Source organism: Klebsiella terrigena (assembly GCF_012029655.1).
In the GTDB taxonomy this organism is placed as follows: Bacteria; Pseudomonadota; Gammaproteobacteria; order Enterobacterales; family Enterobacteriaceae; genus Klebsiella; species Klebsiella terrigena.
In genome coordinates, this window is record NZ_CP050508.1 from 4,458,448 (window position 1) to 4,515,693 (window position 57,246).

A 57,246-nucleotide genomic window follows, 5' to 3' on the forward strand; every position below is an offset into this window, starting at 1 on the left:
GGTCGTGGAAAATGCTCGGCACGCTGGATAACGTCTTTGTGGTCGCGCCTGGCCACCCGCTGGCGGAAACGGTACAACCGCTGACCAACAAGCAGCTCAGCCTGCATCGCGCGGTGGTGATCAGCGATAGCGCCCGCCACTGCCACCCGCTCAACAGCAACCTTCTCACCGAGCAGTCGCAAATTCGCGTCGATGACTTTGCCAGCAAGGTCGCGCTGCTGCGGGCCGGGATCGGCTGCGGTTTTCTCCCCCGTCACGTCGCCCGGCCATGGCTGGCGAGCGGCGAGCTGGTGGAGAAAACCGTCATCTCTTTTCGCGAAAAGGATATCGCCTACATGGCCTGGCGTACGGATAACGACGGCCTGGCCCAGCGCTGGTGGCGGGAAGCCATTCTCGAAGAGCCGTTTCTACACCAGCTTTATCCCTGACGGCTAAACCAAACGCAGGCCGAGATGGCAGGAAGCGTCAGCACGCCGTCGTGCAGCGCTCCGCTGCCCTCTTTGAGCTGCCACTCGCCCACGTCCAGCAGCGGTGAATCCTCCACCACCACCTCACAGGCTTCACCGCGGTTGATAGCCACCAGCACGCGCTGATTTTTATACACCCGAGCAAATACCACCACGTTTTCTTCGGCATAAATCACCTGACACCCGCCGTAGCGCAGCGCCTGGTTTGCCTTGCGCAGCTTCGCCATGCGTTTATACAGGCCCAGCAGCGTAGCGTCCTGCAAAGCCGGGTCCCACGGGAAGGGTTTGCGGCAGAACGGATCGTTATTGCCATCAACGCCCACTTCGTCGCCGTAGTAAATACACGGCACTCCCGGCCAGCAGAACAGCCAGACCACCGCCAGCGGCAGACGCGCAACGTCCTTACCCAGCAGCGACTTAAAGCGCGCCGTATCGTGGCTATCAAGCTGGTTAAACATCCGCAGCTGCTGCTGGTGCGACAGCCCGGCGCGGTAGTTATCCATCCACGCCACGCAGGTTTGCGCATCTATCTTCTGCGGATCGTAAGAGATATCGGTATTCGCCAGGAAGCCCCACAGCGGGAAGGTAAACCCGCGGTAGTTCATCGCCGAATCTTCGGCATCGGCCTGCAGCCACTGGCGCGCATCGCCGAAATGTTCGCCAAAGACAAAGGATTCCGGCTGCGTCTCCTTTGCCGCCTGGGTTATACCGGCGATATGGCGCAGGTTATTACGCGCCCCGCCGCCTTCCCCCAGCATATGCACCACGTCGAGGCGCCAGCCGTCCATGCTCCACGGCGCCTTCAGCCAGTGGCGCACGATGCTGTCTTCCCCGGCGTAGATTTCGTTGATCAGGCTGGTCGATCGATAATCCAGCTTCGGCAGGCTGGCGTAGCCCAGCCAGCTGTGCGCTTCCCCCTCGGGGGAAAAGGTGAACCAGTCGCGCCACGGTGAATCCGGGCTGTGGCAGGCTCCGCCGCTGCCGCGCTGGTGGCGGTCAAACCAGACGTGTGAATCTCCGGTATGGTTGAACACGCCGTCGAGGATCAGGCGCATCCCCTCCCGCTGCGTATTGTGCCGCAGGCGCAGCAGCGCGGCGTCCCCGCCAAACTGCGGATCGACGCGACGATAATCTTCGGTATCGTATTTATGCACGCTCGGCGCGACAAACACCGGATTCAGGTACAGCGCCGTGACGCCCAGTTGCTTGAGATACGGCAGCTTCTCGCTGATACCGTCCAGATCGCCGCCGTAGAAGGTTGAGCCGCCCGCCTCGCCGGTTAACGGTTCATCCCACTGCTTCTGAACGATATCCTGTCCCGCAGCGTGGTGATGGTAGGGCTGGTCCTGCTCGGCCTGGCGCGGTTCGCTGCGCGCAAAGCGGTCAGGAAAGATTTGATAAAAGACCTGATCGGCAACCCACTGCGGGCCGCTGTCCGGCAGATCGACCGCAAACTGCTCCAGCCGCGCCGGCGGGAAGCGGTTAAAGCCCTGCGGGGTAAACCAGCGCTGCCGGTCGGCCCACAGCAGCTTGAAGCTATAGCGCCGACGCGGCTGGCCGCTGGCCAGATTAATCTCGCCGCGCCACGCGACGACGCCCGGCCGCGGCTCCTGGCGCAGGCGGTGCATCGGCAGCGAAAGCTCTTCGTTGTCTTCTTCCGCACGCAGCGTAACGCGCTGCGGCAGCTCATCGCCGCTGACCCATAGGGTGATAAAGAGTCGTCCCTGCTGCTCCTTGATAAAGGGGGCAACAGGCAGGTGCCATGCCTTCAACATCGTTATTCCTCTCTGTACAGAATGGGCACACCTTGCCACAGCGCTCAGGGGTATGACTCATCATCGGCAGAATTATTGGGGGAGGAGAGCGGAGGAGGATATCGGAAAAGCGCCAATAGCCTGCCGGATAGCGCGCGCATATCCGGCAGGCGAGCGGCCCGCCTAGCGGGCCTGCGCCAGCTGACGGTCGCGGCGAGTTTTCAGCTTCCAGCCAACCAGCAGCAGCGCTATCCAGGCGAAGCCGACGTACAGGGAAATACGCGTATCCGGATGGTAGCCAATCAGCGCAATGATAAAGACGAGAAACGCCAGACCTACCGCCGTGGTCGCCACGCCGCCCGGTACTTTAAACTTCAGCGCTCTGGCCTCTTCCGGCGGCAGACGGCGACGGAAGGCAATCTGCGACAGCAGGATCATAATCCACACCCACACCGTCGCAAAGGTTGCCAGGGAGGCGATCACCAGGAAGACGTTTTCCGGCATAATGTAGTTGAGATAGACCGCAAACAGCAGCGCGATGGTCATCACCATCACCGTCACCCACGGCACGCCGCGGCGCGACGTTTTGGCGAACATCTTCGGCGCGCTGCCCTGCTCGGCCATGCCGTGCAGCATGCGCCCGACGCCGAATACGTCGCTGTTAATCGCCGAAAGCGAGGCGGTCAGCACCACAAAGTTGAGGATGCTGGCGGCAAACGCGATGCCCATATGCTGGAAGGTTAAGACGAACGGGCTGCCGTTAGTCCCGACCTGGTTCCACGGATAAATAGACATAATCACGAACAGCGTGCCGACGTAGAACACCAGAATACGCATCGGGACCGAGTTGATGGCGCGCGGAATGGATTTCTCCGGGTCTTCCGCCTCCCCGGCGGTAATACCGATGATTTCAATCCCGCCGTAGGCGAACATCACCATCTGCAGCGACATCACCATTCCCAGCCAGCCGTTGCTGAAGAAGCCGCCGTTGCTCCACAGATTGTGGATGCCGGTCGGCTGGCCGCCGTTGCCAATGCCCCAGATAATGATGCCGAAACCGGCGAGGATCATGATGATAATGGTGGCGACTTTAAAGAAGGAGAACCAGAACTCCAGCTCGCCAAACACCTTCACGCTCATCAGGTTGACGGCGCAGATAATCAGCACCACGCTGAGCACCCAGATCCAGTGCGGAACCGTCGGGAACCAGACGCCCATATAGATGCCGAAGGCCGTCACGTCGGCGATGGCGACAATCAGAATTTCAAAGCAGTAGGTCCAGCCGGTGATATAGCCCGCCAGCGGGCCGAGATAGTCCTGCGCGTAGCGTGAAAATGAGCTGGCGGCGGGGTTATGCACCGACATCTCGCCCAGCGCGCGCATAATAATGTACGCCGCCACGCCGCCGATAATATAGGCCAGCAGCACGCTCGGGCCGGCCATTTTAATCGCATCGGCCGAACCATAGAACAGGCCGGTACCAATTGCCGAACCCAGCGCCATAAAGCGGATATGCCGGGTACTTAGCCCGCGCTTAAGTTTGTTACTACTTTCCATCGTATTCCATGCCGTTTTTCTCCTTTAGCCTTCGTCGGGCGAAGATCAAAAGAGGATTACCTGAAAAACAAAAAACCACGGGACCTGAAGTCCCGTGGTTTAACACTGATTTTTAAACGTCGGCTAGTGCGCGCTGGATGTCACCTGACGCCCTGCGGCGCGATCCCAAACCACCGCCAGAACCACCATCACGGCAGTCGGCATGAGCCAGGCCAGACCCTGCTCTGCCAAAGGCAGGCGCGCGGTCCACGCCGGCAGCATATCGGCAAAGGCCGACGTTTTAATGCCGTCAATGATACCAAACATCAGGCTGATAAACATGGCCGGCGCAATAACGCGGGACGAATTATGCCACCAGTTGCGGGTAAAGCTTAATACCACCAGTGCGATACACGGCGGATAGATAGCCGTCAGCACCGGGATCGAAATCTGAATCAGGTGGCTCAGCCCGAGGTTGGAGACCGCCATCGAGAAGATGCCGAGAATAAACACCAGCGAGCGGTAGGAGAACGGCAGGTACTGGGCGAAAAATTCCGCACAGGCGCAGGTCAGGCCAACCGCGGTCACCAGGCAGGCAATGAAAATCAGCGCCGCCAGCATAAAGCTTCCCGCGCCACCGAAGGTGTGCTGGACGTACGAGTGCAGAATGGCCGCGCCGTTAGCCGACTGATCGACCAGGGTCGCGCTGTCGGAGCCGAGGCGGAACAGGGCCAGGTACAGCAACGTCAGGCCAACGCCTGCCATCAGGCCGGCCCACACGGTATAGCGGGTCAGCAGGCGCGCTTCGCTGACGCCACGAGAGCGGGCGGCGTTAACAATGACGATCCCGAAGACCATCGCGCCGAGGGTGTCCATCGTCAGATAGCCGTTGACGAAGCCGTTTGAGAACGGCGCGGTGCGGTAGGCCTCCAGCGCGTTGCTGATCGGGCCTGCCGGCCAAATAATCGCCGCGACGGCGAGAATAATCAGGGCAATGATTTTCAGCGGAGCGAGGAAATTGCCGACGGTATCCAGCAGCTTGCCGGGATATAACGAAACGAGGATCACCAGGGCGAAATAGATGACGCTATAAATCAGCAGCGGCATCGCGCCGTCGCCGGTCAGCGGGGCAATCCCCACTTCAAAGGAGACCGTCGCGGTACGCGGAGTCGCGAACAGCGGTCCTACCGCCAGGTAGCAGACGACGGCCAGCAGAATCCCCGCCACTTTGCCAATCGGGGTGCTCAGGCTTTCAACGCCGCCGCCGACTTTCGCCAGCGCCACGACCGTCAGCACCGGTAAACCCACGGCGGTGATCAGAAAGCCGATAGCGGCGGTCCAAACGTGTTCACCAGCCTGTAAACCAACCATTGGGGGGAAGATGATGTTGCCTGCACCGACGAACAGCGCGAAGGTCATAAAGCCCAACGCTATGATGTCGCGAGATTTTAACTGATGGGTCATAAATTCATACTGCCTGTGGATGTGGTGGTGTTAAACGGAAAAATACCGTGCCTTCCCTTAGGGATGATACAGCGGCTATTGCCGGAAACTCAGCGAGATATGCTCCCGAAGCGGCGTGGGAAAGAATTGTTTTTTGAAATACCACGCAAAAGCAGTCTGTCTACGACTGCATGGGGCGCAATTTAAACGCTTATAACGTTTTAAAGCAAGGCGGGATCGTAAAAGCAGATGATTATGCTAAGTCTACAATTTCAACCAGCGTTATTAACCATAATGAAGGAAAACATGTGGCTAATCATGCGAACAAAAAAGCAGCAGACGTTCGTTAATTACGCAGCTGAAAATTGACTGCAAACGAAAATGACCAGCCGGAGCTGGTCATTGACAAGTTATGTTGACAGCGCGGGGCCTAGTCGCTTTTTTTGGCAATTAAACGTTCCGGCAGCAGGAAGCTAAACCGCGTTCCTTTACCGGGCGTGCTCTCAATATCCAGCCGGCTGTCGTGATGGTTGACCGCATGCTTAACGATAGCCAGCCCCAGGCCGCTGCCCCCGGTTTGCCGCGAGCGCGCTTTATCCACGCGATAGAAGCGCTCGGTCAGCCGCGGAATATGCTCGGGCGCGATCCCCGGGCCGTTATCCTCAACGCTAAACAGCGCGCCGTGCGGCGCTTTCTGCCAGCTGACGGTAATTTCCGTTCCCTCCGGCGTATGGTTGACCGCGTTATACACCAGATTCGAGATCGCGCTGCGCAGCTGCTCATCGTTACCGAGCACCTGCAGCGACTCATCGACCACAAAGTGCAGGGTATGCTTTTTCTGGCTGAGCGTTTGCGCCTCACGCTCGACAACCCGCAGCATCATCGGCACGTCAATTTTGTCGTTCATCGCCAGAACCGGGGCCGCTTCAATACGCGACAGGGTCAGCAGCTGTTTAACCAATCCCTCCATACGCTGAGTTTGCTCGCGCATGGTATGCAGGGCCTTTTCCCGCGTCATCCCTTCCAGCACCTGCTCCTGCATCATCTCCAGATACCCCTGCAGCACCGTTAGCGGCGTGCGCAGCTCGTGGCTAACGTTGGCGAAAAAGTTGCGCCTGGCGCCTTCAAGCTGGTGCATCTGCGTCACGTCGCGCGCCACCATCAGCATCTGCTTATCGCTGTAGGGCATCACGCGGATTTCCAGATGACGGGCGTTATTAAGGATCAGATTAAGCGGTTTGCTGAAATCTTTGCTTTTGAGGTAGTTGGCAAATTCAGGATAGCGCAGGAGGTTAAGGATATTTTGTCCGCTGTCGTCCGGCCAGCGCAGATTGAGGATCTGCTGTGCCAGGCCGTTACACCAGAAGATCGCCCCCTCCTCAGTGGTCAGCACCACCGCGTCGGGCAGCGATTCCGCCCCGCTGCGAAAGCGTTTGATCAGGCTGCCCAGCTCGCGTCGGCGTTTTTTATTACGCATCTGCATCTGGTGGAGGCCGTACAGCAGAGGTTCCCAGCTGCCGCTCCCCGGCGGTGGCGTCATGCTGCGGTCCACCCACAGCCACCACGAAAGACGTAATAAATTCCAGAAATGCCAGATAAGAAGTCCGGTCACCGCCGCCAGTAAGAACCACGGCAAATGACCAAATAGCGCCCCGAGAATCAGGGCCGGGATACAAGATAAGAAAAGCTCAAGCGCCAGCCTTTTCCATGACAGCCGTTCCAGCACGGTTCACACTCCTGTCGACATTCAGAAACGGGCGGAGAAACGATATCCCGTGCCGCGAACCGTTTGTACCATCCGGTCATGGCCACTGTGTTCCAGCGCTTTACGCAGACGGCGAATATGCACGTCTACCGTTCGGTCTTCTACATACACGTTGGTTCCCCAGACGTGATTCAGCAGCTGCTCGCGGCTGTATACGCGTTCCGGATGGGTCATAAAGAAGTGTAATAACTTAAACTCGGTCGGTCCCATGTCCAGCGGGTTTTCGCCGGTCATCACGCGATGGGAGGAGGGATCGAGGCTCAGCCCCTGCATTTCAATCACCTCTTCCACCGCCATCGGGGAAATGCGCCGCATCACGGCTTTGATTCGCGCCACCAGCTCTTTCGGCGAGAAAGGCTTGGTGATGTAATCGTCGGCGCCGGTCTCGAGGCCGCGAACGCGATCTTCCTCTTCACCGCGAGCGGTCAGCATCACCACCGGAATATCGCGGGTCATCGCCTCACGCTTAAGCTGCTTAATAAACTGCAGGCCCGAACCACCCGGCAGCATCCAGTCAAGGAGAATCAGATCGGGCCAGGGTTCATTGAGCTGGTTCACCGCGCTGTCAAAATCTTCCGCCTCGACGGGCTGAAAGCCGTTTTGTTCCAGAACAAAGCAGACCATTTCGCGGATTGGAGCTTCATCTTCAACGACCAGAATTCTTCTCGCCATTATTTACCCTGTATTTTTTAGCCATCAGTATAGAGTGCGGCGCCATTATGCGTCAGTTTTGTGACAGATTTATGAAAAAAATGGTCGCCTGACGATCGAGGATTTTGAATTATGACACGCACTTAACTCCCCCTGCGTCGATGGTATAATGGCGGCAACGCTCTTAGGCAACGGAATATTTATGCGCATCATTCACACCTCTGACTGGCATCTCGGGCAAAACTTTTACAGCAAAAGCCGCGCCGCTGAGCATGCGGCCTTTCTCGACTGGCTGCTGGCCAGCGCGCAGGCTCACGAGGTCGATGCCATTATTGTCGCCGGCGATATCTTTGATACCGGCTCGCCGCCGAGCTACGCCCGCGAGCTCTATAACCACTTCGTGGTTCAGCTCCAGCAAACCGGCTGTCGGCTGGTGGTGCTGGCGGGCAACCATGATTCGGTTGCCACGCTGAATGAATCGCGCGACATCCTGGCCTTTTTAAAAACCACGGTCGTGGCGAACGCCGGCCATGCCCCCTTCGTTCTGCCGCTGCGCGACGGCTCGCCGGGGGCGATATTCTGCCCGGTCCCCTTCCTGCGCCCGCGCGAGCTGGTCACCAGCCAGGCCGGACACTCCAGCGGTGAAAAGCAGCAGCTGCTGCTCACCGCCATCAGCGACTACTATCAGCAGCAGTACCGGCAGGCCTGCGACCTGCGCGGCGACCGGCCGCTGCCGATTATCGCCAGCGGCCACCTGACCACCGTCGGCGCCAGCAAAAGCGACGCGGTGCGCGAAATCTACATCGGCACCCTCGATGCCTTCCCGGCCAGCCGTTTTCCTCCCGTCGACTATATCGCGCTGGGCCATATCCACCGGGCGCAGATCGTCGGCGGCTGCGAGCATATACGCTACAGCGGCTCGCCAATCTCCCTGAGCTTTGATGAGACCGGGAAAAGTAAAAGCGTCAATCTGGTGACCTTTACCGACGGACGACTGACGGACGTTAGCCCGCTGACGGTGCCGATAGTTCAGCCGCTGGCGGTGCTAAAGGGCGATTTCGCCAGCATCAGCGAACAGCTTGACCGATGGCAGGACAGCGCGGAACTGCCCGCCGCCTGGCTGGATATTGAAATCACCAGCGATGAATATCTGCACGATATTCAGCGCCAGATCCAGGCCCGCTGCGAAGCGCTGCCGGTGGAAGTGCTGCTGGTGCGCCGCAGCCGCGCCCAGCGCGAGCGCATTCTGGCCGGCGAGCGGCGGGAAACCCTCAGCGAGCTGCGGGTTGAGGAGGTTTTTGCCCGTCGCCTGGCGCTGGAGAATCTCGAAGAGCCGCAGCAGCAGCGCCTCGAGCAGCTGTTCAACGAAACGCTGCACAGCCTGAACGGTGAGGAGCACCTGTGAAAATTCTGAGCCTGCGTCTGAAAAACCTTAACTCGCTGAAAGGCGAGTGGAAAATTGATTTCACCGCCGAACCCTTCGCCAGCAACGGGCTGTTCGCGATCGTCGGGCCGACGGGGGCCGGAAAAACGACGCTGCTGGACGCTATCTGCCTCGCGCTGTACCACGAAACGCCGCGCCTGAGCAGCGTGTCGCAATCGCAAAACGATCTGATGACCCGCAATACCGCCGAATGCCTGGCTGAAGTTGAGTTTGAGGTCAAAGGCACCGCCTACCGCGCCTTCTGGAGCCAGAACCGCGCGCGCAACCAGCCCGACGGCAACCTGCAGGCGCCCCGCGTCGAGCTGGCCCGCTGCGACGATGGGCAAATTCTTGCCGACAAAGTCAAAGACAAGCTGGAGATGACCGCCTCGCTCACCGGCCTCGATTACGGCCGCTTTACCCGCTCGATGCTCCTCTCCCAGGGCCAGTTCGCCGCCTTTCTAAACGCCAAACCCAAAGAGCGCGCGGAGCTGCTGGAGGAGCTCACCGGCACCGAAATCTACGGGCAGATCTCCGCCCAGGTGTTTGAAAAGCACAAGCTCGCCCGCAGCGAGCTGGAAAAGCTGCAGGCCCAGGCCTCCGGCGTTCTGCTGCTAAGCGACGAGCAGCAGCAGGCGCTGCAGCAAAGTTTGCAAGTACTTACTGCTGAAGAACAGCAGTGCCTCGCCGAGCAGGCGCGTGAGCAAAATACGCTGCAATGGCTGCTGCGCCAGCAGGAGCTCATCCGCGACGAGAGCCAGACCCAGACGCAACTGCGAGAAGCGCAGCAGGCGCTGGAGCAGGCCCAGCCGCAGCTGGCGGCGCTGCAGCAGGCGCAGCCTGCCGACCAGCTGCGTCCGCTGTGGACCCGACAGCAGGAGCAGGCCGAGGCGCTGGCGCAGACCCGCCGCCAGGTGGAGGAAGTAAATACTCGCTTACACGATCGGCTGCGGCTGCGGGCGGGCATTCGTCTCGCGGCGCAGCAGCAAACGAGCCAGCTGCAGCAGACCCAGCAATCGCTCGCCGAATGGCTGAAGGCCAACGACCGCTATCGCCAGTGGGGCAATGCCCTGGCAGGCTGGCGGGCGGCGTTCCAGCAGCAGGCGCGCGACGCGCAGCAGCAGGCCGGGCTGGAGCAGCGGCTGGCGGAGACCCGCCGTCGGCTCGGCGAACTGCCGCCGGCGACGCTGGCGCTGGATGCCGACCAGGTACGCGACGACCTCGCCCGCCACGCCGCCGCCCGCCCGCAGCGTCAGCAGCTGGCAACCCTGCACAGCCGTCTGCTGCCCCTGCGCCAGCGCCTCAGCCAGCTGCAGGCGACGGAGCAGGCCGGCCGCGAGGAGCAGGAGAAGCTGGAAACGACGCTCACCCAGCGGCGCCAGGCTTATAAAGAGAAAAATCAGCAGTTCAGCGATGTGAAAGCCATTTGCGAGCTGGAAGCGCGGATTGCCGGCCTGAAAGAAGATCGCGCGCGCCTGCAGCCCGGCGCACCTTGCCCGCTCTGCGGCTCCTGCGAACACCCGGCCGTCGCCGAATATCGGGCGCTGACGCCCGGCGTGAATCAGGCCCGCCGCGAGGCCCTCGATCGCGAGGTTAAACAGCTGGCAGAAGAAGGCGCCCAGCTGCGCGGCGAGCTGGATGCGCTGTTGAAACAACAGCTTAAACAAAAAGAGGAGCGAGACTCGCTGCTCCAGCAGGAGCAAGCGCTTACCTCGCAGTGGCAGAGCGTCAGCGGCGAACTGCAGATTGATCTGCGGCCGGAGGATGATATTCCCGGCTGGCTCGACGCTCAGCAGGAGCGGGAGCAGCAGCTGTATCAACATCAGCAGCGGCTGGCCTGGCAGGCGCAGCAGCAGGAGTGCGAGCTGCAGCTCCGGCAGCTGCTGCAGGATCTGGCCCAGCGTCACAGCGCCCTCAACGCCGAGCTCGCGGTCTTTGCCCTCAGCGCGCCTGAGGCGGAAACAGCGGCGGCCTGGCTGGCCGAGCGCGAAGAGGAAACCCGCGGCTGGCAGACCAGGCACGACGAATCTGCCGCCCTGCAGGAGCGCCTGCAGCAGCTGATCCCCCTGCTGGAGACGCTGCCGGAGACGGAAGAGGCGGTCCCGCCCGCGCCGCTTGAGGGCTGGCGCCAGGTGCACGACGACTGCCTGGCGCTGCAGAGTCAGTGGCGCACCCTTAGCCAGCAGGAGAGCCAGCAGCAGCGGCTGCTGGCAGAAACCGAGGGCCAGTTCGCCGCCGCCCTGGCCGCCAGCCCCTTTGCCGACCGGCAGGCGTTTCTCGACGCCCTGCTCGACGAAGAGACCCGCCAGCGCCTGGAGCAGCTCAGGCAGACGCTGGAAAATACGCTCCAGCAAAACGGCGCTCTCGCCCTGCGGGCCCGCGAAGCGCTGGCGCAGCATCAGCAGCAGCCACCGGCGGAGGCCGACATCGCCCAGCCGATGGAAGAGGTCGAGGCCCGCTTACGGCAGCTGGCCCCGCTGCTGCGGGAAAACAGCGCCCGTCAGGGGGAGATCCGCCAGCAGCTGAAGCAGAACGCCGAGAACCAGCAGCGCCAGCAGGCGCTGCAGCAGGAGATCGCGCTCGCCGCGCAGCAGATGGAGGACTGGGCGTGGCTCAATTCGCTGATTGGCTCGAAAGAAGGCGATAAATTCCGTAAATTTGCCCAGGGGCTGACGCTGGATAACCTTGTCTGGCTGGCTAACCATCAGCTCAACCGCCTGCACGGCCGCTATCAGCTGCAGCGCAAGGCCAGCGAAGCGCTGGAGCTGGAGGTGGTCGATACCTGGCAGGCGGACGCGGTGCGCGATACGCGCACCCTTTCCGGCGGCGAAAGCTTCCTCGTCAGCCTTGCGCTGGCGCTGGCGCTATCCGATCTGGTGAGTCATAAAACGCGTATTGATTCGCTGTTCCTTGACGAAGGATTCGGTACGCTCGATAGCGAAACGCTGGATACCGCGCTGGACGCGCTGGATGCCCTGAACGCCAGCGGCAAGGCGATCGGCGTGATTAGCCACGTCGAAGCGATGAAGGAGCGTATCCCGGTGCAGATCAAGGTGAAAAAAATCAACGGGCTGGGATACAGCCGTCTCGATAAGGCCTACGCGGTGGAGTAAAACGCCACCCGGCTTCCCGGCAGCGCGGTGCCGCCGGGAAGCCGGAGTCGGGAGCCTCTCCTCAGCCGCCTACAGCGGCCACAGCCAGGCCGCGCCGCGCACGCCGCTGGAGTCACCGTGCAGCGCTTTACGGATCGGCGTTTCACACTCGCCGCCAAACACCCACCCTTTCACCAGCGCGGGCACCGTCTGGTACAGGCGTTCGACGTTGCTCATTCCGCCGCCGAGCACGATAACGTCCGGGTCGAGGATATTAATCACGTGGGCCAGCGACTTTGCCAGCCGCATCTCGTAGCGGCTCAGCGCCAGCTCCGCCAGCGGGTCCTGCTCGCCAACCCGCTGCACGATCTCGCTGCCCTTTAACGGCTGACCGCCCAGACGCCGATAGTCGGTGGCAAAGCCGGTGCCGGAGATAAAGGTTTCAATACACCCCTGCTTTGCGCAGTAGCACGGGACCTCCGCGCGATAGCGCAGCTCGTCCTCATCCATCCACGGCAGCGGGTTATGCCCCCACTCGCCGGCGGCGCCGTTGCCGCCAATATGCGAACGACCGTTAAACGCCACGCCGGCGCCGCAGCCGGTGCCGATAATGACCGCAAATACGGTCTGAGCGCCCGCCGCGGCGCCATCCACCGCTTCCGATACCGCCAGGCAGTTGGCATCGTTCGCCAGCCGCACTTCGCGATTCAGCCGCTGGCTCAGGTCTTTATCGAACGGCTGGCCGTTGAGCCAGGTGGAGTTAGCATTTTTCACTACGCCGGTGTACGGCGAAATCGAGCCGGGGATCCCCATCCCAACGCTGCCGCGCTCTCCGGTCGCCTGCTCTGCCATATCGACCAGGGCGGCAATATTCTCTATCGTTTGCGGATAATCGTCCCGCGGAGTCGGCAAACGGTGGCGAAACAGCTGCTCTCCCTTATCACTCAGGGCAATGACTTCCGTTTTCGTGCCGCCTAAATCAATACCAATACGCACTGTATGCTCCTCTCCCCGATTAACAATGCAAGCATAGCGACAATTCGCTATCATGCCCGCTGGATTTAACGACAAAGCCGTGGAAATTATCATGCTGTGGTTCAAAAATTTAATGGTTTACCGTCTCAGCCGCGACATTTCACTGCGCGCCGAGGAGATGGAAAAACAGCTGGCCGAGCTGACGTTTACGCCTTGTGGTAGCCAGGATATGGCGAAAACCGGTTGGGTATCGCCGATGGGTTCGCACAGCGATGCGCTGACGCACACGACAAACGGCCAGATCGTTATCTGCGCGCGCAAAGAAGAGAAGATCCTGCCGTCTCCGGTGATCAAACAGGCGCTGGAAGCGAAGATCTTCAAGCTGGAAGCCGAGCAGGGCCGCAAGCTGAAGAAAACCGAAAAAGATTCGCTGAAAGACGAAGTGCTGCACTCGCTGCTGCCGCGCGCTTTCAGCCGCTTTAGCCAGACCATGATGTGGATCGATACCGTCAACGGTCTGATCATGGTGGACTGCGCCAGCGCCAAAAAAGCGGAAGATACGCTGGCTCTGCTGCGCAAAACCTTAGGCTCGCTGCCGGTTGTCCCGCTGGCGCTGGAAAACCCGATCGAGCTGACGCTCACCGAATGGGTGCGCTCAGGCACCGTGGCGCAAGGCTTCCAGCTGCTGGATGAAGCCGAGCTGAAGGCTATGCTGGAAGACGGCGGCGTGATCCGCGCGAAGAAGCAGGATCTGGTCAGCGACGAAATCGCCGTGCACATTGAGGCCGGGAAGGTCGTCACCAAGCTGGCCCTCGACTGGCAGCAGCGTATTCAGTTCCTGATGTGTGACGATGGCTCCATCAAGCGCCTGAAGTTCTGTGACGAACTGCGCGATCAGAATGAAGATATCGATCGGGAAGATTTTGCCCTGCGCTTTGACGCCGATTTTATTCTGATGACCGGCGAACTGGCCGCGCTGATTCAGAATCTGGTGGAAGCCCTGGGCGGAGAAGCCCAGCGCTAATCAGCTGAATGACATCCGCAGAATCACTCGATGACGCGGATCGTCATCCTGCCGCACGGCGGCAGGATGACAAAATCAGTATTACAGATAGCGGCACAGATAGGACGTTGGCTCAGCAACCTGCAGGTGGAACTCGCTGCTGCCAGGAACGTTGAATACTTCACCGGCGGTATAGACTTTCCACTCGGTTTCCCCAGGCAGCAGAACGTTCAGCGCACCGCTGACTACGGTCATCTCTTCCGGCTGTGCGGTTCCAAAGGTATATTCCCCTTCCGCCATCACGCCCACGCTCGCGCGGCCCGTACTGCTGCTGGTGAAACCAATCGATTTCACTTTTCCATCGAAGTATTCATTACTTTGAAGCATAAACAAGCCCTTATGATCTTTTGTTGAAACCTCAATATAGGGGGCGCTCCTCGTTTCTGTCACGTAAAATTAACGCCTGATGCCAGTCCTGTGACGCAGGATAGCCGCAGCGCCCGCGTTTGCCCGTAGGCCGGGCGCCCCGGAATACGCGCCGGCGCCGATCGGCTTAAACTAAAAGCTCTGCCGCCAGCCGTGAAACCAGCACATTGGAGAGCAGAACCGGCACGTCCAGCGCTTTTTGCAGCACGTCCCGATGATGCTGATGGTAGCCGAGACAGTCCAGCACCAGCACGTCGGCGCCCTGCTCCAGCAGCGCCCTTCCGGCCGCCAGCAAATCGCTGTCGCTGCCGCTAACCGGGTTCGCCAGCGCGTAGTACGGCGCGCTGTTGAGCGAGAGCCACTTTTGCTGCTGCAGCGGCAGAACGTCCTCAACGGGAACGATAACCCCCACCTGATGACCGTCGACGATCGACGCCACCAGCGGCGGGATAATGCGCTGCGGCTCCAGCAGAATAGCGTTGCGCGCCGTAAAACCGCTCAGCATGTCGGAGCTCAACAGCAGAATGACGTCATACTCCTGCCGATCGAGCAGCGCGATAAGATGTTTTAAATCACGTTCAATCTTCCACCGCGAGACCTCGGCCATCCGGTTGTCATTGAGCAAGGTAAGCAGGCGCTCGTCGTCGGGGTCAACGGCATAATCTTCCATCACCTCTTCGCGCGTCATTTTACCTAGCAGGCTAACATGCGTGATCTGCTCTTCCCTGATATGTTCGGTTAACAGCGGCAGAACCTCCGCCACCGGCACCACGCCAACGGTTAAAATGGCCATTGTTGTACTCATATCATCTACCTTTTCACTTCCACGCCTTCAGCACAGGCTTACCGCATAATATCCGCCCCCCTGGTGGCTAAAAATCAACCGTCCAGAAGCGTAGCAGCTTAGCGCTCCAGTAGAGTGTAAAGATTCCAGATGATTCAGGAACACTCCTGAAAAATCCGCACCTTAGATATTCATTAGTACGCGTGATGAATTAAAAATGTGACAGGTGTCCGGTTTGACTCTTTGGCTGAGAAAAACAGCGCGCCGCGCAGGCGCGTAAATCAGCGGCGAGAGACGTGTTCAGCGGGGGCAAAAATACCTGCCAGCGATGGCGCTGACAGGCTGCGGCGCAGAAGATGGGCTACGATTTCTCAGGATCCTCATAGCGCCGTTTGGCATCCAGCGCTTCGCTCTCGACTGGATGTTCGCTAATCAGTGAATCGGGGGTGGGATAATCGGCGCGGAGTTGATACCAGGTTTCAGTCTGGCCCTTCTGACCTTTCTCAACGGCGACGACGCGCGCTTTGCGCGGATATGGCGGTCGGTCTGGCATGGCTCTTCCCTCTTTTACCGTACGAGCCATAAAGTATAGATAGCCGCGCTCCGTTTGCCCCAGGTAAAGTCCGAACTCGCTCCGTTACCCGCCAGCAGGCGACTCTTTCGCCACCCTGAAGGGTTAATTATCGACCGTACAGGCGCTCTGCAGCGTCGCCACGATCTGTCCGACCACCTCATCCGGCTCGGCGGTCGCATCGATAATATGGTGCGCGGTCGCCCGGTACAGCACCTCTCTTTGGGCCAGCACTTCGCCAACCTCATCGCGGATCGGTTTGCCGGTCAGCGTCGGACGCTGTTCGGTTTTCGGATAGGCTTCAAGGCGGTCAATCAGCGCAGATACCGAGGCCTGGAGATAGAAAACCACGCCGTTCTCACGCATAAACTGACGGTTCTCTTCGATGAGCACAATGCCGCCGCCGGTCGCAATAACCGTTTCCGGGCGGGTGACCGCTTTTAGCGCCTGCGATTCCAGCTCACGAAAGCGATCCCAGCCCTCCTGCTCGACGATCGTCGCGACCGTACGCTGCTCAAGCGCCTGCAGGGCATGATCGGTATCGGTAAACTGGTAATTACGCGCCCGCGCCAGCGCGTGGCCGATCGTCGTTTTACCGCAGCCGCGTGGACCGATGAGATAGATTGGCTGTGTCATTACCGAAGACCCTCTGGTTCCGCATTTTGCGGGAAAATGAATACGAAAAGTGCGCAATGATACCTGCAAAGCGGCGTCACGATAACCGTAAAATAAACGTTACAAATTATCAGGCATTCCCTTTCATCATAGAGAGCAAAGGGATTTTGCATGTAAACTTATCATTGCATTAAATGTTGCGCCAGATTTACCTCGACTCAGGGATTATTTTTTAGCCGCTGGCTGGCGTAAACGGTAACACATTTATGCAAAGCTTTACGCTGCAACATATTTACAACATGGGTGGTCCAGACGCACTCTGACCGTAATTTATCAGTGTGACAGAGGAATGTATCATGCAATCTGAAGAACAACGCCTTATCGATGGGCTGTTTTCCCGACTAAAAGAGGCCGGAACACAGAGCGCATCGCGCGATGCCGACGCCGAGGAGCGGATTGCGCAGCACATCAAAGAGCAGCCAGCCGCCCCCTACTACATGGCGCAAACGATCCTGATTCAGGAAGCGGCGATTAAGCAGCTCAACGATCGTATCCAGGCGCTGGAAGGCCAGGTGACGCAGCTGCAGGCGGCGAAACCGAGCAGCGGCGGGTTTCTCTCCGGCCTGTTTGGCGGCGGTCAGTCGCAGTCGCGCGGTTCTGACCCTATTCCGGGCGCGGAGCAGTACGCTCGGCCGCAGGCCGGCGCGCAGCCGCAGTATGCCCCGCAAATGCAGCAGCAGAACTACGCTCCTCAGGCGGCTCGCGGCGGCGGCTTTATGGCCGGTGCGCTCCAGACCGCAGCGGGCGTGGCGGGCGGGGTGGTGCTCGGCAATATGCTGACCAATATGTTCAGCGGATCGCACCCGCAGGAGATCGTCAATATCATCGAAGAGAAGCCGCAGGCTGACCTCGCGCAGACGGCAGACAGCAGCGCATCGGACGATCCCTTCCGCCAGGACGACGGTCAGTTCCTTGCGGATAACAGCACCTACAGCTCCGACTTCGACGCCGGTTTCGGCGATGACGACATCGGCAGCGACGACGATAGCTGGGTTTAGGCTACCGACCTTTCGTTTCTGTAAGCCACTTCTCCAGCGCGGCGGCAAACTGCTGACGGTCGCGCTGCGATAGGGTATCCGGGCCGCCGGTTTGCACGCCGCTGGCCCGCATCGTTTCCATAAAATCACGCATGGTCAGGCGCTCGCGAATGGTGGCCTCGCTGTAGCGCTCCCCGCGCGGATTGAGCGCCGCGCCGCCTTTGGCCAGCACTTCGGCGGCCAGAGGAATATCGGCGGTAATCACCAGATCGCCCGGCTCGCACAGGCGAACAATTTCGTTATCGGCAACATCAAAGCCCTGCGGTACGCGCAGGGTACGAATGACGCGCGACGGCGGCACCCGCAGCGCCTGGTTTGCCACCAGCGTCATCGGCGTTTGCGTGCGCTCGGCGGCACGAAACAAAATCTCTTTAATCACGTTTGGACAGGCGTCCGCATCAACCCAAATAGCCATTCCAGCTCCTGTGGACGAAAAAGGGGGCTATTATTGTCACCTGCTTTTGTCCCCCGGGAAAGCTCCGGAGTGATAAGCTAGATAACTCACGACAAAATAAGCACAGGAGAAGGGTGATGGAGAAGAAAATTGGCTTTATCGGCTGCGGCAATATGGGTAAGGCCATTCTCGGCGGCCTGATCGCCAGCGGGCAGGTACAGCCGGGGCAAATTTGGGTCTACACCCCGTCGCCGGATAAAGTGGCGGCCCTACACGACCAGTACGGTATCAACGCGGCGCAGAGCGCCCAGGACGTTGCCCAGGTCGCAGATATTGTGTTCGGCGCGGTGAAGCCGGGGATCATGGTTAAAGTGCTGAGCGACGTGGCCTCCAGCCTGAATAAAGATTCTCTGGTGGTCTCCATCGCGGCGGGCGTCACCCTCGATCAGCTCGCACGCGCGCTGGGGCACGATCGCAAGATCGTCCGCGCCATGCCTAACACCCCCTCTCTGGTCAACGCGGGTATGACTTCCGTCACGCCAAACGCGCTGGTCACCAGCGAAGAAACCGCTGAAATTCTGACTATTTTCCGCTGCTTTGGGCAGGCTGAGATTATCTCTGAGGCGATGATCCATCCGGTGGTCGGCGTCAGCGGCTCGGCGCCGGCCTACGTGTTTATGTTTATTGAAGCGATGGCTGACGCCGCCGTGCTCGGCGGCATGCCGCGGGCTCAGGCCTATAAGTTTGCCGCGCAGGCGGTGATGGGCTCGGCGAAAATGGTGCTGGAAAGCGCAGAGCATCCGGGCGCGCTGAAGGATATGGTGTGCTCGCCGGGTGGAACCACCATCGAGGCGGTTCGGGTGCTGGAAGAGAAAGGTTTCCGTTCAGCGGTGATCGAAGCGATAGCGAAATGCATGGAAAAATCAGAGAAGCTTAGCCGCTCCTGAAGCCGGGTATGATCGGGTGAGGCCGGGCCTCACCCGTTTCCACTACCCCTGTTTTTTCAGGCAGGCGCTCATAAATTTCTTACGATCGTCCCCTTTCAGCGACTGCTGGGTCGCCTGACCGTTACACTCGCCCATTTTTTGCTGCTGAGGCGTTAACCCTTTGTTCTCCGGAGCCGGCGCATCTTTCTTCAGACAGCTGCTCATAAACGCCTTACGCTCATCCCCTTTCAGCGCTTTCGCCGACGCGTCTTTGTTACAGACCGTCATTTTTTGCTGCTGGGGTGTCGGCGTTTTTTCCGCGGCGCTGACCGCAGTGGCAAAGACCAGGCCAAACAGCAGGGCAACCAGTAATGTTATTTTCATCGCACCATCCTTCTGTGAGTCAATCCCTGTAAGTCTGGTCGCTGACGGGAAAAAAACCAGCCGGCGGCTGAAATTCGCCGCCGGCACGGGCTTATTTCAGGCCCAGAGCATCTTTCATGGTATAGAACAGATCGGTCTGATCGGTTAGGCCGACGACGTTTCCGGCATGCGGGCCGTAGGCGGCGATACGCAGCTGCGTCCCGGTATGCTCCATCGACTCGCCCTCGGAGTTACCGTAGCTCATCACCATCACCGCACCGTCTTTGGTGGTCAGCGCCTGCGTCAGGCCCGGCGCTTTAGAATCAGCGGGGATGATCTGGCTGGAGTGCGCGTGGTCGGCGGTCACCACCACCAGGGTATTGCCATCTTTTTTGGCGAACTCCAGCGCTTTCTGCACCGCTTCGTCAAGATCGACGGTCTCGCCAATCTGGCCGCACGGGTTCGCCGCGTGATCCTGTTTGTCGATGGAGGCACCTTCAACCTGCAGGAAGAATCCCTTCTCGTTGCTGCTCAGCAGGCTGATGGCTTTATCCGTCATCTGCGCCAGCGTTGGCACCGAGGCGTCGCGCTTCGCGTTCGGCGTGCAGGTTACCGCCGGCTTGTCGATATTGCCGTGCAGGGAGGCTTTAGGCCCTTCCCAGCGTACCGGCATATTACCGTCAGAAAACAGCCCCAGCAGCGGTTTGCCCTGGTTGGCTTCGCCGACTGCGGCCAGCGAAGCGGCGTCGGTGACAATCTGGTAGCCGCGGGCGACCGCCTGGTCATGCAGCGTTTTGCCCTGCCATTCACCGGCGGTGGCGGTTTCAGCGAAAGTTTTTGCTCCGCCGCCAAGCGTCACGTCGGCGCGGGCGTTCAGCAGCTGCTCGGAAATCGATCCCTTGCCGCCTTTTTCCAGCGCGTTGCCCGGACATTTTTCGCTGGTGACGCTGGGGCCATAGCACTTACGTGAGGTCACGTGTGCCACCAGAGCGGCGGGCGTGGCGTCCTGCAGTTCGGCGGTTGAGACGTTGCCGGTAGCAAAGCCGGCGGCTTTCGCCAGCTCAAGGATGGTCTGGTGATCTTTCTCGTGGATATCGACGCCCAGCGCGCCGTTATAGCTTTTGACGCCGGTGGTCCACGCCGTCGCGGACGCGGCGGAATCGGTCACATAATCCGGCTTGCCGGTTTTCTTATCCAGAGAATAATGGGTGTACTGACCGGTCAACGGCAGCGCATCAATACCTTTGAAGAAACCGCCCGCGCCTTCGGCATAATTGCGTGCGGCGGTAATTTCTGAATCCCCCATTCCGTCACCAATCAGCAAAATAATATTTTTGGCTGGCTTGTTGATTAATGAGGCCTGTAACGCGGCAGTTTGGTCGCCGCTTAAACGACGAGCGCCGCCGGCAGCGGTGATATCTCCCTGGGCGGCACGATTATCGAGCGCCGGGGCGGACGGGGTATCAGCATGAATAACCGGGGAAGCCAGCAGAGGCAGTAGGGCAATAAAGAGGGCGCTTAATTTCACTTTTGTCGTCTCCATGTAAAAATACTTAAAAAACAAAACGAGGGAGACTTTATAAAAGCGATGTGACAGTAAAATGACAGCATCCATACCTTGTCACAGGCGCTAGCTACGAGGATGCCGCAACAGCTTTTTTATATATTGCTGCAACCGCTGGGCATCGCGCTCGTCAACCAGCGGACCGGGGCTGGCCTGCTCGATAGCCTGTTCAATATCGTTAATTAACGCCTGCTGAGCGTCCTGCTCCATATGCCTTAGCAGCGCCGTGACCACCACTTCCAGCGCCTCAACCTGCACCGTCAGTTCCTTTGTTTCCTCTTCCTTTTGTGCCAGGTTTACCAGTAGCTCGGCAATGAGATTCTTCACAACGCTTTATCCTTTAGGCGAGGTCAGTAATTTGTTCTTTATGTCATAGATTCGTCGTCGGATACCAGATTTATTTTCTAAAAATGTCTGCGGATTATCACGGATAATAAGCGAAACGTTTTCACGATTAAAAAACAGGCAGCAAAAGCAACCACCATAAATAACGACCAAAGAGAGTTCTATAACCATTTTTAATAGTAAATAATAAAATGGTATAGCCGTCGTATTTCCGTAATAAGCAAAATGCATCACCATAATAGAATTGGTGAGCAGCCTGATACGCGGCTTTAGACCCCAGCACCATGCCGTGGTGTGCGGCGCTGATGGACTGGTGTCATAACAAAGAGTAATGAAAGCATCGCCGCGAGAAGTTAATAAGGCGCTATGCACACATACCGCCTGGCGGCAGTCAGGCAGATGCCCGGCTGCGCCGCAGCATAACCGCCAGCTGCCAAAGGTTAATCAGCACGATAATCGCCGTGGCGATAAACACCCAGCGGAAGCCGGCCATTGCCGATACCGAGGCGCCAATCAGCGGCCCGACGACGTTCCCCAGATACATAAACGACTGATTGTAGCCGAAGATGCGTCCGGTCACGCTATCGCTGCAGTATTTGAGCAGCAGCGTTTGCACCGCCGGCAGCATCGCGCCGTCGGCAAAGCCCAGCATGAAGCGCAGCACGCCCAGCTGCAGCGGCGTGGTCACGAACGACATCGCAAAGAACATCACCACCGCGCAGCACAGCGTCGCCAGCAGGATCCGCGAGGTGCCAATCCGATCTCCAAGCTTGCCTAAACGCGGGGCCGAGATCAGCGCCGAAACGCCCGGCACGGCGGCAATCATGCCGGCGAGGAAGGCAATATTATTGCTCTCCGGGGCCATCGATTTGATAAACAGCGCCAGAATCGGCCCGATTGAACCGTTACAAAGCTGAATCACCAGGGTAGTGAAGAACAGGCTAATGACCAGGCCGGGATAGGGCAGCGTAGCAAATACCTCCCTCCCGCTTAGGCGATCCGCCTTACTGACCTGCGGGCGCACGCCCTCTTTAATCAAGAACAGCGTCACCAGGAAGCTCACCGTCAGCAAAATGGCGGTGATGATAAACACCATTCGCAGGCCAACGTGGTCGGCGAGGAAACCGCCCAGCAGCGGCCCGCCGATGACGCCGCTAATCTGCGCCGTCGATAGCGTACTGAGCGCCCAGCCGCTGCGTTCTCGCGGTACCTGAGAGGCCACCAGCGCCATCGCATTAGGAATATAGCCGGAAGTCAGCCCCATCACCGCGCGCAGGATAAACAGCTGCCAGACGTTGGTCGCAAAGGCCTGAAGCAGGATGGCAATCGCCATTCCCAGGGAGGCGCGCAGCAGCATCAGCTTGCGCCCTTTGCGATCCGCGAGGCTGCCCCACATCGGCGAAACGATGGCCGATACCAGGAAGGTGACGCTAAACGTCAGGCCCGACCACATCGACAGCGCCTCGTGAGAGGTGACGCCCAGCTGAGAAACATAGAGCGGCAAGAACGGCAGAATTTGGCTGATTGCCAGGCCGGTAAAAAAGCAGCCGAACCAGACAGAGATGAGATTAACCTTCCAGGATTCCATAACTACGCGTATTCATTAGTTTTTTGTGAATTATTATCTAGCTTAGCAAGTTCCCTCCGCCGGCGTATTACCAGAGATGCGCTCGCGATGAGTTTAGTGTTTTATCATTCCATATCCCGATTTATAAAATATTATCAGAACTAATCGCCTGAGCCTTAGGGCGTTGTGCTGACGTCGCGGCGCCGCCGCGTATCGGCTCCCGCCCTCGCCTGCTTATCCGCAGCGGCGGTTGAACAGCTTTTAACCCCCTGCCATCTGCCGCACAGATTCTGGCAGCCATGCCGTCATCGCACATGCTATGTTATGTGCTTTGATGTAATCAGGATGGAAGTTGAAATGGCTAAGATGAGGGTTGGGATCGTTTTTGGCGGCAAGTCGGCAGAACATGAAGTGTCGCTGCAGTCGGCGAAGAACATCGTGGAAGCAATTGATAAATCGCGTTTCGACGTCGTTCTGCTGGGGATTGATAAACAGGGTCTCTGGCACATTAACGATGCCGGTAACTATCTGCTGAACCCGCAGGATCCTGCCCATATTGCGCTGCGTCCCTCCGATGTCACGCTGGCGCAAATTCCCGGTCGCCAATCCCGGCAGCTGATTAATGCCGACAGCGGTCAACCGCTGGCCGCCATCGACGTCATTTTCCCGATTGTCCACGGCACCCTGGGAGAAGACGGCTCGCTGCAGGGCATGCTGCGGATGGCTAACCTGCCCTTCGTCGGCTCTGACGTGCTCGGCTCCGCCGCCTGCATGGATAAGGACGTCACCAAGCGCCTGCTGCGTGACGCCGGCCTGTCCATCGCACCGTTTATTACCCTGACCCGCGCTAACCGCCAGCGCTTTAGCTTCGCTGAAGTGCAAAAGACCCTCGGCCTGCCGCTATTTGTCAAACCGGCCAACCAGGGCTCGTCGGTGGGCGTGAGCAAGGTGAACAACGAAGAGCAGTATCAGCAGGCGGTCGCCCTGGCCTTTGAATTTGACCATAAGGTGGTGGTTGAACAAGGAATTAAGGGCCGGGAGATCGAGTGTGCGGTACTGGGTAACGATGAACCTCAGGCTAGCACCTGCGGCGAAATCGTCCTCAACAGCGAATTCTACGCCTACGACACCAAGTACATTGACGACCAGGGGGCGAAAGTCGTCGTTCCGGCCGCCATTGACGGTGAAGTTAACGATAAAATTCGCGATATTGCCGTTCGCGCCTATCAGACGCTCGGCTGCAGCGGCATGGCGCGCGTCGACGTGTTCCTGACGGCAGATAATGAAGTTGTTATCAATGAAATCAACACGCTGCCAGGGTTTACCAATATCAGCATGTATCCCAAGCTGTGGCAAGCCAGCGGACTGGACTATACCAGCCTGATCACTCGCCTGATTGAGCTGGCGCTGGAGCGTCACGCCGCCGATCGCGCGCTGAAAACCTCAATGAACTGATGAAATTGCCCCGGCGACGCAGCGCTTGCCGGGGCGACAGCTTTACGGCCCGGGTGGCCGCGAAACTATCAATGCCTAGGCTTGCTCCGCCGGACGACGGCGAATAATAAACCCCGCCAGCCAGAAGCTAATGACCCAGGTCACCAGCCCCACGGCATAGGATTGCCAGCCCTGAGTTTCAAACCCCAGCAGCCCCACCACGCCGTTCAGAATAAAAATTAACCCCAGCGCAATAGCGTAATAGTGCCAGTCACGGCGAATTTTATCAGTGAGCTTCATGACAACTCCAACGGCAAAAAAAGCATCTTCGCACAGGCGCAATCCGCGGTCTGTAGCGACGTTGAGAATTATTTAACAGTGGGAGATGGCTCTCCCTTTGCCAAACTTTTAACGCGCTCGCAAAGCGATAAGTTCAGGAATATTCCTGGCCGAAAATTACCAGCAATCTGATACTGGATAGCGCCCCCCGCTGCCAAAATAATCGCCGTGTAGCCGGTGTAAAAACGGCTGAGAAGTGGAGTACGGAGGTTATATGGCAGAGTTTGCCTTTTCAAAAACGCTCTTTGGCAAAAAAAGAAGGAGCCCGCTGACCAGCAGCAATATCGCCTACGGACTGTTTGTGCTGTTCTGCTTCTGGGCCGGGGCGCAAATGCTGAGCATGCTGGTGCACGCACCCGGCGTTTTTGAACACTTAATACAGGTCCAGAACACCCAACATCCGCGCATAGAAATAGGTCTGGCGGTGGGGACAATATTTGGCCTGGTCCCCTTTCTGATTGGCTGCCTGCTGGTGGCTCTTCTCGGGCTTATCCTGCGCTGGCGCAATAATCGCTAACGACGCGCCATGCAGCTGGCGCGCCGCTCATCAACCCGCTTCGCGAACCAGGCGGTTGTCAGATTTCGCGTAATTTTAGGGCTTTCGAGCTGGATCCCGGGGAGAATTTCCCGCGGCACGGCCTTGCCTGCTTTCTTATCCGCAAGACGGAAAACCTGCTGATAGAGGTCGGTTTTCTTAAACGCCAGGCTGTCGCCTTTCTTCAGCTGTCGGTGAATATCGTCATCGCTCATCGCCAGCTGTCCGGCTACGCGCCGCACCGCCAGCTCTGTGGTCCCCGGCTCGTCGCTGTCGTAGCGAATCAAATCCCCGTCCAGCGCCAGCTTCACGCCGCTGACTTTGCTGACCGCATGTTGAAATGCGGCATTGCGGCTGGCGTACCAGCCGGCGTTGAAATCAGCAAAACGATACAGCGGCGCGCTATAGTTCGCCGGATAGTTCAGCAAATGCCGGGTGCCAAACCACAGACCGCCGCGCAGGCTAAAGACCTCCTTGCGCACGCTGCCCTCCATTTTCCACGGATAGCCGTCGGTGTGCTGCTGGGCAAAGGCGATGCTGACCTGCATCGGGCCGCCGGTATGCACCGGGTTGAGGGAGCCAAACAGAGTCTGGCCCATCGGTACCATGTCGATAAAATCGTCAAAAACGGCGCTTAGCTGCTTCTCCGTTTTCACGCTATCCAGGCGCTCACTGTAGCTTTTGCCGTTCGGCGAAGGAATTTTTAGCGCGGTATGCACGACGAACAGCGGAATGTGCATTTTCTCCGCCCGGCGGTCTATCTCCTGCCAGGCGATTTTATTCAGCCCCGGCACCACCGGATCAGACTGATAGTTGGACTCCTGCTGGGCCACGGCGAGCACCGAACAGACGTTTTCTTCCGTCGGCGCCAGCTTCTGGCTTTCGAAGGCCTTAGCTATCGCCTGCGCCCATTCATCACGGTCCTTCACGCTGGCCGGCATTTTTTGCCGGACTACGGCGGCAACGTCCACGGGCTTTTCGCCTTTTTTTAGCGCCGGTCCCTGATTACTGGTACAGGCGCTGAGAACCATCCCCGCCAGAAGCGTCAGGGAGAGCGAAACGATACGAGTAGAGGCTGCTGCCGCCATAATCCTTCCTTGAGATAATTAACCGAGCGTTTGCGTGACTTCATTTAACTCTTTGCCATCGAGCTCACGCTCAAAGCTGCGCAGACGTTTGTAGATGGACATCAGCTCCACCAGCGTCGTCCAGGAGCTGATCAGGTACTGGAACGAACCGCGCACCTGGCCAAATACGTTGGTTATCTGCGTCATCAGGCCCAGCGTAATCGTACCGGCAACGATCGACGGAAACAGCAGGAACAAACCGAAAACGTTATCGACCTGCAGATAGAGAATGCGCGCGATGTTGAAGTACATGTAGTGGAAATAGAGGCGGAAATAGTTGCGGCGTACGGCGCCGAACAGCTCGCGAACGGTCGGTGGCGTCGCGCGAGCGGCGTCATCTTCGCCGTATACCAGCTCCTTACGATAGGCCGCCTCAACGCGCTGGTTTTTAAACTCCAGCCCCGGCAGCTTGATCCCCACCACCGCCAGCATACCGGTGCCCATCAGCGACCAGACGATCGCCGCAATCACCAGGCCATACGGCAGGTGGCCAACAATCGGCAGGTCCGGCACGTGCTCGGACAGGGTGACCAGCACCGGCAGAAAGGCAATCAGGGTCATCACCGCGTTGATAAAGCTCACGCCCATATCTTCAAGGGTAGAGGCAAAGCGCATGGTATCTTCCTGCACACGCTGGGCCGCGCCTTCGATATGGCGTAAATGGTGCCAGTGCGCCATGTAGTGTTCGTTCATCGCGGTACGCCAGCGGAAGACGTAGTGGCTGACGAAAAAGTTGTTCATCACGCCGATAATCACCGCAATAACCGCAATCCCGAGGAATACGCCAATTTCTTGATAAAACTGGTTAATGCTGACCTTATGCGGCGTGGCCAGCGCGGCCTGTATCAGATCGTAGAACGGCGCGTACCAGGCGTTGATCGCCACCCCCACTTCCACCAGGAACCAGGTGACGAAGATAATCAGCGACGTGCCGAGGATCGACCAGTACTGCCAGCGATGCGGGCACCAGCTAAACCAAAACAGGGCGAAAACGCCGACGCAGAACAGGTAGTAGGCGTAAAAAACCAAATAGTTCAGCGACCAGAAGCGCGCGGCGCTGATGGCCACGTTTTGCGATGCGCCGGCCATTCGCAGCAGCCAGTCGCCGCCGCCCGCCTGCCAAAAGATCACCGCCAGCAGCGACCAGATAAAGGCAGAGATAAAAAACGGCCCCGGTTTGGGGAAAAAAGATTTAAACATCATGCTCTCCTGCTAACTTCTTATCATTCTGATTATGCTGTGTACCACGACAATGCCCGCCGCAGAGGAGCAGCGGCAAGGAAAGGCGACCGAATTATGAGACCGGATATCAGCAGCTTAGTTCGTCTGCCAGGCGCTAAGAATTGTTTCTGTGGATTTCACGCGTACAGGATTGCCGGGGACGGTCAGCGTACGCCAGACCTCGTTATAGTGGGCAATCAGCGTTTGCGCCTGCGCCGCCGGGCGGTTAGCGGTAGTATGCGCATCTTCGGCGACGGTTAGGGCATAGCCGCGGCTGGCGCCGTTTTTGATGGTGGTATCAACGCAATAGTCCGTTGCGCAGCCGCAAATCACAAACTGCGTAATGTCCTGCTCGCTCAGCACCTGCGCGAGGCGGGTCTGGTAAAACGCATCGCAGGCGGTTTTGGTGACAAAAATTGCATTTTCCGGCTGCTCCATCTCAGGCAGCAGCGCAAAACCTTCGCTTCCCTCTTCCAGCCCGCCATCCTCTGCGTGCTGAATAAAAATCACGCGATCCGCCGCGCGGATCAGGCGGTTAATTTGTGCGACGCAGCGCTCACGCTCAATACGCGGGGTCGCAAAAACGCCATTTTGCATATCTACTACCATTACTACCCGTTGAGCGGCCATGTCTCTCTCTCTTACAACCTGATTAACCAAACAATAATCATACGCGCCCGCCGGGTAAAGCGGGTATCGAAAGCGTAAAAAATCGTTTTTTACGCACCGTTACGTTTTTCCGTGAAATATTGTCGTCATTGCGCTTCGCTGTGCGCCGCTTCGTAGTATAAATACGCTCTATATCTCTTTTCATCATATGGATACCCCCGTTGAAACGTAGTCTGCTCATTTTTGCTGCGCTGTGCGCGGCGTCGTGGACATCGGTCCAGGCTGCTCAACCGAGCGTCGATCCGGAATTTGCCTCCGATGTTGTCGACCGTTATGCCAACCATATCTACTACGGTAGCGGCGCCACCGGCATGGCGCTGGTCGTCATCGACGGTAACCAGCGCGTTTTTCGCAGCTTTGGCGAGACGCGTCCGGGCAATAATGAACATCCTCAGCTGGATTCCGTTATCCGCATCGCCTCACTGAGCAAGCTGATGACCAGCGAAATGCTGGTGAAAATGCTCGATCAGGGGGTGGTGAAGCTTAACGATCCGCTGAGCAAATACGCTCCGCCGGGCGCTCGGGTGCCGAGCTATCAGGGCACGCCGATTACGCTGGTTAACCTGGCGACGCATACCAGCGCCCTGCCGCGTGAACAGCCCGGCGGCGCGGCGCACCGCGCGGTCTTCGTCTGGCCAACCCGCCAGCAGCGCTGGGAATGGCTGTCGACGACGTCGTTAAAAGCCGCGCCCGGCTCGCAGGCCGCCTACTCCAACCTCGCGTTTGATCTGCTGGCGGACGCCCTGTCGAACGCCGCGGGCAAGCCTTATCCGCAGCTGTTTGAAGAGCAAATTACCCGCCCGCTGGGCATGAAGGACACCACCTTTACGCCATCGCCGGATCAGTGTGGCCGCCTGATGGTCGCCGAGAAGGGCGCCAGCCCGTGCAACAACACCCTGGCGGCGATCGGCAGCGGCGGCGTTTACTCCACGCCGGGCGATATGATGCGCTGGATGCAGCAGTTCCTCTCCTCTGATTTTTACACCCGCGGCCAGCAGGCTGACCGCATGCAGACGCTGATCTATCAGCGCAGCCAGCTGACCCGCGTTATCGGTATGGACGTGCCGGGGAAAGCCGATGCGCTGGGCCTTGGCTGGGTTTATATGAAGCCGAAAAATGGGCATCCGGGCATTATTCAGAAGACCGGCGGCGGCGGCGGATTTATTACCTACATGGCGATGAACCCGCAGGCTAATGTGGGCGCCTTCGTGGTGGTCACCCGTTCCTCGCTGACGCGCTTTAGCAATATGAGTAACGGCATCAACGACCTGGTCAGCGAACTCAGCGGCGAAAAACCGCTGCCCGTTCCCGAATCCTGATTAATATTCTGAAGGCAAATGGTTGATGCTGACCAGTTTGCCTTTATCCATTTCGATATAGCCGCCCTTACGCAGAGCAGCAAGCACTTCGGCAACAACGGAGCGCGAAATACGTGTTTTTTGATGAATATAATTCATAACACCAATACGGAAACGTAATTCTTCGTCCCAGTCAATCATCGACAGCAGCGTTGCGCGAATTTGCTCATAGGAGTTATTACCGATTAGCTGCAGGTCGCGTAGCTCCATAATGCGGTTATGCCATACCAGCCAGCAGAATGCGTCGCGCCACAAATTATTCTGGTCGATTATTTTAATCGCTAGGGAGGAAGGCAGGTGGTATCCGCTGCACTCTCCCTCGGTCATTAATTTATATTTCACCTCATTTTTCATTACCCCATCGGCCAGCCCGATAATAAAAGGGGCCTGAGCGATGCCCACAAGGATATTTTCACCTCGGCGCAGCGAGATTACACCGGCTAAAATAACCACCGTTTGGTCGCAATGTATATCGTTCGAAAATATAATCTGCTTTTCACTACAAAAATCGAAGCGCGTGCCGTATTTTGACAGGCATTGATCCAGCTGACCAAATTCATTAAGCGGTTTACTCAGTGATAGCATTTATGCATTCCTGACAATAATGCCCGTCAACTCCTTGACGGGCATACTTTTAGATTAAATAACCTTTAATGTTTTATCACTGCAAACTATCTTACCAGGTGTATTTAACGCCCACGTTAGCAGACCAGTCCTGATCCACATCCCCGCCGCCGAGGTAGCTCACATCGGAGTAGGCGCTGAAGCTGCGGGTAAAGCTGAACTGCGTACCCAGCCCAACGCGTACCGCAGAACCTTCGGTGCCGTTATCGATAGCATCCCCGTTGACCTTAGCGTTGTTGTCGGCATCGTCATACACGTAGGCCAGCTTGAAGTAAGGCGTAAGGGCCTGATCGCTGCCGTAGCTAAAGGTGTAGCCCGTGTCAACGCCCAGCTCATAGCGCATGCTGTCGTAAGACTGTTCGCCCACTTTCATGCCGTTGCTCAGGCGGTAGTCGTCCCCGGACTGGAACAGGCCGGATACGCTGCCGTACGGGGTCACATAGCCCGCATCGCCCAGCTTCCAGTCGTAGCCCAGCTTCAGACCAAAGCCCCAGGCGTCTGTGGAAGTCCTGCCGTCGACGTACTGGCCGTTGCTCATGTTGGCAGACAGCTCGTTGCTGAAGCGAGAGTAGTTCAGAGAACCGTCAACAAAAACGTTGTTTGCAAAGCGAGCGGACGAGTAGACGTAGGCCGTCTGGCTGTCCTGATCCACCTGACCGCTGCGATCGCTCAGGTCGCCTTTCACGAAGCCCGCTGCGGCCCCGACGATCCACTGAGCATGGTTCCCCTCAATTTTGCTATCCAGCCCCAGCATGACGCCGTTCACGTTCTGATCGTAGCTGATAGCGTCATTGTCGCCGTTGAAGCTACCGCCAAAGTAGCTGCCCCAGACGCCGCCGTTATCCGCCAGACCATGCCGGGAGTGGGTCAGACGAGTCGCCACGGTATCCTGCTGCAGGTTCCAGATATTGCTGTTAGCGGACGGGATGCTGAGCGCCATATTTGCGTAATCGGTCAGCGACCGCTGCTGCATAACCACCACGTTGCCTTCCTGCTTAGCCTGCCAGGTGTAGGCACCCAGATCGGCTTTGTTTGCCGCAGAGAAGGTGGCGGTGCTGCTCTTGTCGTTAACATAGACCAGCTCTTTGCCTTTGTAATCAGCAATGGACCCCGTACCGACCGCGTTATCAATACGCACTTTATAGTTGCCGGCGGCGGCCGCAACGTTGTCACCCGCGTTATCCACTTCGGACTGGTCAAAAGAGGTATCGGAGTCACCGTTGCCGTTGATGGTCAGGTGACCATCAGAGTTCATGGCGATGATGCCGTAGCCGTAGTTAGGCTTAGCGGTATCGTTAGTGCGATCGTTGGTTAAATCGGCATTCAGCACGAAGCGATTGCTGTGAACATTAAACACGCCAGCATGTACATCCCCGCGGGCATCCGTCGAGCTGGTCAGGTTCAGCGTATCGGCCTGCAGCGCGTACGCCGTGCCGTTGCCGACGTCCAGAATACCGTCGTGAGTCACATTGACGAAGTTGGCATACAGCGCGGCATCATCCACGCCCCAGCCGGCGGAGACATCGTCGGCAATCGTGACGGTACTGCTGTCGATTGTCAGCGCGTGGGTCGCCACGTGGCCATCTTCATCGATCTTCAGGACAGAGCCGCCGGTCAGAGAGATAGTGTCAGAGACCAGGGTGGAGTCCGCTACGTTGACCACAGAACCGCTGTTGATGCTTAAAGTATCAATCAGCGACGTTTTGGTCGTATCCCACCGTGAACCGCCGTTCAGCGTCACGTTGAACAGACCGCTCTGATAGACTTCGTTGCCGGCAACGTGACCGCTTTCACTGTAGGCCGTGTCGCTGCTGTTGACACCATAGGTTGACCATGGCCACAGGCTGTTCGCCGCGACATCAATCAGCGTTGCGGTCGCTTCAGTGCCTTCGCCAAAGCTGTCGTAAACGCCATCGCCATCAGAATCGATCTGATGCGTGGAGATCGCGGCCCCCACCCACTTGCTGCCGTTATTCAGCGTGACATCCATACGATCGGTACCATCCCAACCGTTAGTGTCTACGGCAGAATTGGTATCCCGATAGCTGTCCGCACCGTTCGGGAAGAAATTGTGGTCAAAGTTACTGGAAAATAAGATATCCCCCATCAGGGTCGAATGAGTAAGGTTAACCGTCGTCTGCATCGCGTTATCCGCATTCGGATTGGCGATGGCGGATAACGCGACGTCATCAGCATTGAAGCCGGCACCGCCGTTCACGCTCAGGCCGCTCCCGCCGTAATCGCTGGCGTTATTGTTGTTGCCGAACCAGCCGGAGGTGCCTTCATCCGACCATGAGCCGGACGTCACGGTAGAATCCGCTACGCTAATCGTGTTCTGAAACACTTTGCCGCTGTTGACGCCGGTACTGACGGTATTGTCGTCAATATCTCCCCACTCGTAGCCCTGAGTCAGAGTGATGCCGGCAACATGGGAGTTATTTTTGACGACCAGATCGACCTCCTGATCCAGCGTAATGGCCGTCCCCAGATCGTAAACGTCAACAGCATGCGTATCTACGGAGCCATCGGTGTGAGTGCCGTTGTAGGTATAGTGCTCGTAGTTATCATCAATGGTCGAGTTATCAACGGTCAGCGCCAGGCGGTCATAAACGTAGCCGGTAGCGTCACGCCCCACGCAGTCGGTGGTCATGCACTCGGAGGTGATCATCCCGTGAATGGTGCTGTTTTTAATAGTCAGGCTATTGCTGTTCGCGTTGGTAGCAAGACCATCGTCCAGATAGTAAGTCGAGATCACGCCATTAACGACGGACTTATTGATGACCGGATAAATGTCACCGTTATAAATACTGTCCGTCGCATAGTTATTCCAGCCTACATAGCCATTATAGTAAACGCCGTCGGCATAGGCAGCGTCGTTATAATGTTTAAATGTCGTGTAGTTGGTTCCAGATATATCAGTAACAGCACTTGCCTGAGAGGTGATAGCCAAAGTGCAGGCTAATGCTAATTGTGAAACTACAAATTTCTTTTTCCAAGGGTGCATTGTCATCCCTCCTCAGGGACGTAATATCGTTGATCCATCAATTATCAATACGTAGAAGAACATTATTATGCTTCGCGGAACGATTATGCGGTGTCAGCGGGGAAAGGTTCAATTATTCTTTAGCCAAAGTCCGAAACCGGACAATAATTTAATCAGCCCGCCACTCAGAAAGAAAAAATAAACACTCTAACTTCAGTTAATTAGCCACCCAATAAACGCAAGCTATAAAACAAACAAATACATTAGCAAACAAACAAAACAACAATGAATAAGCAGACCAACACTTCCAACCACATTAAATATATAAATCCCATTAACTCCAAAAACATCCAATAAAAAATAAACATTATCTGGGAATATAAATATTCGCTATGCGCATGCAATTCAGGAACCCATTATTATTGCCAGCGCCGTTCGCGAGGTGAGATTTTAAGCCACTTTCGTAAAACGCCCGCCCTCAGGTTCGGGTATACTGCGGTCTTTCATTTCACAAAATCAGGCAAACCATGACAGATTTAATCACTCGCCCGCGCCGCTTGCGTCAGTCCGCTTCGCTACGAGCTATGTTTGAAGAGACAACACTGAGTTTGAATGACCTGGTGTTGCCGATCTTTGTTGAAGAAGAAATCGACGATTACAAAGCCATCGAGGCCATGCCCGGCGTGATGCGCATCCCGGAGAAACACCTGGCGCGTGAAATCGAGCGTATCGCTAACGCCGGTATCCGGTCGGTGATGACCTTCGGTATTTCCCATCACACCGATGCCAACGGCAGCGATGCCTGGAACGAAAACGGCCTGGTCGCGCGGATGTCGCGTATCTGTAAGGATGCGGTACCGGAGATGATCGTGATGTCCGATACCTGCTTCTGCGAATACACCTCCCACGGCCACTGCGGCGTACTCTGCGAGCACGGCGTAGACAACGATGCCACCCTCGTGAACCTCGGCAAGCAGGCGGTTGTTGCGGCAGCGGCCGGCGCTGATTTTATCGCGCCATCCGCCGCGATGGACGGTCAGGTGCAGGCTATTCGCCAGGCGCTGGATGCCGCCGGCTTTACCCGCACGGCCATCATGTCCTACTCCACCAAGTTTGCCTCTTCGTTCTACGGCCCGTTCCGCGAAGCGGCGGGCACCGCGCTGAAGGGCGATCGTAAAACCTATCAGATGAGCCCGATGAACCGCCGGGAAGCAATTCGCGAGTCGCTGCTCGATGAAGCCCAGGGCGCTGATTGCCTGATGGTGAAACCGGCCGGCGCCTATCTTGATATCCTGCGCGATATCCGCGAGCGCAGCGATCTGCCGATCGGTGCTTACCAGGTTAGCGGCGAGTACGCGATGATCAAATTTGCCGCTCAGGCGGGCGCCATCGATGAAGAAAAAGTGGTTCTGGAAAGTCTTGGAGCCATTAAGCGCGCCGGCGCGGATCTGATCTTCAGCTACTTCGCCCTTGATCTCGCCGAGAAGAAAATCCTGCGCTAAATCCACCTTGCGGGCGCCAGGCTCCGCGCGCAGGCCGGGAACTCTCCTGACCTGCGCCGCGCTTTCGGGCCTGACAATGCCGAATCTTCACCCAACTGCAATATAAGCGACACTTCCGCCTTCTACTGTCTGGGCAGGACCGAGGAGGAAGCGCTATGTTTAGTCTCGACCATGTACTCGACGACCTGTGGCCTCAGGCCAGGCCCGCCGCCTGGCAAAAGAAGCTGCTAAAAAAACTCCTCCATGAGGAAGAGTTTCAACAATTTGCCGCCCGCCATCGTCACCTGAAGGGGCTCGATACGGTCGAACAGGTGCTGGAACACCTGAATATTCGCTGCGCAATCCCGGCGCACGATCTGGAACAAATTCCTGAACACGGCCCGCTGGTGATCGTTGCCAATCATCCTACCGGTACCCTCGACGGCCTTGCGCTACTCTATGCCGTCTCCCGCGTTCGCCGCGATGTCAAAGTCGTGACCAACCGCCTGTTGACCCACCTTGAGCCGCTCAGCTCGCTGTTCATTCCGGTCGATAATATCAACGGCCGTACCGCTAAAGCCGCGCTGCAGCAAATGGATCGCCAGCTGCAAAACGGCGGCGTGCTGATCTTTTTCCCGGCAGGTGAAGTCTCGCGCCCGACGCGCCGGGGGATCCGCGATAAGAAATGGCACCCCGGCTTTATCAAGCTGGCGACCAAATATCGCGCCCCGCTGCTGCCGGTGTGGATCCGCGCGCACAACAGCGCCCTGTTTTACGCCAGCACCCTGCTTTCAGAAAACCTGCCGCTGCTGCTGCTCATGCAGCAAATGTTCCGTCGCCGCAACAGCAGCCTGCCGATCGGCATTGGTCAGCAGATTGCCTGGTCCAGCTGGTATAGCCCGCAGATGTCTCCTCGGGAGCTGGCGGACCGCTGCTATCGCCACGTCGAGCTGATGGGTAAAGGTCTGGCGGGCATATTTAAAACGGAAAGCGCCATCGCCCGTCCCGAAGACCGCGCGCTGATAAAACGCGAGCTGCACCGCGCGGAGAGCCTGGGGCACACCGCCGATGGCAAAACCATCTATCTGTGGCAGCGCAACGGTCAGGATGACGCCCCGCTGCTGCGCGAGCTCGGCCGCCTGCGGGAAATCGCCTTTCGCGCGGTGGGAGAAGGTAGCGGCAAGCGTCGCGACGTCGACGGCTATGACGACGATTATCTGCATCTGATTCTGTGGGACGAGGAAGATCTGGAGATCGTCGGTGCCTATCGCTTTATGCCCACCGCAATGCAGCTGGAAAAGCGCGGGATGGAGGGGATTTACAGCTATAGCCTGTTCCATTACGACCAGCGGATGGACGACATTCTCCAGTACGGTATTGAGCTGGGGCGCAGCTTTATTCAGCCGCGCTACTGGGGACGGCGCGGGCTGGATTATCTGTGGTCGGGCATCGGTGCCTACCTCGCACGCTACCCGCACTATCGCTATCTGTTCGGCCCGGTGTCGATTTCTGGCGGCCTGCCGCCGGCGGCCCGCGATCTGCTGGTGGCCTTCTATCGGCTGTGGTTCCCGGCGACCCACCCGCTGGCGGAGTCGCGCCGTCCCTATCCCGCTTCGCTACCGGACGTGCTGGCGCAGTTTAGCGGCGAGGATTATGCCGAGGATCTCACCCGGCTGAAGTCCCTGCTCGGCAATCTCGGCTGCGCCATTCCCCCGCTGTATAAGCAATACTCCGAAGTGTGCGAGCCGGGCGGCGTGCAGTTTATCGATTTCGGCAGCGACCCTGATTTCAACAACTGCGTGGACGGGCTGGTGCTGGTGGATTTGACCTACCTGAAGGCCAACCGCTATCAGCGCTATATCGGCGCGCATCTATAAAGCGTCATCTCCCGGCCTGCGGCACGCAACGCCATAGCCGGGCGTCCCGGGGCGCTATCCGGCCCGGTAATACGGCTTATCGCCGAGGATCGTCGCCCGGTGCATGATGCGCCGCTGCGGCAGATAGTCGGCGTTGGCGTAATGCTGGGTCACGCGGTTATCCCAAATCGCCACATCGTTCGGCTGCCAGCGCCAGCGCACCTGAAACTCGGGTTTTGTTATATGGCTAAACAGGAAGCTCAGCAGCGCCTCGCTCTCTTTCTCGGTGACGTCAACAATGCGCGTGGTAAAGCCTTCGTTAACGAACAGCGCCTGCCTGCCGGTCACCGGATGCGTGCGCACCACCGGATGCTGCAGCGGCGGGTTCTTCTCTACCGCCTCCAGCCAGCGCCGGTGCTCCTCTTCGCTGTTGCGGTATTTATACTCCTGGAACGATTTACGGAAATCATGCTCCGCCCGCAGGCCGCTCAATAGCTGACGAAAAGGCTCAGAAAGCGCTTCGTACGCCGCCACGCCGCTGGTCCACAGGGTGTCACCGCCGGTGGACGGCAGCTCTTTCGCCGCCAGAATCGCGCCAGCGGGCGGCGTCTCGATGAACGTGACGTCGGTATGCCAGTTGTCGTTATCCGGCGGATTATCGTCATGGGTGTCGAGCACGATAATTTCATCGACGCCCGGCGCGTGGGGATAGACCGGATGAATATGCAGGTCGCCAAAGCGTAGCGCAAAGTCACGCTGCTGCTGCGGGGTAATATTCTGCTCGCGCAGGAACACCACCTGATGGCGCAGCACCGCGTGATACAGCTGCTCAAACTGGTTATCGCTCAGCGGACGCGCGAGGTCCACGCCGGCGACCTGCGCGCCAATATAGGGCCCCAGCGGGGTAATGCTCAGACGTTCACTCATTGTACTTCTCCATGCCAGGGCGTCAGGCGGCGCTGCAGCGCGCGCAGCCCCAGTTCCAACAGAAACGCAATTATCGCAATCACCGCAATCCCGGCCAGCACCACGTCGGTTGCCAGGAATTCGCCGGCGGATTGCACCATAAAACCTAATCCGCGGGTGGCGGCAATCAGCTCCGCGGCCACCAGCGTTGACCAGCCCACGCCAAGACCAATGCGCAGCCCGGTGAGGATCTCCGGCAGCGCGCCGGGTAAAATAACCAGCCACAACACCTGCGCGCGGCTGGCGCCTAACGACTGGGCGGCGCGGATGCGCACCTGCTGGGCGCTTTTCACCCCCGCCAGCGCCGACATCGCCACCGGGGCGAAAATCGCCAGATAGATCAATAAGATCTTCGACGTTTCGCCGATGCCGAACCAGATAACCATCAGCGGGAGATAGGCCAGCGGCGGCACCGGTCGGTAAAGCTCAATTAACGGATCGAGAATGCCGCGCACCGTCGGGCTCAGCCCCATGGCGATCCCCACCGGAACGCCGAGCAGCACCGCCGCCAGCAGCGCGATGACGATCCGCGTCAGGCTCGCCGCCAGATGCTGCCAGAGGGTGGCATCCATAAAGCCCTGCGGGCCGGCAATGGCGATCAGCTTGTGCAGCACCTGGCCCGGCGGCGGCAGAAACAGCGGGCTAACCAGCTGTAGCGCCGCGACGGCCCACCAGATAGCCAGCAGCACCGCCAGCGTCGCCGCGCTCAGCGTCAGCTGGCGGGAAACCGGCCAGCGCCACTTCAGCGGCCGCCGACGCGGTTTATCGTTGATGACCACACTCATGAGAAGGCCTCCCGTTGTTCGAATACCCGGCTCAGCACGTATTCACGCTGCTCGATAAAGCGCGGATCGGATTTAATGCTGCGGCAGGACTCGCCGGCGACGAAGCGGCGGCCAAAGTCGAGCGGCAGCCGCTCCAGCACCCGCCCCGGTCCCGGCGAAAGCAGCACCAGCTCGGTGGCCATAAACACGGCCTCTTCAATATCATGGGTAATAAGCAGGACCTGCTTGCCGGTCTCGTGCCACAGGCCGAGCAGCAGGGTTTGCATCTGTTCACGGGTAAAAGCGTCCAGCGCGCCGAACGGTTCATCAAGGAGCAGCAGCTGCGGGTTTGCCGCCAGCGCTCTGGCAATCCCCACCCGCTGACGCTGGCCGCCGGAAAGCTGCCAGATAAAGCGTTTTTCAGCCCCTTCGAGGCCCACCTTCTTCAGCATCTGCGCCGCGGTTTCCCGACGGAGCGCTTTGTCCACGCCCGCCAGCTGCAGCCCCAGCGCTACGTTATCCTGCACGTTACGCCACGGCAGCAGACCTTCATGCTGAAAGACCACGCCGCGTTCGGCGCCCGGTCCGGTCACGCGCTGCCCTTCAAGGACGATGCTGCCGTGCTGATAAGGCACGAATCCGGCAATCAGGTTCAGCAGCGTGGTTTTACCGCAGCCCGACGGCCCAAGGACCACCAGCAGTTCACCGCTGTCCAGCGTCAGGTTGATATCCGCCAGCGCCGGTTTGCCGCCGTAGTCGGCAAAGAGATGCGAGATTTGCAGCATCGTGACCTCCTTTATTTCACAAAACGGTCGGTGACGTACTGGCTGTAATCGGCGCCGGCATCGGGTACTTTGCCCTGCTCTTTGAGGAACTTAGCCGTATCGATAATCGCTTTGTTCACCGGCCCGTTCAGCTCCTGCGCCTGCTGCGCCGCGGTCAGGTAGGTATTGCCCTTCACCAGCCCGGGGACGTCCGCATCCGGCACGCCGCTCAGGCGCGACAGTTTGCTGATATTTTCCGGCTGCTTCAGCCACGCGTCCGGGTTAGCGATGTAGGGCTGCTGGGCGTCGATTGCGCTCTTCGCAAAGGCTTTCACAATCTCAGGGTGCTTCTCGGCAAAGTCTTTACGCACCACCCACACGTCCAGGGTTGGCGCGCCCCACTCGCCGACCTGCGACGAATCGGTCAGCACCTTGCCCTCTTTTTCCAGGGCGTTGACCGCAGGAGCCCAAACGTAGGCGCCGTCGATATCCCCGCGCTGCCAGGCGGCAATAATCGCCGGCGGCTGCAGGTTGATAATCTGTACCTGGCCCGGCTTGATGCCCCAGTGCTTCAGCGCCGACAGCAGGCTGTAGTGGGTGGTGGAGATAAACGGCACCGCGATACGCTTGCCGATCAAATCTTCGGGTTTGGTAATGCTCTTTTTCACCACCAGCGCTTCGGAGTTACCGAGCTTTGAGGCGAGGAGGAAGACTTCAATCGGCACCTGCTGGCTGGCGGCTACCGCCAGCGGGCTGGAGCCGAGGTTGCCAATCTGGACATCGCCGGAGGCCAGCGCGCGCACGATGCTCGCCCCGCTGTCGAACTTGCGCCAGTCAACGGTCGCCCCGCTCTCTTTGGCAAAGGTATTGTCCGCCTGGGCGACTTTCGCCGGCTCGGCGGACGTTTGATACGCCACGGTGACGTTGACCGCCTGGGCCTGAAAAGCGGCGAATGCCAGGGCGGCGAAAAGTGTAATGCGCGATGCGTGTGCCATAGTGTCTGCTCCCCTTCGTTGTTATGGGTGCAGTATTTCCGGCCTGATGCGTTTGATGAAGTAATTAAAAATTCTGGCTAATAGCCAATCGTCATTAGAAAAAAAGCGGCAAAAGATAGTTAAAAACGGGGATTGAGAAGCGGGAGCGCTGGCCCCGGTAAGCATTGCTGGGCGAGGGAGACGCCCGGCCAGCGGCGCGCTGCGCCGTCGCCGGGCTATCGGTCAGCGTTTGGCCGCCAGGGCGGCAATATCTTTCGGCGTGGTGCGACAGCAGCCGCCAATCAGTTTTGCCCCCGCCGCCAGCCACTGCGGTAGATACTCGCTGAGGGCAACGCAGGACTCGCCGTGATGGTGCCAGGTTTTGCTCACCGCGTCGTAGTGTTCCCCGGAGTTGGGGTAGACCACCAGCGGCAGCGCGGTCAAACCATGCAGATGCTGTAACGCGGCGGTGGTGTTCTCCAGCGCAATACAGTTAATGCCCAGCGCCACCACCTGCGGAGAGTCCGCAAGCGCCGCCACCACTTCGCTCAGCGGCGTGCCGTCGCTGAGATGCCCGGCGTCGCGCAGGGTAAACGAGAACCAGGCGCGAGCGCGCGGGTACTCAGCCAGCAGCAGCGCCAGCGCCTTAATTTCGGCAAATGACGGCAGGGTTTCGCAGGCCAGCAGATCGGCTCCGGCATCGAGAAGCGCTTCCACGCGCGGGCGATGGAAGGCCTGAAACTCTTCCACGCTGCGCTGGTAATCGCCGCGATATTCCGAGCCATCGGCAAGATAGGCGCCGTACGGCCCCACCGAACCGGCGACCAGCAGCGTACCGGCCTGCGGGTTTTCCGCAAGGTAGGCTTCCCGCGCCTTGCGCGCCAGCTCAACGCTTTTTCCGATCAGCGCTTTCGACTGCGCCTCATCCAGCCCACAGGCGGCGAAGCCCGCCGGAGTGGCCTGATAGCTGGCGGTGATTGCGACCTGCGCTCCGGCGCGGAAATAGTCGAGGTGCACGTCGCGAATCAGCTGCGGATTTTCCAGCAGCACCCGCGCTGACCACAGGCTATCGGCCAGATTACAGCCGCGCGCTTCCAGCTCCGTCGCCATCGCGCCGTCGAGCAGCACAAAGGGCTCGCGGGCGAGGATAGAGGTTAACGGGTTATTCTGCGACATGCTGTTGCTCCCTGTTGAGTTGTCGTGAGTGGGTCAGATACCAGGCACCATAGCACAGCGCCACGAAGGGGATCCCGCACCACAGCGCAATGCGCTGGCTGGGGTCAAACGCCAGGCCCACGCAGGCCACCAGGCATAAAATGAATCCCAGCACCGGCACCAGCGGATACCAGGGCGCGCGATAGTGCAGTTCGCTCAGGGCTTTACCCTGCTGGAGATGGCGACGGCGGAACATAAAGTGCGAGGCGCTGATGCTGAGCCACACCGCCACCACCGCAAAGCCGGAAATCGCCGACAGCGCGACAAACACCGTATCTGGCGCAATTACGCTGGAAAACAGCGCCAGCACGCCGCCAAGCATGCTTACCGACAGCGCGGTCAGCGGCACGCCGTTTTTGTTCACTTTGGCAAAGCACGCCGGCAGAGTCCGCTCGTTCGCCAACGACCACAGCATCCGCCCGGAGGCGTAGAGGCCGGAGTTGGCCGCCGACAGGATCGCCGTCAGGATCACGAAGTTAAAGATATCCGCCGCGTAGGGGATGCCCACCTTTTCAAAGACCAGCACAAACGGGCTTTTCTCCACTCCCGCCTGCTGCATCGGGATCAGCGCCGCCAGCACAAACACGGTGCCGATAAAAAAGATAATCAGCCGGGCGATGGTGGTACGAATGGCGATCGGGATGACCTTATGCGGGTTTTGCGTTTCGCCCGCCGCGATGCCGATAAGTTCGGTCCCGGAGAAGGCGAAGTTCACCGCGACCATGGTCATCAGGATCGGCAGGCCGCCGTGGGGGAACCAGCCTTCAGAGGTCAGGTTACGCAGCCCCGGCGCCGGCGAGCCGTCCTGCATCGGGATAATGCCGAATATCGCCGCCCCGCCGAGAATAATAAAGGCGATGATGGTGATGACTTTGACCAGCGAAAACCAGAACTCGCCTTCGGCAAAGAAGCGGGTAGAGATGACGTTGAGAAAGAAAATCACCGCGCAGAACACCACGCACCATACCCACACCGGCACCTGCGGAAACCAGTACTGCATACAGAAACCGGCGGCGGTAAAGCTCGAGCCGAGCGCCACCGTCCACGTCAGCCAGTAGAGCCACGCTACCGTGTACCCCGTTGCCGGGCCGAGATAGCGGGCGGCGTAGACGTGAAACGCCCCGGTCTCCGGCATCGCCACCGACAGCTCGCCGAGGCACTGCATCACCAGCCAGACCACCAGCGCGCCAATCAGATAGGCCAGCAGCGTTCCCGCCGCCCCGGTGGTCGAGATGATATAGCCGGTATTAAAGAACAGGCCGGTGCCAATCACGCCGCCCAGCGAGAGCATGATCAGGTGGCGGGTTTTCATGGTGCGCTTCAGCGGCTCACCCTGCTGTGGTGTACTTTGCATATTACCTTCTATACGTATGGACATCTAAACATCCAAAGAAGTGCAGTTATACCGCGCCGCAGCTGAAATTGCAAAACAAGCGCCGCTTTCCACGCCGTTTTACGGGCGTTTGCCCGAAAAATGCGCGCGGGTTCTGGGCATTTAAATGACAAAAAGCAAAACGTGATCGGCATAAACACAAAAATAAAACAATGTTGCTATTTTTACAAAACACAACACCTAAAAAGGATAATCAGATGACAACCCGCCCCTTTCCTCTGTTGGCTGCCGCCGCTATCGTCGGCGTCATCCCCTTTCATACGGCTCTCGCCGCCAGCGCGGTGACGTTTGCGGATAAAGTCTGCGACGTCACCCAATACGGCGCAGAAGGCCACCGCCTGCAGATTGCGCTGAATACCGACGCCATTCAAAAAGCTATCGATGACTGCGCCGCCGCAGGTGGCGGCACGGTGCGGGTCCCGAAGGGAAACTATCTGACCAATCCGCTGTTTTTGAAAAGTAATATTCGGCTCAAGCTGGAGAAAGACGCGACTCTCGTCGCCTCAAGCGAAGTCGCAGCCTGGCGCGGAGATGAAAAAACGCAGTATGCCGCAGCGGAAAACGGCTGGCTGCCGTTTATCAGCATCGCCGATGCGCAAAACGTCGCTATCGTGGGTGAAGGGACCATCGACGGCCAGGGAGCGGTATGGTGGGAGCGCTGGCGAGAAAATATTCGCGCCAGCGGCAAGAAAGGCGGCACCGACCGGCCGCGGCTGATCTACATCACCCGTTCGAGCAACGTGCTGATCGACGGCGTGACCCTCACCCACTCTCCCAGCTTCCACATCGTCACCCGCTACGCGCATGATATCGACATTAACGGCACGCGAATTTTATCCCCGTGGCATGCGCCGAATACCGACGCCATCGATCCTATCGACAGCCAGAACATCCGCATCACCAACAACTATATCGACTGCAATGACGACCATATCGCCATCAAAGCGGAGAGAGCCGATCCGCGCTTCCCTGACGGGGTGGTCGATAATATTTACATTGCCAACAATACGCTCAGGCAGGGGCGCGGTATCTCTATCGGCAGCGAAAGCGCCGGCGGCGTCAACAACGTGCTGGTGGAAAACAACACCTTTGAAGGCTCAATGTACGGCATTCGCATTAAGAGCCCGCGCGGCAAAGGCGGTGAGGTCAAAAATATCGTTTACCGTAACACCACCATGCATAACGTCGAGGTGCCGCTGGTCTTCTCCGCCTACTACAAAGCCGCGCCTATCGTGCAGGCCGAGGTCGACAAGCAGCTGCAGGCCGGTGGATTTACCCTCGGCGAGCAGATCTACCCGCCGGACAGCGACCCGAAACAGCCGTTCGACAAATATAAAACCCCGCACTTCAGCAATATCACTGTGGAAAATTTAACCTCCACCGGCGATAGCAAAGCGGCGGCCTATATTATCGGCACCCCGGAGGCGCCGCTGAGCGGGTTCCACTTTAGCAACGTCAACATCGAGGCGACCCGCGGTCTGCGCATTCGTCACGCCGAGCTGGAGACCCGAGGCCTCAACCTGAAGGTAAAAGAGGGCCCGGTGATTCAACAGGACGCGGGCGCCGTCGTTCGCGACTAGCGCTACATTTGTGGGCAGCTGCACCAGGACGCATATCTTTGCGCGCGCAGGCTGCCCTTTTTTGGATCGTCCCGCGGCTAACCCCCCGCGTTTATCGGGGCTCTGACCTGGCACTCTCTTTGCAACCCTCCACATATCTGAAATACCAGGTTCACCAGGCGTCATTATTGCAGGCAGTTTGGGCATGGACAGCGCGCAAAAACCGGAGCGTACACCTGGTACGTGAGGATTTATTCGCTGCGCTCACCCTGCGGGCCGCCCTAAAGGGCGTTCAAAATACTCGCGTATTTTGTTGAGCACTGCCCAGGCCTCAGCTGGCAAATAAAATAGCGTGGTGAGCCGGGTCACTTTATCTGGCGAGGTCGTAAAAATGACAGAGCAAACCACAACGCTAAAAAGAACGCTCGGCAGTTTCCGCCTGTGGGGGATTGCCGTTGGGCTGGTTATTTCCGGGGAGTATTTCGGCTGGAGCTACGGCTGGTCCCAGGCCGGGACGCTGGGATTTCTCATCGTGGCGCTGGCGGTTGCCGCCATGTACTGCGCCTTTATTTTTAGTTTCACCGAGCTGACGACCGCGATCCCCCACGCCGGCGGCCCGTTCGCCTACGCCTACCGCGCTTTTGGCCCGACCGGCGGCTTTATTGCCGGCTTCGCGACGCTGATTGAGTTCGTCTTCGCCCCGCCGGCGATTGCCATGGCGATTGGCGCCTACCTCAACGTCCAGTTTCCGGCGCTGGACCCAAAATGGGTGGCCTGCGGCGCCTACGTCATCTTTATGACGCTGAACATTCTCGGCGTCGGCATTGCCGCTACCTTTGAGCTGATTGTCACCCTGCTGGCGATTTTCGAACTGCTGGTGTTTATGGGCGTGGTCGCTCCGGGCTTCTCGTGGAGCCACTTCACCGCCAACGGCTGGGCCGGAGCGGAGAGCTTCAGCGGGCTGGCGCTGCCGGGAATGTTCGCGGCCATTCCTTTTGCTATCTGGTTCTTTCTGGCTATTGAAGGCGCATCGATGGCCGCCGAAGAGGCTAAAGATCCCCAGCGCACCATCCCCCGCGCGCTGGGCGGCGGGATCCTGACCCTTACCGTATTGGCGCTCGGCGTCATGGTGTTTGCCGGCGGGGTCGGCGACTGGCGGGCACTCGCTAACATCAACGACCCGCTGCCGCAGGCGATGAAAATGGTGGTCGGCAGCAGCAGCGGCTGGCTGCATATGCTGGTATGGCTGGGGCTGTTCGGCCTGGTGGCCTCGTTCCACGGCATCATCATGGGCTACTCCCGGCAGATCTACTCGCTGGCGCGGGCCGGCTACCTGCCCGCCAGCCTGGCAACGCTCAACCGCCGCACCCGCACGCCGCATCTGGCGATCCTCGCCGGGGGCGTGGTGGGCATTGCCGCTATTTTCTCCGACTCGCTGATCACCATCAGCGGGATGCCGCTCACCGCCTGCATCGTCACGATGTCGGTATTTGGCGCTATTGTTATGTATATCACCTCGATGGCGGCGCTGTTCAAGCTGCGCCGCAGCGAGCCGAAACTGATTCGCCCGTTCCGCGCGCCGCTCTATCCGTGGGCGCCGGCCTTCGCTCTGGCGATGGCGGTGCTCTGCCTGGTGGCGATGGTCTGGTATAACACGCTGCTGGCGCTGATTTTTGCGGCCATGATGCTCGGCGGCTACCTGTGGTTTCGTAAAACCGCGGCGGCCCGCGAGCGCGCGCCGGTGGATCCGCAGCTGCGTATAGTCTCCTGAGGAGGCGGCATGTATAAAACAACGCTATCAGGCCAGGTCTGGCGCTTTGATAGTCTGAAGACGCTACTGGCGAAGGCCTCTCCGGCACGTTCCGGGGATGCCCTCGCCGGTATTATCGCCGAGAGCGCCGAAGAGCGGATGGCGGCGAAAATGGCGCTGGCGGAGGTGCCGCTAAAGGCGATCCTCGACAGCCCGCTCATCCCCTACGAGCAGGACGAAGTCACCCGGCTGATTATCGACACTCACGATAGCCGCGGCTTCGCGGCGATTAGCCACCTGACGGTGGGCGACTTTCGCGACTGGCTGCTTGACGACGCCACCGATACCGCCACCCTGCAGCAGGTGGCGCGGGCGATAACCCCGGAGATGGCGGCCGCGGTCAGCAAGCTGATGCGTAACCAGGACCAGATCCTCGCCGCCAGCAAATGCCGGGTAACCACCCGCTTTCGCAATACGATTGGCCTGCCGGGGCATCTTAGCGTGCGTCTGCAGCCCAACCACCCGACCGACGATCTGAAGGGCATCGCCGCCAGCATGCTCGACGGCCTGCTGTACGGCGCGGGCGACGCGGTTATCGGCATCAACCCGGCCAGCGACAGCCTGCCGGTGCTGGCGCAGCTCAACCATATGCTCGACGATATCATTCAGCGCTTTGCGATCCCCACCCAGTCCTGCATTCTGACCCACGTCACCAACACCCTGCAGCTGATTGAGCGCGGCGCGCCGGTGGACCTGGTGTTTCAGTCGGTGGCGGGCACCGAGGCGGCCAACGGCGGCTTCGGTATTAATCTGGCGCTGCTGCAGGAGGCCAGGGAGGCCGCGCTGAGCCTCAACCGCGGTACCCTCGGCAACAACGTGATGTATTTTGAAACCGGCCAGGGGAGCTGTCTTTCGGCTAACGCCCACCACGGCGTCGATCAGCAAACCTGCGAAGCCCGCGCCTACGCCGTCGCCCGCCATTTCGATCCGCTGCTGGTCAATACCGTGGTGGGATTCATCGGGCCGGAATATCTCTATGACGGGAAGCAGATTATTCGCGCCGGCCTCGAGGATCACTTCTGCGGCAAGATCATGGGGCTGCCGATCGGCTGCGACGTTTGCTACACCAACCACGCCGAGGCGGATCAGGATGACATGGACACCCTGCTGACCCTGCTGTGCACCGCCGGGCTGACCTTTTTAATCGGCGTTCCCGGCGCGGACGATATCATGCTCAACTACCAAAGCACCTCGTTCCACGATGCCCTGTACGCCCGCCGCCTGCTGGGCCTCAAGCACGCGCCGGAGTTCGCCGCCTGGCTGACGAAAATGCAGATAACCCACCCGGACGGCGCGCTGCGCCTGACCGACGCCCGCCATCCTCTGCTTTCCGTGATGGCGTAAGGAGAACCGGTATGAATCGCCCCGACGCCTGGAACCCGCTACGTGAATTCACCGCTGCGCGCATCGCGCTGGGCCGCAGCGGCGCCAGCCTGCCAACCCGCGAGGTGCTGAATTTTGGCCTCGCGCACGCCCGGGCGCGCGACGCCATCCACCAGCCTTTTGACAGCGAAGGGTTGATATCCCCGCTGGCGGAGCTGGGCCTCTCGTCGCTGACGGTGCACAGCGCCGCCGCCGATCGGCATATCTATCTTAACCGCCCCGATCTGGGGCGACGGCTGAACGATGAGAGCCGCGCGGACCTCGCCGCCAGCGGCGCGCGTCCCGCCGACCTGCTGCTGGTTATCGGCGACGGGCTCTCCTCTTACGCGGTGCAGCGCCAGGCCCTGCCGCTGATCCGCGCCCTGCAGCCCTATCTGCAGACGCTGGGGCTGAGCCTCGCGCCGGTGGTGCTGGCCCATCAGTCTCGGGTCGCGCTGGGGGATGATATTGGCGAAACGCTGCGGGCCCGCGCGGTGGCGATACTGATTGGCGAACGGCCGGGACTTTCGTCACCGGACAGCCTCGGGGTTTACCTGACCTGGCAACCGCATCGTCAGCGGCTGGAGTCGGAGCGCAACTGTATTTCGAATATTCGCCCGGAAGGGCTGGGCTATGATGCCGCCGCCTTTAAGCTGGCGTGGCTGCTGGAGCAGGCTTTTCTGCGCCGGCTGACCGGCGTGCGTCTGAAGGATGAAAGCGATAATCCGGCACTGCATGGCAGGGTGAAACCCCTGGTCATCGGGAAAGATTAAAGCTGCTCGGGGCTGCGGCAGATAAGTTCGGTCGCCGCAACCGCAAGCAGCCTTGTGCTACACAAAGCACACCTCGTTCCAGTAGGCTTCACGCGTCCTGCGCCGCTCAGTATGTTTTATCATGGCGAAACCACCGCGTTTCGACATTCCCCATATCAATGCCGTACAGGCTGGCGACCGGTAATATGGCCTCCATCATTCGCTGGGTATCCTGCTGTCCGGCTTCAGCGTGAGATAGCGAAGCCAGCCAGCGCGTCATTCGTTGCCATAATGTGAGTTTCATTTTTTCCTCCGTCGGGAAGCGTTTTGCCTGGGTCTATTTCAACCACAGCCTGCGCCGCTCGGGAAATATCAATTCCGTCTTTTCAATCCCGGAAGATGCATATTACGCGTCTTCTCCAGGGCCGCCGGGCGGGCGCCGCCCTATGCCAATACCCATGATCTTGTTAAGTTCTTTTTTGCTATAGATAAGAACTTTTTCTTCTTTGCCGTCAGCGGCCAATCTATGGGAGCGTAATAACCACAGAACATATACAGGGACTTAGGGGATATAATAATGCGCAAGACAAAAACAAAAATTGCACTGGCGCTGGGCATTTTGGTGCTTGCCGCGCAGGCTCAGGCCGACCAGCTGGCGGATATCAAAGCCGCCGGGGTAGTAAAAGTCGCCACCTTCGATGCCAACCCGCCGTTTGGCTCGGTTGACCCGAAAACGCACCAGATCGTCGGCTATGACGTTGATTTCGCCCAGGCGCTGGCTAAATCTCTCGGCGTGAAGCTGGAGCTGGTCGCCACCAACCCGGCCAACCGCATTCCGCTGCTGCAGTCCGGTAAGGCCGATCTGATCGTCGCCGATATCACCATCACCCCGGAACGCGCGCAGGTGATTGATTTCTCAACGCCGTACTTTGTCACCGGCCAGCAGTTCCTCGTGCCGGCTAAGTCAGCGGATAAGCTTGATGACTACAGCAAAGCGCGCATCGGGGCGGTAAAAGGCACCACCGGCGAGCAGGCGCTGCACCAGCGCTTCCCGCAGTCGCGCGTGCTCTCCTATGACGATATTCCGCTGGCGCTGACCGCGCTGCGTAACGGCAACGTGCAGGCGATTACCCAGGACAGCACTATTCTCGCCGGCCTGCTGGCGGAAGCGCCGGATAAAGCCAACTTTAAAATCATCCCCGACCTGCTGAGTAAAGAGGAGATCGGCGTCGGCGTGAAGAAAGGCGAGCCGGCGCTGCTGAAGGCGGTGAACGACGAGCTGGTGAACCTGGAGAAATCTGGCCAGGCGGCAAAAATTTACGACGTCTGGTTCGGCCCGGCGACCAAAACCCCACAGCCGCGCGCGTTTACCATAGAAGCTAAATAATATGTTATCGGGTTTATTTTCACGCTCCGCGGCCTCGGCCGCGGATTTTTCACATCTGCAGAACGCCAGTATCGAACTGCGTAAAGCGGCAAAAAGCTACGGCGATCATCGGGTGCTTAACGGCGTCGATCTGCAGATAAATCCCGGGGAAGTGGTGGCGATCCTAGGGCCTTCCGGATCGGGAAAATCAACGCTGATCCGCCTGATCAACCAGCTCGAAACCCTGAGCGACGGCGAGATCCTGATCGACGGCAGGCCCACGCGTCAGCTCAGCGCCGCCGCGTTACGCCAGCTGCGCAGCCGCGTCGGATTCGTGTTTCAGCAGTTTAATCTCTACGCCCACCTGACGGCGCAGGAAAACATCACCCTGGCGCTGGAGCGCGTGCACGGCTGGGCGAAAAATGACGCCCGCCAGCGGGCGCTGGAGCTGCTGCGGCAGGTGGGGCTGGAGGATAAGGCCAGCCAGATGCCGGCCCAGCTCTCCGGCGGCCAGCAGCAGCGCGTGGCCATCGCGCGCGCCCTCGCCTCTTCGCCGCAAATTATTCTGTTCGACGAGCCAACCTCGGCGCTCGACCCGGAGATGATCGGCGAGGTGCTGCAGGTGATGAAAATCCTGGCGCACAGCGGCATCACCATGGTGGTGGTCACCCACGAGATGCAGTTTGCCCGCGAGATTGCCGACCGGGTGGTGTTTATCGACGGCGGCGATATCCTCGAAGTGGCGCCACCGGCGGAGTTTTTCGCCCGCCCGCAGCACGCCCGCAGCCGCCGCTTTCTGCAAAAGGTGCTTAATCCGCTGCACCAGGAGGGCCTCGAGTGACGCCGATTCTCGACTGGCACGGCGTACTCAGCGGCCAGCCGCTGCAGTGGATCGTCTCCGGGTTTCTCACCACCGTATGGGTCAGCGTTGCCGGGATGGCGCTGGCGACCGTGCTGGCTATTCTGCTGCTGGCGCTGCGCCTCGGCGGCGGCAGGCCGGGGCGCTGGCTGGTGGCCTGCTGGGTTTCGCTGTTCCGCAACACCCCGCTGCTGGTGCAGCTGCTGTTCTGGTACTTTGCCGCCTGGAACCTGCTGCCCCTCGGCGCCCGCGATTTTATCAACGCCGACCACGCCTGGTCGATTCTGCCGGGTAACGTCTGGTGGCTGACGCCGGAGTTTATCTGCTCGATGTGGGGGCTCGGGGTCTTTACCTCGGCGTTCCTGATCGAAGAGATCGCCTCCGGGCTGCGCGCCGTCGGCAGCGGCCAGCGGGAAGCGGCGGTCTCGCAGGGGTTTACCCCGTGGGGAGAGCTGCGCCATATTCTGCTGCCGCAGGGGCTGGCTAACGCCTGGCAGCCGATTGTCGGCCAGTATCTGAACCTGATGAAGCTCTCGTCGCTGGCAAGCGGCATTGGCTTTGCCGAATTGACCTATCAGGTGCGGCAAATTGAAAGCTATAACGCCCACGCGCTGGAAGCCTTTGCCGTCGGCACCGCGCTGTATCTGGCACTCGGCGTGGCGATGGGGCTGCTGCTAACGCGCCTCGGCCCGGGTAATAGTCCGCACAGGAGAACCCAGCATGAACGCTAATCTGGCGGTTATCGCCGACAATCTCGATTACCTGCTGTGGGGACGCCTGGCGGAAGGCATTCCCGGCGGCGTGGCCCTGACGCTGATGATGGCCGTTGGCGCAGCGGCGCTGGCGCTGCCCGGCGGGATTTTACTGGCCGGCGCCGCCTGGCGCTATGGCGGAGCCGTCCGTCGGCTGCTGTTTTTGTGGGCCGAAATCATTCGCGGCATTCCGCTGATTTTCGTCATTTTTTGGCTCTGGTATCTGCTGCCGATGCTCACCGGCAGCGATCTGCCTGGCGCCGTGACGGTGACCCTGGCGCTGGCGTGGTTTACCGCCGCCTCGGTGATGCACTCGGTGCTGGCCGGCCTGCAGTCGCTTCCCGCCGGACAGTATGAGGCGGCGCGGACGCAGGGCTTTTCCGCCGGACAGGCGCTGCGCCTGATCCTGCTGCCGCAGGCGCTGCGCAACGTACAGCCTTCGCTGGTGGGGATTTTTATCGGCCTGTTGAAGGATACGTCGCTGGCGTTTATCGTCAACGTCCCGGAGCTGACCACCGTCGCCGGCCAGGTGAACAACCGCGTCCAGATCTATCCCCTGGCCATTTTTGTCTTTACCGGCGCGGTCTACTATCTGCTGTGCTGCGGCCTGAGCCTGCTGGCAAGCCGCCGTTTTCGCTGGCACAAGCGGCTGAAGCCGGCATAAAAATCGCCGCCGCACCCGACGCGCTGCCTCCCTGCCCTTCGTCATCGGAGGGCACTATTTTCGCCCTTTCCGCGGCGACAAATCGCGACCGTTCACTATTTGTTCGCCTTACCGTCATATAACGATCATATAAAACGCCATTAATAGTGCCCAGTTTAACGACGAACCTGGACGCTGTTATGAATAGTTCTCTCGCTGCACTAACCGATACCGATTACCCACAATTTAGTCAGCCGGATACCGATCGGCAGCGTAAAGTCTTAAGCGTGCGCGGCCTGAGCAAGTCCTACAGCGCGCAGCAAACCGTGCTGGACGACATCAGCTTCGATCTCCACGCCGGCGAGCTGGTGGGCGTTATCGGCCGCTCCGGCGCGGGCAAATCAACCCTGCTGCACGTGCTTAACGGCACCCACAGCGCCACCAGCGGCGAGATCCTCAGCTATCCGGAAGTCGGCACGCCGCACGATGTCGCCAAACTCAAGGGCCGGGCGCTGAACGCCTGGCGCAGCGAATGCGGGATGATCTTCCAGGATTTCTGCCTGGTGCCGCGCCTTGATGTGCTGACTAACGTCCTGCTCGGGCGCCTGAGCCAAACCTCAACGCTGAAGTCGCTGTTCAAAGTCTTCCCCGATGCCGACCGGGCGCGCGCGATCTCCCTGCTCGAATGGATGAACATGCTGCCGCATGCGCTGCAGCGGGCGGAAAACCTCTCCGGCGGGCAGATGCAGCGCGTGGCTATCTGCCGGGCGCTGATGCAGAACCCAGGTATTTTGCTGGCCGATGAGCCGGTCGCCTCTCTCGATCCGAAAAATACCCAGCGCATCATGAACGTGCTGCGCGAAATTAGCGAACAGGGCATCAGCGTGATGGTCAACCTGCACTCGGTCGAGCTGGTGAAACAGTACTGCACGCGGGTTATCGGCGTGGCGCGGGGCAACATTATTTTTGACAACCATCCCTCTCAGCTGAATCAGGATATTCTGCATCGGCTGTACGGTGATGAAATTAGCCAATTGCATTAATTTCCACTCACACGGGCAAAATAATGAAACAATATATCACTGGCGCAGTTCGTTTATCCGCAGCGGTAGCGGGCATTATGATGGCATGGCAGGCGAGCGCTGCCGCGCAGCCGAAAGAGTTAAACCTGGGGATCCTCGGCGGCCAGAACGCCACCCAGCAAATTGGTGATAACCAGTGTGTGAAAGACTTCCTCGATAAAGAGCTGAACGTCGATACCAAATTACGCAACTCTTCCGACTACTCCGGCGTTATTCAGGGCCTGCTGGGCGGCAAGGTTGACGTGGTATTAAGCATGTCGCCCTCCTCGTACGCCTCGGTTTATATTAATAACCCGAAAGCGGTCGATATTGTCGGCATCGCCGTGGATGATAAAGACAAGTCTCGCGGCTATCACTCGGTGGTTATCGTTAAAGCCGACAGCCCGTATAAATCGTTAGACGATCTGAAAGGCAAAGCCTTTGGCTTCGCCGACCCGGATTCAACCTCCGGCTTCCTGATCCCGAACCACGCGTTTAAGCAGAAATTTGGCGGCAGCGCGGATGACAAATACAAAAACTTCTTCTCCAGCGTAACCTTCTCCGGCGGCCACGAGCAGGACATTCTCGGCGTGCTGAACGGCCAGTTTGCCGGCGCGGTGACCTGGACCTCTATGGTGGGTGACTACAACAGCGGCTACAGCGTGGGCGCGTTCAACCGCCTGATTCGTATGGATCATCCGGATCTGATGAAGCAGATCCGCATCATCTGGCAATCGCCGCTGATCCCCAACGGCCCAATCCTGGTGAGCAACGCGCTGCCGGCTGATTTTAAAGCCAAAGTTATCACCGCGATCAAGAAGCTGGATACCGATAACCACGCCTGCTTTATCAAAGCGATGGGCGGCACCCAGCATATCGGCCCGGGTAGCGTTGCCGATTTCCAGCAGATCATCGATATGAAGCGCGAGCTGGTGAGCGCCCGTTAATCCCGCCTCCACGCCGTCTCCCGCCGTAGCAGGCGCGAGGCGGCGGTATGCTGAAGACCTCTTGACGTATGAATATTTCGAATACCGAATTTGAACGCTATTACCAGCAGGTGCGCGCGCGGCAAAAGCGCGACACCTTTAGCTGGTCGCTGCTGCTGCTGGTGCTTTACTTCGCCGCGGGCAGCGCGGCTGAATTTAATCTCTTCACCATCTGGCACTCCCTGCCAAACTTTTTCGATTACATGTTTGAGACGCTGCCGACGCTGCATCTCAGCGATCTGTTTGCCGATTCGCATACCAAAGGGTCGTTCGCTTACTGGGGCTACCGCCTGCCGATCCAGCTGCCGCTGATTTGGGAAACCCTGCAGCTGGCGCTGGCTTCCACCCTGGTCGCCGTGGTCATTGCCACCCTGCTGGGCTTTCTCGCCGCCAATAACGCCTGGTCGCCGCCGCCGCTGCGCTTCGCCATTCGCGTTTTGGTCGCCTTTTTACGCACCATGCCGGAGCTGGCGTGGGCGGTCATTTTCGTGATGGCCTTCGGCATTGGTGCAATCCCCGGCTTCCTCGCGCTGATGCTGCATACCATCGGCAGCCTGACCAAGCTGTTTTATGAAGCGGTGGAAAGCGCCCAGGACAAGCCGGTTCGCGGGCTGATGGCCTGCGGCGCCTCACCGCTGCAGCGAGTTCGCTTCGCCCTGTGGCCGCAGGTCAAACCGATTTTTCTCTCCTACGGCTTTATGCGCCTGGAGATCAACTTCCGCTCCTCAACCATTCTTGGACTGGTGGGCGCAGGCGGGATCGGCCAGGAGCTGATGACCAACATTAAGCTCGATCGTTACGATCAGGTCAGCATCACGCTGCTGCTGATCATCATCGTGGTATCGCTGCTGGATATGCTGTCCGGCCGCCTGCGGCAGTGGGTTCTTGAGGGTAAAAAATGAGTCAGTGGCAAAACCAACCGGATATCGCCGCCAGCCGTCGCCAGCATAAGGCGCTGTATCAGGCCCAGGGGCGCTATTTGCGCTACGTCGGCCTGCTGGCGCTGCTGAGCGTGCTCTATTACGTCTGGTTCTTTATGCAGTTTGGCATCAGCGGGGAGCAGCTCACCACCGGGCTGCAGCAAATCAGCCGCTATCTGCTGCGCATGTTCGTGTGGCACGACTTTTTTAACTGGCCGTTCCGCTACTATTTCACGCAGATCGGGATTACCCTGGCGATCGTTTTCGTCGGGACGATCACCGCCACGGTAATCGCCCTGCTGCTCTCCTTCCTCGCGGCGCGCAATATTATGCGCGGCTTGATTCCGGGAATTATCGCCCTGCTGATGCGTCGGCTGTTTGACATCCTGCGCGGGATCGATATGGCTATCTGGGGGCTGATTTTTGTGCGCGCCGTCGGCCTCGGGCCGCTGGCCGGGGTGCTGGCGATTATTATGCAGGATACCGGCCTGCTCGGCCGCCTGTATGCCGAAGGCCACGAGGCGGTAGACCGCTCACCGGGTCGCGGGCTGACCGCCGTCGGTGCCAACGGCCTGCAGAAACACCGCTTCAGCATTTTCACCCAATCCTTCCCGACGTTTCTGGCCCTGAGCCTTTATCAAATCGAGTCCAACACCCGCTCGGCGGCGGTGCTGGGCTTCGTCGGCGCCGGCGGGATCGGCCTGATTTACGCCGAGAATATGCGCCTGTGGAACTGGGACGTGGTGATGTTTATCACCCTCCTGCTGGTGGCGGTGGTGATGGCGATGGATACGCTCTCCGCCTGGCTCCGTCGGCGCTACATCGGCGGCAGCGTGGTGCCGCTGTTTAAATCCTGATAGCGCCCGCCTCCCCGAGGCGGCGCGCTGCACCCGCCCGGGGAGATTAAAGCTGCCAGCTGAGTACCGGCCAGCGATGCTCCTCATTCGCCGCTGCCAGCTGCGGGCAAGGGTTGACCAGCCGCACGCGGTCGGCGTGCAGGCACAGCGGCAGATCGTTGATTGAATCGGTATAAAACGTCACCTCGCCGACGAGCTGCGGATAGGCCTGCCGCCACTGCGCCAGCCGAACCACCTTCCCGTGCTGATAGCTCGGCGTGCCGGCAATCACGCCGGTATAGCCGCCATCAGCCATCTCCACGTCAATGCCTAACGCCTGGTCGATGCCCAGCTCATCGGACACCGCCTGCACCAGCAGGCTGACCGAGGCCGAGATCACCAGCATCTGTTCGCCGCGCGCCCGCAGCGTGCGGATAACCTCCCACGCCTGCGGGTAGACGCGGGGCAGGATCTCCTCGCGCACGCAGCGGGCAACCAGGCCGTCAACTTCCGCCTGCGGGACGCCGATCAGCGGGGCCTGGATTAGCGCCACGTAGTCGGCGATATTCATCTCGCCGCGATCGTAATCCGCCATCAGCATCGCTTCTCGCGCCAGATAGTCCGGGTCGCTAATCCATCCTTCCCTCACCAGGAAACGGCTCCATACCGTACTGCTGTCACCCTTAATCAAGGTGTTATCCAGATCGAAAATCGTGAGAGCGTTGGACATCGTTAATTTTCCCTAATCAGTAAACAGGCCCGCCAGAGCATGCTTTCGAAAGATGACAGCAGAATGATCCGCCCAGCCTCTCCGCCGTCACGCCACCGCCTCAAGGTAGCAAACGAAATATCCGTCCATCAACCCGGGCCGGCATAAAGCCAGCCCGCAGCGGCTCTACGACGCCAGCGCGCCGTTCAGCCAGGCCAGCAGATTTTCAACCGACGGCTGCGCGGGCGCCCGCGACGTCGGCTGGCCCTGCTCGATCAGCAGCAGCGTCGGCAGGCCGCGAACCCCGAGGGTGGCCGCCAGCTCCGGGTGGCGATCGGCATCAAGATAGCGCGTATCCAGCGCCGCGATCCGCGCCGCAACCTTTTCCTGCGCCAGCAGCTGCCAGAGCTTACGGCAGTGCACGCAGCGCTCCGCGCCGACAAACAGCAGCACCGGCCGCTCGCTCTCCAGCTCCTGCACCGTGCTCAGCGGGCTGAAGGCGCTTTCCGCCACCCGGAACAGCTTCGGACTGCGGCGCAGGGTATCGTTGTCGGTCGCCACGCACAGCGCGTCGGCGCTTTTGCTATACGGCTGCACTCCCGCGACCCGCACCACGCTCTGCGCCGGGCCCGCGGCCGCCGCACCGGGCTGGCGTAGCGTCCGCACGTCCACCGCCGCGATCGGCGTCTCCTGCGGCTGCGCCAGCTGCGGGATCCAGGCGTAGGGGATGCGGTAGGCGCGATAGACCATATTGTTATTCAGCGTCCTGCCCCAGAACGGCGAAATATATTCCCAGACAATCTCATGATCGCGGGTCACTTCAAAAACGCGGCCGTTCGAACCTTCGTTAATCAAGGTATTGCCGTTTTCCAGGCGCTGCATATTGCTGATATAGGGGCTGTAGAAACGGTATGAATCGGTCGGCTGCGGCAGATCCGCTTCGTAGGGCGAGTAGCGCCACTCGATATCAAGGGTCAGCGGATTGATTTCGAGGATCCGCGAGTAATCGCGCCAGGCGTTTTTCACCCCGTCCGCCGACGCCGGGTTTGGCGCGCCGTATCCGGCCCAGCCGCCGTTATCGAAGATGAGGATATTGCCCGCGCCCGGCAGCCCCTGGGGGATCATATGCGCATGATGCTGGCCGATAATCCAGCCGATATGCTTGAG

General features: G+C 59.2%; 54 protein-coding genes (2 of these 54 cut by a window edge). 23 read left to right on the forward strand and 31 right to left on the reverse strand.

Annotated features, from left to right (window positions below; translation table 11 throughout):
- Window positions 1-428: the 3' portion of a LysR family transcriptional regulator gene (locus tag HCK03_RS20925; RefSeq protein WP_115193466.1), read on the forward strand. 475 nt of this gene lie to the left of the window's left edge; 428 of the gene's 903 nt are visible here — the last part of the coding sequence; its start codon lies off the left edge, out of view; it ends in the stop codon at window positions 426-428.
- On the opposite strand, the gene malZ is transcribed toward HCK03_RS20925, so the two are convergent.
- The 5 genes from malZ to phoB form a co-directional block, all read right to left on the reverse strand.
- Entirely contained in the window at window positions 419-2,242 is a 1,824-nt protein-coding gene (gene malZ / locus HCK03_RS20930; protein WP_167692126.1) for a maltodextrin glucosidase, read from the reverse strand. The two genes, HCK03_RS20925 and malZ, sit on opposite strands and share 10 nt — an antisense overlap.
- A gap of 162 nt (window positions 2,243-2,404) precedes the next feature.
- The gene (gene proY / locus HCK03_RS20935) at window positions 2,405-3,778 is read right to left on the reverse strand and encodes a proline-specific permease ProY (protein WP_041144268.1); all 1,374 of its coding nucleotides are present in this window, start codon (window positions 3,776-3,778) and stop codon (window positions 2,405-2,407) included.
- A gap of 123 nt (window positions 3,779-3,901) precedes the next feature.
- The gene (brnQ, locus tag HCK03_RS20940) at window positions 3,902-5,221 is read right to left on the reverse strand and encodes a branched-chain amino acid transporter carrier protein BrnQ (protein WP_041144267.1); all 1,320 of its coding nucleotides are present in this window, start codon (window positions 5,219-5,221) and stop codon (window positions 3,902-3,904) included.
- 409 nt (window positions 5,222-5,630) lie between these two features.
- A complete protein-coding gene (gene phoR, locus HCK03_RS20945; protein WP_041144266.1) occupies window positions 5,631-6,926 on the reverse strand; it encodes a phosphate regulon sensor histidine kinase PhoR in 1,296 nt (431 codons plus the stop codon).
- 21 nt (window positions 6,927-6,947) lie between these two features.
- Entirely contained in the window at window positions 6,948-7,637 is a 690-nt protein-coding gene (phoB, locus tag HCK03_RS20950) for a phosphate response regulator transcription factor PhoB (protein ID WP_004099401.1), read from the reverse strand.
- A 181-nt stretch (window positions 7,638-7,818) separates the two neighbouring features.
- Between phoB and sbcD the strand changes: the two genes are divergently transcribed.
- Entirely contained in the window at window positions 7,819-9,021 is a 1,203-nt protein-coding gene (gene sbcD, locus HCK03_RS20955; RefSeq protein WP_167692127.1) for an exonuclease subunit SbcD, read from the forward strand.
- Entirely contained in the window at window positions 9,018-12,152 is a 3,135-nt protein-coding gene (sbcC, locus tag HCK03_RS20960) for an exonuclease subunit SbcC (RefSeq protein ID WP_167692128.1), read from the forward strand. Before sbcD ends, sbcC begins: the two co-directional genes overlap by 4 nt.
- Window positions 12,153-12,221: 69 nt before the next feature.
- On the opposite strand, the gene mak is transcribed toward sbcC, so the two are convergent.
- A complete protein-coding gene (gene mak / locus HCK03_RS20965; RefSeq protein ID WP_167692129.1) occupies window positions 12,222-13,127 on the reverse strand; it encodes a fructokinase in 906 nt (301 codons plus the stop codon).
- A 91-nt stretch (window positions 13,128-13,218) separates the two neighbouring features.
- Between mak and rdgC the strand changes: the two genes are divergently transcribed.
- Entirely contained in the window at window positions 13,219-14,130 is a 912-nt protein-coding gene (gene rdgC, locus HCK03_RS20970; protein ID WP_041147534.1) for a recombination-associated protein RdgC, read from the forward strand.
- Window positions 14,131-14,211: 81 nt separating this feature from the next.
- Here rdgC and ppnP read toward each other — a convergent pair whose 3' ends face one another.
- The 4 genes from ppnP to aroL form a co-directional block, all read right to left on the reverse strand.
- Entirely contained in the window at window positions 14,212-14,496 is a 285-nt protein-coding gene (gene ppnP, locus HCK03_RS20975; RefSeq protein ID WP_041144262.1) for a pyrimidine/purine nucleoside phosphorylase, read from the reverse strand.
- A gap of 166 nt (window positions 14,497-14,662) precedes the next feature.
- Entirely contained in the window at window positions 14,663-15,340 is a 678-nt protein-coding gene (locus HCK03_RS20980; protein ID WP_123550979.1) for an AroM family protein, read from the reverse strand.
- 340 nt (window positions 15,341-15,680) lie between these two features.
- On the reverse strand, window positions 15,681-15,872 hold the full coding sequence (locus HCK03_RS20985; RefSeq protein WP_041144260.1) for a YaiA family protein: 192 nt from the start codon (window positions 15,870-15,872) through the stop codon (window positions 15,681-15,683).
- Window positions 15,873-15,995: 123 nt separating this feature from the next.
- Window positions 15,996-16,526, reverse strand: coding sequence for a shikimate kinase AroL (aroL, locus tag HCK03_RS20990; RefSeq protein ID WP_115193471.1), 531 nt, complete (start codon window positions 16,524-16,526; stop codon window positions 15,996-15,998).
- Between the two features lie 335 nt (window positions 16,527-16,861).
- Between aroL and HCK03_RS20995 the strand changes: the two genes are divergently transcribed.
- Window positions 16,862-17,563, forward strand: coding sequence for a DUF2076 domain-containing protein (locus HCK03_RS20995; RefSeq protein WP_167692130.1), 702 nt, complete (start codon window positions 16,862-16,864; stop codon window positions 17,561-17,563).
- A gap of 1 nt (window position 17,564) precedes the next feature.
- Here the strand turns inward: HCK03_RS20995 and HCK03_RS21000 are convergent, their stop codons facing one another.
- Window positions 17,565-18,017, reverse strand: a complete 453-nt coding sequence (locus tag HCK03_RS21000) for a YaiI/YqxD family protein (protein ID WP_041144257.1) — start codon at window positions 18,015-18,017, stop codon at window positions 17,565-17,567.
- A 116-nt stretch (window positions 18,018-18,133) separates the two neighbouring features.
- On the opposite strand from HCK03_RS21000, the gene proC reads away from it, so the two are divergent.
- The gene (gene proC / locus HCK03_RS21005) at window positions 18,134-18,943 is read left to right on the forward strand and encodes a pyrroline-5-carboxylate reductase (RefSeq protein ID WP_041144256.1); all 810 of its coding nucleotides are present in this window, start codon (window positions 18,134-18,136) and stop codon (window positions 18,941-18,943) included.
- A 42-nt stretch (window positions 18,944-18,985) separates the two neighbouring features.
- On the opposite strand, the gene psiF is transcribed toward proC, so the two are convergent.
- The 5 genes from psiF to HCK03_RS21030 form a co-directional block, all read right to left on the reverse strand.
- The gene (gene psiF, locus HCK03_RS21010; RefSeq protein ID WP_041144255.1) at window positions 18,986-19,306 is read right to left on the reverse strand and encodes a phosphate starvation-inducible protein PsiF; all 321 of its coding nucleotides are present in this window, start codon (window positions 19,304-19,306) and stop codon (window positions 18,986-18,988) included.
- A 91-nt stretch (window positions 19,307-19,397) separates the two neighbouring features.
- Window positions 19,398-20,828, reverse strand: coding sequence for an alkaline phosphatase (gene phoA / locus HCK03_RS21015; RefSeq protein ID WP_167692131.1), 1,431 nt, complete (start codon window positions 20,826-20,828; stop codon window positions 19,398-19,400).
- Between the two features lie 87 nt (window positions 20,829-20,915).
- Complete coding sequence (gene iraP, locus HCK03_RS21020; protein ID WP_041144254.1) at window positions 20,916-21,176, reverse strand: anti-adapter protein IraP; 261 nt, start codon at window positions 21,174-21,176, stop codon at window positions 20,916-20,918.
- 6 nt (window positions 21,177-21,182) lie between these two features.
- Window positions 21,183-21,566: a hypothetical protein gene (locus HCK03_RS21025; protein ID WP_167692132.1), complete on the reverse strand. Its 384-nt coding sequence runs from the start codon at window positions 21,564-21,566 to the stop codon at window positions 21,183-21,185.
- A 19-nt stretch (window positions 21,567-21,585) separates the two neighbouring features.
- Complete coding sequence (locus HCK03_RS21030) at window positions 21,586-22,782, reverse strand: multidrug efflux MFS transporter (RefSeq protein ID WP_143967650.1); 1,197 nt, start codon at window positions 22,780-22,782, stop codon at window positions 21,586-21,588.
- 336 nt (window positions 22,783-23,118) lie between these two features.
- Here HCK03_RS21030 and ddlA point away from each other — a divergent pair, with 336 nt between their 5' ends.
- The gene (ddlA, locus tag HCK03_RS21035) at window positions 23,119-24,216 is read left to right on the forward strand and encodes a D-alanine--D-alanine ligase (protein ID WP_167692133.1); all 1,098 of its coding nucleotides are present in this window, start codon (window positions 23,119-23,121) and stop codon (window positions 24,214-24,216) included.
- 75 nt (window positions 24,217-24,291) lie between these two features.
- Here the strand turns inward: ddlA and HCK03_RS21040 are convergent, their stop codons facing one another.
- Window positions 24,292-24,495: a DUF2754 family protein gene (locus HCK03_RS21040; protein WP_041144251.1), complete on the reverse strand. Its 204-nt coding sequence runs from the start codon at window positions 24,493-24,495 to the stop codon at window positions 24,292-24,294.
- 253 nt (window positions 24,496-24,748) lie between these two features.
- On the opposite strand from HCK03_RS21040, the gene HCK03_RS21045 reads away from it, so the two are divergent.
- Entirely contained in the window at window positions 24,749-25,051 is a 303-nt protein-coding gene (locus HCK03_RS21045; RefSeq protein WP_041144250.1) for a DUF2755 family protein, read from the forward strand.
- On the opposite strand, the gene HCK03_RS21050 is transcribed toward HCK03_RS21045, so the two are convergent.
- The 3 genes from HCK03_RS21050 to HCK03_RS21060 all read right to left on the reverse strand — a co-directional run bounded on the left by HCK03_RS21050 (window position 25,048) and on the right by HCK03_RS21060 (window position 28,026).
- Entirely contained in the window at window positions 25,048-26,157 is a 1,110-nt protein-coding gene (locus HCK03_RS21050; RefSeq protein ID WP_167692134.1) for a DUF1615 domain-containing protein, read from the reverse strand. The two genes, HCK03_RS21045 and HCK03_RS21050, sit on opposite strands and share 4 nt — an antisense overlap.
- 18 nt (window positions 26,158-26,175) lie before the next feature.
- Window positions 26,176-27,396, reverse strand: a complete 1,221-nt coding sequence (sbmA, locus tag HCK03_RS21055; protein ID WP_041144248.1) for a peptide antibiotic transporter SbmA — start codon at window positions 27,394-27,396, stop codon at window positions 26,176-26,178.
- 117 nt (window positions 27,397-27,513) lie between these two features.
- Window positions 27,514-28,026, reverse strand: coding sequence for an isochorismatase family protein (locus HCK03_RS21060; RefSeq protein WP_167692135.1), 513 nt, complete (start codon window positions 28,024-28,026; stop codon window positions 27,514-27,516).
- Window positions 28,027-28,247: 221 nt separating this feature from the next.
- Between HCK03_RS21060 and ampH the strand changes: the two genes are divergently transcribed.
- Entirely contained in the window at window positions 28,248-29,405 is a 1,158-nt protein-coding gene (gene ampH, locus HCK03_RS21065; protein WP_041144246.1) for a D-alanyl-D-alanine-carboxypeptidase/endopeptidase AmpH, read from the forward strand.
- Here the strand turns inward: ampH and iprA are convergent, their stop codons facing one another.
- Together iprA and ehaB are read right to left on the reverse strand one after the other, a co-directional pair.
- Entirely contained in the window at window positions 29,406-30,029 is a 624-nt protein-coding gene (gene iprA / locus HCK03_RS21070; RefSeq protein WP_041144245.1) for a hydrogen peroxide resistance inhibitor IprA, read from the reverse strand.
- Between the two features lie 91 nt (window positions 30,030-30,120).
- Window positions 30,121-33,072 carry an autotransporter adhesin EhaB gene (ehaB, locus tag HCK03_RS21075; RefSeq protein WP_167692136.1) on the reverse strand — a complete coding sequence of 984 codons (2,952 nt, stop codon included), beginning with the start codon at window positions 33,070-33,072 and terminating at the stop codon, window positions 30,121-30,123.
- 506 nt (window positions 33,073-33,578) lie between these two features.
- On the opposite strand from ehaB, the gene hemB reads away from it, so the two are divergent.
- Both hemB and HCK03_RS21085 read left to right on the forward strand, forming a co-directional pair.
- Window positions 33,579-34,553 (forward strand): porphobilinogen synthase, encoded by a 975-nt coding sequence (hemB, locus tag HCK03_RS21080; RefSeq protein ID WP_041144243.1) that lies wholly within the window; start codon window positions 33,579-33,581, stop codon window positions 34,551-34,553.
- Window positions 34,554-34,708: 155 nt separating this feature from the next.
- The gene (locus HCK03_RS21085) at window positions 34,709-36,409 is read left to right on the forward strand and encodes a bifunctional ornithine lipid synthase OlsF (RefSeq protein WP_076944625.1); all 1,701 of its coding nucleotides are present in this window, start codon (window positions 34,709-34,711) and stop codon (window positions 36,407-36,409) included.
- A gap of 54 nt (window positions 36,410-36,463) precedes the next feature.
- Here the strand turns inward: HCK03_RS21085 and tauD are convergent, their stop codons facing one another.
- The 6 genes from tauD to mmuP all read right to left on the reverse strand — a co-directional run bounded on the left by tauD (window position 36,464) and on the right by mmuP (window position 42,425).
- A complete protein-coding gene (gene tauD, locus HCK03_RS21090) occupies window positions 36,464-37,315 on the reverse strand; it encodes a taurine dioxygenase (RefSeq protein ID WP_167692137.1) in 852 nt (283 codons plus the stop codon).
- Window positions 37,312-38,139, reverse strand: a complete 828-nt coding sequence (tauC, locus tag HCK03_RS21095) for a taurine ABC transporter permease TauC (RefSeq protein ID WP_041144240.1) — start codon at window positions 38,137-38,139, stop codon at window positions 37,312-37,314. Before tauC ends, tauD begins: the two co-directional genes overlap by 4 nt.
- On the reverse strand, window positions 38,136-38,903 hold the full coding sequence (gene tauB / locus HCK03_RS21100; RefSeq protein WP_041144239.1) for a taurine ABC transporter ATP-binding subunit: 768 nt from the start codon (window positions 38,901-38,903) through the stop codon (window positions 38,136-38,138). The genes tauC and tauB overlap by 4 nt, the downstream gene beginning before the upstream one ends.
- An 11-nt stretch (window positions 38,904-38,914) precedes the next feature.
- Window positions 38,915-39,877 carry a taurine ABC transporter substrate-binding protein gene (gene tauA, locus HCK03_RS21105; RefSeq protein ID WP_041144238.1) on the reverse strand — a complete coding sequence of 321 codons (963 nt, stop codon included), beginning with the start codon at window positions 39,875-39,877 and terminating at the stop codon, window positions 38,915-38,917.
- Window positions 39,878-40,099: 222 nt separating this feature from the next.
- On the reverse strand, window positions 40,100-41,032 hold the full coding sequence (mmuM, locus tag HCK03_RS21110) for a homocysteine S-methyltransferase (RefSeq protein ID WP_076944622.1): 933 nt from the start codon (window positions 41,030-41,032) through the stop codon (window positions 40,100-40,102).
- Window positions 41,019-42,425: an S-methylmethionine permease gene (gene mmuP, locus HCK03_RS21115; protein WP_167692138.1), complete on the reverse strand. Its 1,407-nt coding sequence runs from the start codon at window positions 42,423-42,425 to the stop codon at window positions 41,019-41,021. The genes mmuM and mmuP overlap by 14 nt, the downstream gene beginning before the upstream one ends.
- 236 nt (window positions 42,426-42,661) lie before the next feature.
- Between mmuP and HCK03_RS21120 the strand changes: the two genes are divergently transcribed.
- From HCK03_RS21120 to eutC, 4 genes are all read left to right on the forward strand, one after another.
- Window positions 42,662-44,044 (forward strand): glycoside hydrolase family 28 protein, encoded by a 1,383-nt coding sequence (locus HCK03_RS21120; RefSeq protein ID WP_143717147.1) that lies wholly within the window; start codon window positions 42,662-42,664, stop codon window positions 44,042-44,044.
- Between the two features lie 370 nt (window positions 44,045-44,414).
- Window positions 44,415-45,794 (forward strand): ethanolamine permease, encoded by a 1,380-nt coding sequence (eat, locus tag HCK03_RS21125; protein ID WP_041144234.1) that lies wholly within the window; start codon window positions 44,415-44,417, stop codon window positions 45,792-45,794.
- Window positions 45,795-45,803: 9 nt separating this feature from the next.
- On the forward strand, window positions 45,804-47,177 hold the full coding sequence (locus tag HCK03_RS21130) for an ethanolamine ammonia-lyase subunit EutB (protein ID WP_167692139.1): 1,374 nt from the start codon (window positions 45,804-45,806) through the stop codon (window positions 47,175-47,177).
- A gap of 11 nt (window positions 47,178-47,188) precedes the next feature.
- Complete coding sequence (gene eutC / locus HCK03_RS21135; protein ID WP_167692140.1) at window positions 47,189-47,968, forward strand: ethanolamine ammonia-lyase subunit EutC; 780 nt, start codon at window positions 47,189-47,191, stop codon at window positions 47,966-47,968.
- A gap of 106 nt (window positions 47,969-48,074) precedes the next feature.
- On the opposite strand, the gene HCK03_RS21140 is transcribed toward eutC, so the two are convergent.
- The gene (locus HCK03_RS21140; protein WP_041144231.1) at window positions 48,075-48,251 is read right to left on the reverse strand and encodes a hypothetical protein; all 177 of its coding nucleotides are present in this window, start codon (window positions 48,249-48,251) and stop codon (window positions 48,075-48,077) included.
- A 273-nt stretch (window positions 48,252-48,524) separates the two neighbouring features.
- On the opposite strand from HCK03_RS21140, the gene HCK03_RS21145 reads away from it, so the two are divergent.
- The 8 genes from HCK03_RS21145 (at window position 48,525) to phnE (HCK03_RS21180) (ending at window position 55,391) form a co-directional block, all read left to right on the forward strand.
- Window positions 48,525-49,334, forward strand: a complete 810-nt coding sequence (locus HCK03_RS21145; RefSeq protein WP_157349052.1) for an ABC transporter substrate-binding protein — start codon at window positions 48,525-48,527, stop codon at window positions 49,332-49,334.
- A 1-nt stretch (window position 49,335) separates the two neighbouring features.
- A complete protein-coding gene (locus HCK03_RS21150) occupies window positions 49,336-50,154 on the forward strand; it encodes an amino acid ABC transporter ATP-binding protein (RefSeq protein WP_167692141.1) in 819 nt (272 codons plus the stop codon).
- Entirely contained in the window at window positions 50,151-50,903 is a 753-nt protein-coding gene (locus tag HCK03_RS21155; RefSeq protein WP_167692142.1) for an amino acid ABC transporter permease, read from the forward strand. Before HCK03_RS21150 ends, HCK03_RS21155 begins: the two co-directional genes overlap by 4 nt.
- The gene (locus HCK03_RS21160; RefSeq protein WP_135185142.1) at window positions 50,893-51,588 is read left to right on the forward strand and encodes an amino acid ABC transporter permease; all 696 of its coding nucleotides are present in this window, start codon (window positions 50,893-50,895) and stop codon (window positions 51,586-51,588) included. Before HCK03_RS21155 ends, HCK03_RS21160 begins: the two co-directional genes overlap by 11 nt.
- A 179-nt stretch (window positions 51,589-51,767) precedes the next feature.
- Window positions 51,768-52,610 (forward strand): phosphonate ABC transporter ATP-binding protein, encoded by an 843-nt coding sequence (gene phnC / locus HCK03_RS21165; protein WP_167692143.1) that lies wholly within the window; start codon window positions 51,768-51,770, stop codon window positions 52,608-52,610.
- Between the two features lie 23 nt (window positions 52,611-52,633).
- Window positions 52,634-53,575, forward strand: a complete 942-nt coding sequence (gene phnD, locus HCK03_RS21170) for a phosphonate ABC transporter substrate-binding protein (RefSeq protein WP_041144225.1) — start codon at window positions 52,634-52,636, stop codon at window positions 53,573-53,575.
- Between the two features lie 68 nt (window positions 53,576-53,643).
- Window positions 53,644-54,516: a phosphonate ABC transporter, permease protein PhnE gene (phnE, locus tag HCK03_RS21175; protein WP_041144224.1), complete on the forward strand. Its 873-nt coding sequence runs from the start codon at window positions 53,644-53,646 to the stop codon at window positions 54,514-54,516.
- Entirely contained in the window at window positions 54,513-55,391 is an 879-nt protein-coding gene (gene phnE, locus HCK03_RS21180) for a phosphonate ABC transporter, permease protein PhnE (RefSeq protein WP_167692144.1), read from the forward strand. Before phnE (HCK03_RS21175) ends, phnE (HCK03_RS21180) begins: the two co-directional genes overlap by 4 nt.
- Before the next feature lie 46 nt (window positions 55,392-55,437).
- Here the strand turns inward: phnE (HCK03_RS21180) and HCK03_RS21185 are convergent, their stop codons facing one another.
- Window positions 55,438-56,100 carry an HAD family hydrolase gene (locus HCK03_RS21185; protein ID WP_041144222.1) on the reverse strand — a complete coding sequence of 221 codons (663 nt, stop codon included), beginning with the start codon at window positions 56,098-56,100 and terminating at the stop codon, window positions 55,438-55,440.
- Between the two features lie 165 nt (window positions 56,101-56,265).
- Window positions 56,266-57,246, reverse strand: the 3' portion of a protein-coding gene (locus tag HCK03_RS21190) for an aryl-sulfate sulfotransferase (RefSeq protein WP_167692145.1). Its footprint extends 810 nt past the window's final position; 981 of the gene's 1,791 nt are visible here — the last part of the coding sequence; its start codon lies beyond the right edge, outside the window; its stop codon occupies window positions 56,266-56,268.

Coding starts and splice junctions, on each gene's coding strand:
- HCK03_RS21130 (WP_167692139.1), top strand. CDS start 45,804: ATGTATAAAACAACGCTATCAGGCCAGGTCTGGCGCTTTGATAGTCTG.
- HCK03_RS21085 (WP_076944625.1), top strand. CDS start 34,709: ATGTTTAGTCTCGACCATGTACTCGACGACCTGTGGCCTCAGGCCAGG.
- tauB (WP_041144239.1), bottom strand. CDS start 38,903: ATGCTGCAAATCTCGCATCTCTTTGCCGACTACGGCGGCAAACCGGCG.
- HCK03_RS20980 (WP_123550979.1), bottom strand. CDS start 15,340: ATGAGTACAACAATGGCCATTTTAACCGTTGGCGTGGTGCCGGTGGCG.
- phnC (WP_167692143.1), top strand. CDS start 51,768: ATGAATAGTTCTCTCGCTGCACTAACCGATACCGATTACCCACAATTT.
- phnD (WP_041144225.1), top strand. CDS start 52,634: ATGAAACAATATATCACTGGCGCAGTTCGTTTATCCGCAGCGGTAGCG.
- HCK03_RS21150 (WP_167692141.1), top strand. CDS start 49,336: ATGTTATCGGGTTTATTTTCACGCTCCGCGGCCTCGGCCGCGGATTTT.
- tauD (WP_167692137.1), bottom strand. CDS start 37,315: ATGAGTGAACGTCTGAGCATTACCCCGCTGGGGCCCTATATTGGCGCG.
- phnE (WP_041144224.1), top strand. CDS start 53,644: ATGAATATTTCGAATACCGAATTTGAACGCTATTACCAGCAGGTGCGC.
- eutC (WP_167692140.1), top strand. CDS start 47,189: ATGAATCGCCCCGACGCCTGGAACCCGCTACGTGAATTCACCGCTGCG.
- phoB (WP_004099401.1), bottom strand. CDS start 7,637: ATGGCGAGAAGAATTCTGGTCGTTGAAGATGAAGCTCCAATCCGCGAA.
- ddlA (WP_167692133.1), top strand. CDS start 23,119: ATGGCTAAGATGAGGGTTGGGATCGTTTTTGGCGGCAAGTCGGCAGAA.
- ppnP (WP_041144262.1), bottom strand. CDS start 14,496: ATGCTTCAAAGTAATGAATACTTCGATGGAAAAGTGAAATCGATTGGT.
- HCK03_RS21000 (WP_041144257.1), bottom strand. CDS start 18,017: ATGGCTATTTGGGTTGATGCGGACGCCTGTCCAAACGTGATTAAAGAG.
- sbmA (WP_041144248.1), bottom strand. CDS start 27,396: ATGTTTAAATCTTTTTTCCCCAAACCGGGGCCGTTTTTTATCTCTGCC.
- proY (WP_041144268.1), bottom strand. CDS start 3,778: ATGGAAAGTAGTAACAAACTTAAGCGCGGGCTAAGTACCCGGCATATC.
- tauC (WP_041144240.1), bottom strand. CDS start 38,139: ATGAGTGTGGTCATCAACGATAAACCGCGTCGGCGGCCGCTGAAGTGG.
- HCK03_RS21030 (WP_143967650.1), bottom strand. CDS start 22,782: ATGGAATCCTGGAAGGTTAATCTCATCTCTGTCTGGTTCGGCTGCTTT.
- aroL (WP_115193471.1), bottom strand. CDS start 16,526: ATGACACAGCCAATCTATCTCATCGGTCCACGCGGCTGCGGTAAAACG.
- ehaB (WP_167692136.1), bottom strand. CDS start 33,072: ATGCACCCTTGGAAAAAGAAATTTGTAGTTTCACAATTAGCATTAGCC.
- hemB (WP_041144243.1), top strand. CDS start 33,579: ATGACAGATTTAATCACTCGCCCGCGCCGCTTGCGTCAGTCCGCTTCG.
- eat (WP_041144234.1), top strand. CDS start 44,415: ATGACAGAGCAAACCACAACGCTAAAAAGAACGCTCGGCAGTTTCCGC.
- HCK03_RS21140 (WP_041144231.1), bottom strand. CDS start 48,251: ATGAAACTCACATTATGGCAACGAATGACGCGCTGGCTGGCTTCGCTA.
- HCK03_RS21145 (WP_157349052.1), top strand. CDS start 48,525: ATGCGCAAGACAAAAACAAAAATTGCACTGGCGCTGGGCATTTTGGTG.
- HCK03_RS21160 (WP_135185142.1), top strand. CDS start 50,893: ATGAACGCTAATCTGGCGGTTATCGCCGACAATCTCGATTACCTGCTG.
- malZ (WP_167692126.1), bottom strand. CDS start 2,242: ATGTTGAAGGCATGGCACCTGCCTGTTGCCCCCTTTATCAAGGAGCAG.
- HCK03_RS21060 (WP_167692135.1), bottom strand. CDS start 28,026: ATGGTAGTAGATATGCAAAATGGCGTTTTTGCGACCCCGCGTATTGAG.
- HCK03_RS21120 (WP_143717147.1), top strand. CDS start 42,662: ATGACAACCCGCCCCTTTCCTCTGTTGGCTGCCGCCGCTATCGTCGGC.
- sbcD (WP_167692127.1), top strand. CDS start 7,819: ATGCGCATCATTCACACCTCTGACTGGCATCTCGGGCAAAACTTTTAC.
- HCK03_RS20995 (WP_167692130.1), top strand. CDS start 16,862: ATGCAATCTGAAGAACAACGCCTTATCGATGGGCTGTTTTCCCGACTA.
- HCK03_RS21050 (WP_167692134.1), bottom strand. CDS start 26,157: ATGGCGGCAGCAGCCTCTACTCGTATCGTTTCGCTCTCCCTGACGCTT.
- psiF (WP_041144255.1), bottom strand. CDS start 19,306: ATGAAAATAACATTACTGGTTGCCCTGCTGTTTGGCCTGGTCTTTGCC.
- mmuM (WP_076944622.1), bottom strand. CDS start 41,032: ATGTCGCAGAATAACCCGTTAACCTCTATCCTCGCCCGCGAGCCCTTT.
- HCK03_RS20985 (WP_041144260.1), bottom strand. CDS start 15,872: ATGCCAGACCGACCGCCATATCCGCGCAAAGCGCGCGTCGTCGCCGTT.
- iprA (WP_041144245.1), bottom strand. CDS start 30,029: ATGCTATCACTGAGTAAACCGCTTAATGAATTTGGTCAGCTGGATCAA.
- tauA (WP_041144238.1), bottom strand. CDS start 39,877: ATGGCACACGCATCGCGCATTACACTTTTCGCCGCCCTGGCATTCGCC.
- brnQ (WP_041144267.1), bottom strand. CDS start 5,221: ATGACCCATCAGTTAAAATCTCGCGACATCATAGCGTTGGGCTTTATG.
- HCK03_RS21185 (WP_041144222.1), bottom strand. CDS start 56,100: ATGTCCAACGCTCTCACGATTTTCGATCTGGATAACACCTTGATTAAG.
- HCK03_RS21040 (WP_041144251.1), bottom strand. CDS start 24,495: ATGAAGCTCACTGATAAAATTCGCCGTGACTGGCACTATTACGCTATT.
- phnE (WP_167692144.1), top strand. CDS start 54,513: ATGAGTCAGTGGCAAAACCAACCGGATATCGCCGCCAGCCGTCGCCAG.
- rdgC (WP_041147534.1), top strand. CDS start 13,219: ATGCTGTGGTTCAAAAATTTAATGGTTTACCGTCTCAGCCGCGACATT.
- HCK03_RS21045 (WP_041144250.1), top strand. CDS start 24,749: ATGGCAGAGTTTGCCTTTTCAAAAACGCTCTTTGGCAAAAAAAGAAGG.
- phoA (WP_167692131.1), bottom strand. CDS start 20,828: ATGGAGACGACAAAAGTGAAATTAAGCGCCCTCTTTATTGCCCTACTG.
- mmuP (WP_167692138.1), bottom strand. CDS start 42,425: ATGCAAAGTACACCACAGCAGGGTGAGCCGCTGAAGCGCACCATGAAA.
- proC (WP_041144256.1), top strand. CDS start 18,134: ATGGAGAAGAAAATTGGCTTTATCGGCTGCGGCAATATGGGTAAGGCC.